60 protein-coding genes, 3 tRNA genes and 2 pseudogenes (1 of these 65 only partly in view) are annotated in these 57,162 nt (G+C 51.0%); 22 read left to right on the forward strand and 43 right to left on the reverse strand.

What is annotated here, in order from left to right:
• Positions 1–376: helix-turn-helix domain-containing protein (locus BUA24_RS13360; protein WP_143146412.1), on the reverse strand; the 376-nt coding region annotated here is incomplete at its 3' end.
• 120 nt (positions 377–496) lie between these two features.
• Positions 497–844: a transposase family protein gene (locus tag BUA24_RS13365; RefSeq protein WP_072789625.1), complete on the reverse strand. Its 348-nt coding sequence runs from the start codon at positions 842–844 to the stop codon at positions 497–499.
• A gap of 129 nt (positions 845–973) precedes the next feature.
• Here BUA24_RS13365 and BUA24_RS13370 point away from each other — a divergent pair.
• Positions 974–1,111, forward strand: a pseudogene (locus BUA24_RS13370) (helix-turn-helix domain-containing protein); the annotation flags it as partial.
• 110 nt (positions 1,112–1,221) lie between these two features.
• Here BUA24_RS13370 and BUA24_RS05310 read toward each other — a convergent pair.
• The 5 genes from BUA24_RS05310 to dnaG form a co-directional block, all read right to left on the reverse strand.
• Entirely contained in the window at positions 1,222–2,139 is a 918-nt protein-coding gene (locus BUA24_RS05310; RefSeq protein WP_072789630.1) for a tyrosine-type recombinase/integrase, read from the reverse strand.
• A gap of 384 nt (positions 2,140–2,523) precedes the next feature.
• Positions 2,524–2,599: transfer RNA gene (locus BUA24_RS05315), tRNA-Ile, on the reverse strand.
• A 4-nt stretch (positions 2,600–2,603) separates the two neighbouring features.
• Positions 2,604–2,676 (reverse strand) — tRNA-Asn (locus BUA24_RS05320).
• A 45-nt stretch (positions 2,677–2,721) separates the two neighbouring features.
• Positions 2,722–3,630, reverse strand: a complete 909-nt coding sequence (locus BUA24_RS05325; protein WP_072789633.1) for a sigma-70 family RNA polymerase sigma factor — start codon at positions 3,628–3,630, stop codon at positions 2,722–2,724.
• Positions 3,631–3,664: 34 nt separating this feature from the next.
• A complete protein-coding gene (gene dnaG, locus BUA24_RS05330) occupies positions 3,665–5,473 on the reverse strand; it encodes a DNA primase (protein ID WP_072789635.1) in 1,809 nt (602 codons plus the stop codon).
• Positions 5,474–5,801: 328 nt separating this feature from the next.
• Here dnaG and BUA24_RS05335 point away from each other — a divergent pair, with 328 nt between their 5' ends.
• Positions 5,802–6,653, forward strand: a complete 852-nt coding sequence (locus tag BUA24_RS05335) for a B12-binding domain-containing protein (RefSeq protein ID WP_072789638.1) — start codon at positions 5,802–5,804, stop codon at positions 6,651–6,653.
• Here the strand turns inward: BUA24_RS05335 and ppdK are convergent.
• The 10 genes from ppdK to BUA24_RS05385 form a co-directional block, all read right to left on the reverse strand.
• Complete coding sequence (gene ppdK, locus BUA24_RS05340) at positions 6,571–9,192, reverse strand: pyruvate, phosphate dikinase (protein ID WP_072789641.1); 2,622 nt, start codon at positions 9,190–9,192, stop codon at positions 6,571–6,573. The genes BUA24_RS05335 and ppdK overlap by 83 nt on opposite strands.
• Positions 9,193–9,303: 111 nt before the next feature.
• Positions 9,304–10,617: a glycine--tRNA ligase gene (locus BUA24_RS05345; RefSeq protein WP_178138715.1), complete on the reverse strand. Its 1,314-nt coding sequence runs from the start codon at positions 10,615–10,617 to the stop codon at positions 9,304–9,306.
• 119 nt (positions 10,618–10,736) lie between these two features.
• Entirely contained in the window at positions 10,737–11,462 is a 726-nt protein-coding gene (gene recO, locus BUA24_RS05350) for a DNA repair protein RecO (protein ID WP_072789643.1), read from the reverse strand.
• Entirely contained in the window at positions 11,455–11,634 is a 180-nt protein-coding gene (locus BUA24_RS05355) for a hypothetical protein (RefSeq protein WP_072789645.1), read from the reverse strand. The genes recO and BUA24_RS05355 overlap by 8 nt, the downstream gene beginning before the upstream one ends.
• 55 nt (positions 11,635–11,689) lie before the next feature.
• A complete protein-coding gene (uppS, locus tag BUA24_RS05360) occupies positions 11,690–12,409 on the reverse strand; it encodes a polyprenyl diphosphate synthase (protein ID WP_072789648.1) in 720 nt (239 codons plus the stop codon).
• Positions 12,410–12,448: 39 nt separating this feature from the next.
• A complete protein-coding gene (locus tag BUA24_RS05365; protein WP_178138716.1) occupies positions 12,449–12,913 on the reverse strand; it encodes a heme-binding beta-barrel domain-containing protein in 465 nt (154 codons plus the stop codon).
• 59 nt (positions 12,914–12,972) lie between these two features.
• Positions 12,973–13,815 carry a GTPase Era gene (gene era, locus BUA24_RS05370; RefSeq protein ID WP_072789653.1) on the reverse strand — a complete coding sequence of 281 codons (843 nt, stop codon included), beginning with the start codon at positions 13,813–13,815 and terminating at the stop codon, positions 12,973–12,975.
• On the reverse strand, positions 13,812–15,056 hold the full coding sequence (locus BUA24_RS05375; protein WP_072789656.1) for a hemolysin family protein: 1,245 nt from the start codon (positions 15,054–15,056) through the stop codon (positions 13,812–13,814). Before BUA24_RS05375 ends, era begins: the two co-directional genes overlap by 4 nt.
• A 112-nt stretch (positions 15,057–15,168) precedes the next feature.
• On the reverse strand, positions 15,169–15,711 hold the full coding sequence (gene ybeY / locus BUA24_RS05380; protein WP_072789658.1) for an rRNA maturation RNase YbeY: 543 nt from the start codon (positions 15,709–15,711) through the stop codon (positions 15,169–15,171).
• Positions 15,708–16,631 (reverse strand): PhoH family protein, encoded by a 924-nt coding sequence (locus tag BUA24_RS05385; RefSeq protein WP_072789661.1) that lies wholly within the window; start codon positions 16,629–16,631, stop codon positions 15,708–15,710. The genes ybeY and BUA24_RS05385 overlap by 4 nt, the downstream gene beginning before the upstream one ends.
• A 204-nt stretch (positions 16,632–16,835) precedes the next feature.
• On the opposite strand from BUA24_RS05385, the gene BUA24_RS05390 reads away from it, so the two are divergent.
• Positions 16,836–17,417: a hypothetical protein gene (locus tag BUA24_RS05390; protein WP_072789664.1), complete on the forward strand. Its 582-nt coding sequence runs from the start codon at positions 16,836–16,838 to the stop codon at positions 17,415–17,417.
• Position 17,418: 1 nt separating this feature from the next.
• On the opposite strand, the gene BUA24_RS05395 is transcribed toward BUA24_RS05390, so the two are convergent.
• Positions 17,419–17,640, reverse strand: coding sequence for a helix-turn-helix domain-containing protein (locus tag BUA24_RS05395; RefSeq protein WP_072789666.1), 222 nt, complete (start codon positions 17,638–17,640; stop codon positions 17,419–17,421).
• A gap of 240 nt (positions 17,641–17,880) precedes the next feature.
• Between BUA24_RS05395 and BUA24_RS05400 the strand changes: the two genes are divergently transcribed.
• Together BUA24_RS05400 and BUA24_RS05405 are read left to right on the forward strand one after the other, a co-directional pair.
• Positions 17,881–18,669 carry an SAF domain-containing protein gene (locus tag BUA24_RS05400; RefSeq protein ID WP_072789669.1) on the forward strand — a complete coding sequence of 263 codons (789 nt, stop codon included), beginning with the start codon at positions 17,881–17,883 and terminating at the stop codon, positions 18,667–18,669.
• Positions 18,670–18,733: 64 nt separating this feature from the next.
• On the forward strand, positions 18,734–19,990 hold the full coding sequence (locus tag BUA24_RS05405; protein ID WP_178138717.1) for a P-loop NTPase family protein: 1,257 nt from the start codon (positions 18,734–18,736) through the stop codon (positions 19,988–19,990).
• Between the two features lie 7 nt (positions 19,991–19,997).
• Here BUA24_RS05405 and BUA24_RS05410 read toward each other — a convergent pair whose 3' ends face one another.
• Positions 19,998–20,852, reverse strand: coding sequence for an MBL fold metallo-hydrolase (locus tag BUA24_RS05410; protein ID WP_084660226.1), 855 nt, complete (start codon positions 20,850–20,852; stop codon positions 19,998–20,000).
• A 165-nt stretch (positions 20,853–21,017) separates the two neighbouring features.
• Here BUA24_RS05410 and BUA24_RS05415 point away from each other — a divergent pair, with 165 nt between their 5' ends.
• The 10 genes from BUA24_RS05415 (at position 21,018) to BUA24_RS05465 (ending at position 29,778) form a co-directional block, all read left to right on the forward strand.
• The gene (locus BUA24_RS05415; RefSeq protein WP_072789674.1) at positions 21,018–22,319 is read left to right on the forward strand and encodes a TadA family conjugal transfer-associated ATPase; all 1,302 of its coding nucleotides are present in this window, start codon (positions 21,018–21,020) and stop codon (positions 22,317–22,319) included.
• Entirely contained in the window at positions 22,316–23,278 is a 963-nt protein-coding gene (locus BUA24_RS05420; RefSeq protein WP_072789677.1) for a type II secretion system F family protein, read from the forward strand. The genes BUA24_RS05415 and BUA24_RS05420 overlap by 4 nt, the downstream gene beginning before the upstream one ends.
• Positions 23,275–24,135, forward strand: coding sequence for a hypothetical protein (locus tag BUA24_RS05425; RefSeq protein ID WP_143146402.1), 861 nt, complete (start codon positions 23,275–23,277; stop codon positions 24,133–24,135). The genes BUA24_RS05420 and BUA24_RS05425 overlap by 4 nt, the downstream gene beginning before the upstream one ends.
• A 50-nt stretch (positions 24,136–24,185) precedes the next feature.
• Positions 24,186–24,419 (forward strand): hypothetical protein, encoded by a 234-nt coding sequence (locus BUA24_RS05430; RefSeq protein WP_072789683.1) that lies wholly within the window; start codon positions 24,186–24,188, stop codon positions 24,417–24,419.
• On the forward strand, positions 24,409–24,831 hold the full coding sequence (locus BUA24_RS05435) for a hypothetical protein (RefSeq protein WP_143146403.1): 423 nt from the start codon (positions 24,409–24,411) through the stop codon (positions 24,829–24,831). Before BUA24_RS05430 ends, BUA24_RS05435 begins: the two co-directional genes overlap by 11 nt.
• A 271-nt stretch (positions 24,832–25,102) precedes the next feature.
• Complete coding sequence (locus BUA24_RS05445) at positions 25,103–25,477, forward strand: hypothetical protein (RefSeq protein ID WP_143146404.1); 375 nt, start codon at positions 25,103–25,105, stop codon at positions 25,475–25,477.
• A 33-nt stretch (positions 25,478–25,510) separates the two neighbouring features.
• Positions 25,511–25,951, forward strand: coding sequence for a hypothetical protein (locus tag BUA24_RS05450; RefSeq protein ID WP_072789695.1), 441 nt, complete (start codon positions 25,511–25,513; stop codon positions 25,949–25,951).
• A 31-nt stretch (positions 25,952–25,982) separates the two neighbouring features.
• Positions 25,983–26,966, forward strand: coding sequence for a tyrosine-protein phosphatase (locus BUA24_RS05455; RefSeq protein WP_072789697.1), 984 nt, complete (start codon positions 25,983–25,985; stop codon positions 26,964–26,966).
• Between the two features lie 90 nt (positions 26,967–27,056).
• Positions 27,057–29,048, forward strand: coding sequence for an acetate--CoA ligase (acs, locus tag BUA24_RS05460; protein ID WP_072789699.1), 1,992 nt, complete (start codon positions 27,057–27,059; stop codon positions 29,046–29,048).
• Between the two features lie 157 nt (positions 29,049–29,205).
• Positions 29,206–29,778, forward strand: a complete 573-nt coding sequence (locus BUA24_RS05465; RefSeq protein WP_218587413.1) for an acetate uptake transporter — start codon at positions 29,206–29,208, stop codon at positions 29,776–29,778.
• A gap of 436 nt (positions 29,779–30,214) precedes the next feature.
• Here BUA24_RS05465 and BUA24_RS13155 read toward each other — a convergent pair whose 3' ends face one another.
• The 8 genes from BUA24_RS13155 to BUA24_RS05505 form a co-directional block, all read right to left on the reverse strand.
• Positions 30,215–30,346, reverse strand: coding sequence for a hypothetical protein (locus tag BUA24_RS13155; protein ID WP_272867288.1), 132 nt, complete (start codon positions 30,344–30,346; stop codon positions 30,215–30,217).
• A 109-nt stretch (positions 30,347–30,455) separates the two neighbouring features.
• On the reverse strand, positions 30,456–31,298 hold the full coding sequence (locus BUA24_RS05475) for a hypothetical protein (protein WP_072789704.1): 843 nt from the start codon (positions 31,296–31,298) through the stop codon (positions 30,456–30,458).
• Between the two features lie 104 nt (positions 31,299–31,402).
• Positions 31,403–32,533 carry a radical SAM family heme chaperone HemW gene (gene hemW / locus BUA24_RS05480; protein ID WP_072789705.1) on the reverse strand — a complete coding sequence of 377 codons (1,131 nt, stop codon included), beginning with the start codon at positions 32,531–32,533 and terminating at the stop codon, positions 31,403–31,405.
• 5 nt (positions 32,534–32,538) lie between these two features.
• Entirely contained in the window at positions 32,539–33,132 is a 594-nt protein-coding gene (locus BUA24_RS05485; protein WP_072789708.1) for a transcriptional regulator, read from the reverse strand.
• Positions 33,133–33,195: 63 nt separating this feature from the next.
• On the reverse strand, positions 33,196–33,933 hold the full coding sequence (locus BUA24_RS05490; protein WP_084660227.1) for an RsmE family RNA methyltransferase: 738 nt from the start codon (positions 33,931–33,933) through the stop codon (positions 33,196–33,198).
• Between the two features lie 21 nt (positions 33,934–33,954).
• Positions 33,955–35,070 (reverse strand): molecular chaperone DnaJ, encoded by a 1,116-nt coding sequence (gene dnaJ / locus BUA24_RS05495; protein WP_178138718.1) that lies wholly within the window; start codon positions 35,068–35,070, stop codon positions 33,955–33,957.
• A 3-nt stretch (positions 35,071–35,073) separates the two neighbouring features.
• Positions 35,074–36,087, reverse strand: a complete 1,014-nt coding sequence (hrcA, locus tag BUA24_RS05500) for a heat-inducible transcriptional repressor HrcA (RefSeq protein ID WP_072789716.1) — start codon at positions 36,085–36,087, stop codon at positions 35,074–35,076.
• 123 nt (positions 36,088–36,210) lie between these two features.
• Positions 36,211–36,975, reverse strand: coding sequence for a glycosyltransferase family 2 protein (locus BUA24_RS05505; protein ID WP_072789734.1), 765 nt, complete (start codon positions 36,973–36,975; stop codon positions 36,211–36,213).
• A gap of 220 nt (positions 36,976–37,195) precedes the next feature.
• On the opposite strand from BUA24_RS05505, the gene BUA24_RS05510 reads away from it, so the two are divergent.
• Positions 37,196–38,026 (forward strand): FTR1 family iron permease, encoded by an 831-nt coding sequence (locus BUA24_RS05510; protein WP_072789737.1) that lies wholly within the window; start codon positions 37,196–37,198, stop codon positions 38,024–38,026.
• Here BUA24_RS05510 and BUA24_RS05515 read toward each other — a convergent pair.
• Positions 38,004–39,350, reverse strand: a complete 1,347-nt coding sequence (locus BUA24_RS05515) for a cryptochrome/photolyase family protein (protein ID WP_072789740.1) — start codon at positions 39,348–39,350, stop codon at positions 38,004–38,006. The two genes, BUA24_RS05510 and BUA24_RS05515, sit on opposite strands and share 23 nt — an antisense overlap.
• Positions 39,350–41,140 (reverse strand): translation elongation factor 4, encoded by a 1,791-nt coding sequence (gene lepA, locus BUA24_RS05520; RefSeq protein ID WP_072789743.1) that lies wholly within the window; start codon positions 41,138–41,140, stop codon positions 39,350–39,352. The genes BUA24_RS05515 and lepA overlap by 1 nt, the downstream gene beginning before the upstream one ends.
• Positions 41,141–41,248: 108 nt before the next feature.
• Between lepA and rpsT the strand changes: the two genes are divergently transcribed.
• Positions 41,249–41,521 carry a 30S ribosomal protein S20 gene (rpsT, locus tag BUA24_RS05525; RefSeq protein ID WP_072789747.1) on the forward strand — a complete coding sequence of 91 codons (273 nt, stop codon included), beginning with the start codon at positions 41,249–41,251 and terminating at the stop codon, positions 41,519–41,521.
• Between the two features lie 46 nt (positions 41,522–41,567).
• On the opposite strand, the gene holA is transcribed toward rpsT, so the two are convergent.
• From holA to BUA24_RS12140, 4 genes are all read right to left on the reverse strand, one after another.
• Positions 41,568–42,578, reverse strand: coding sequence for a DNA polymerase III subunit delta (gene holA, locus BUA24_RS05530; RefSeq protein WP_072789750.1), 1,011 nt, complete (start codon positions 42,576–42,578; stop codon positions 41,568–41,570).
• Between the two features lie 90 nt (positions 42,579–42,668).
• Positions 42,669–43,538 (reverse strand): dihydropteroate synthase, encoded by an 870-nt coding sequence (gene folP / locus BUA24_RS05535; RefSeq protein WP_072789754.1) that lies wholly within the window; start codon positions 43,536–43,538, stop codon positions 42,669–42,671.
• Positions 43,539–43,546: 8 nt separating this feature from the next.
• Positions 43,547–44,260 (reverse strand): thioredoxin, encoded by a 714-nt coding sequence (gene trxA, locus BUA24_RS05540; RefSeq protein WP_072789793.1) that lies wholly within the window; start codon positions 44,258–44,260, stop codon positions 43,547–43,549.
• 45 nt (positions 44,261–44,305) lie between these two features.
• Complete coding sequence (locus BUA24_RS12140; RefSeq protein WP_143146406.1) at positions 44,306–44,530, reverse strand: hypothetical protein; 225 nt, start codon at positions 44,528–44,530, stop codon at positions 44,306–44,308.
• Between the two features lie 14 nt (positions 44,531–44,544).
• Between BUA24_RS12140 and BUA24_RS05545 the strand changes: the two genes are divergently transcribed.
• The gene (locus BUA24_RS05545) at positions 44,545–45,567 is read left to right on the forward strand and encodes a phosphotransferase family protein (protein WP_072789757.1); all 1,023 of its coding nucleotides are present in this window, start codon (positions 44,545–44,547) and stop codon (positions 45,565–45,567) included.
• A 19-nt stretch (positions 45,568–45,586) separates the two neighbouring features.
• On the opposite strand, the gene leuS is transcribed toward BUA24_RS05545, so the two are convergent.
• Entirely contained in the window at positions 45,587–48,058 is a 2,472-nt protein-coding gene (gene leuS / locus BUA24_RS05550) for a leucine--tRNA ligase (protein WP_072789759.1), read from the reverse strand.
• Between the two features lie 131 nt (positions 48,059–48,189).
• Here leuS and BUA24_RS05555 point away from each other — a divergent pair, with 131 nt between their 5' ends.
• Positions 48,190–49,092 carry a methyltransferase domain-containing protein gene (locus BUA24_RS05555; protein WP_072789761.1) on the forward strand — a complete coding sequence of 301 codons (903 nt, stop codon included), beginning with the start codon at positions 48,190–48,192 and terminating at the stop codon, positions 49,090–49,092.
• Here BUA24_RS05555 and BUA24_RS05560 read toward each other — a convergent pair.
• From BUA24_RS05560 to BUA24_RS05570, 3 genes are read right to left on the reverse strand one after another with little or no spacing between them, the layout of a single operon-like run.
• Positions 49,085–49,471, reverse strand: coding sequence for a MarR family winged helix-turn-helix transcriptional regulator (locus tag BUA24_RS05560; RefSeq protein ID WP_072789763.1), 387 nt, complete (start codon positions 49,469–49,471; stop codon positions 49,085–49,087). The genes BUA24_RS05555 and BUA24_RS05560 overlap by 8 nt on opposite strands.
• A gap of 55 nt (positions 49,472–49,526) precedes the next feature.
• Positions 49,527–49,919, reverse strand: a complete 393-nt coding sequence (locus tag BUA24_RS05565; protein ID WP_072789765.1) for a carboxymuconolactone decarboxylase family protein — start codon at positions 49,917–49,919, stop codon at positions 49,527–49,529.
• A 2-nt stretch (positions 49,920–49,921) separates the two neighbouring features.
• Complete coding sequence (locus BUA24_RS05570; protein WP_178138719.1) at positions 49,922–50,578, reverse strand: class II aldolase/adducin family protein; 657 nt, start codon at positions 50,576–50,578, stop codon at positions 49,922–49,924.
• A gap of 157 nt (positions 50,579–50,735) precedes the next feature.
• On the opposite strand from BUA24_RS05570, the gene BUA24_RS05575 reads away from it, so the two are divergent.
• A tRNA-Ala gene (locus BUA24_RS05575) sits at positions 50,736–50,813 on the forward strand.
• 812 nt (positions 50,814–51,625) lie between these two features.
• Here BUA24_RS05575 and BUA24_RS05580 read toward each other — a convergent pair.
• The 3 genes and pseudogenes from BUA24_RS05580 to BUA24_RS12940 all read right to left on the reverse strand — a co-directional run.
• Positions 51,626–52,021 carry an antibiotic biosynthesis monooxygenase family protein gene (locus tag BUA24_RS05580; protein ID WP_218587414.1) on the reverse strand — a complete coding sequence of 132 codons (396 nt, stop codon included), beginning with the start codon at positions 52,019–52,021 and terminating at the stop codon, positions 51,626–51,628.
• 4 nt (positions 52,022–52,025) lie between these two features.
• Entirely contained in the window at positions 52,026–52,337 is a 312-nt protein-coding gene (locus tag BUA24_RS05585) for a cupin domain-containing protein (RefSeq protein ID WP_072789768.1), read from the reverse strand.
• A 66-nt stretch (positions 52,338–52,403) separates the two neighbouring features.
• Positions 52,404–52,526: pseudogene (locus BUA24_RS12940) on the reverse strand (IS3 family transposase); the annotation flags it as partial.
• Positions 52,527–54,076: 1,550 nt separating this feature from the next.
• On the opposite strand from BUA24_RS12940, the gene BUA24_RS05590 reads away from it, so the two are divergent.
• Entirely contained in the window at positions 54,077–54,328 is a 252-nt protein-coding gene (locus BUA24_RS05590; RefSeq protein WP_143146407.1) for a hypothetical protein, read from the forward strand.
• Between the two features lie 276 nt (positions 54,329–54,604).
• Here BUA24_RS05590 and BUA24_RS12460 read toward each other — a convergent pair whose 3' ends face one another.
• The 3 genes from BUA24_RS12460 to BUA24_RS05600 all read right to left on the reverse strand — a co-directional run bounded on the left by BUA24_RS12460 (position 54,605) and on the right by BUA24_RS05600 (position 56,133).
• Positions 54,605–54,772 (reverse strand): hypothetical protein, encoded by a 168-nt coding sequence (locus BUA24_RS12460; protein WP_178138720.1) that lies wholly within the window; start codon positions 54,770–54,772, stop codon positions 54,605–54,607.
• A gap of 233 nt (positions 54,773–55,005) precedes the next feature.
• A complete protein-coding gene (locus tag BUA24_RS05595) occupies positions 55,006–55,335 on the reverse strand; it encodes a hypothetical protein (protein WP_072789773.1) in 330 nt (109 codons plus the stop codon).
• Positions 55,336–55,413: 78 nt separating this feature from the next.
• The gene (locus BUA24_RS05600) at positions 55,414–56,133 is read right to left on the reverse strand and encodes a hypothetical protein (protein ID WP_143146408.1); all 720 of its coding nucleotides are present in this window, start codon (positions 56,131–56,133) and stop codon (positions 55,414–55,416) included.
• A 903-nt stretch (positions 56,134–57,036) separates the two neighbouring features.
• Between BUA24_RS05600 and BUA24_RS12145 the strand changes: the two genes are divergently transcribed.
• A protein-coding gene (locus tag BUA24_RS12145; protein ID WP_143146409.1) for a hypothetical protein crosses the window boundary here: on the forward strand, positions 57,037–57,162 show its beginning. The gene runs 252 nt beyond the window's last position; 126 of the gene's 378 nt are visible here — the first part of the coding sequence; the start codon lies at positions 57,037–57,039; the stop codon falls past the right edge of the window.

The raw sequence follows: 57,162 nt of genomic DNA on the forward strand, positions 1-57,162 counted from the left end.
TGACCGTCGAGGGAGAGACACCAGTTGCTGCTGCCATGCTCGCCGTTGACCAATGGGTCGAGCCGTCCGGTGGGGCGGTTGTCGTCGTCAACTCGATGATCTTGGCGATCGTGTCATCCCCATAGATACGTGGCGCCCCAGATCGTGGCGCATCGGCAAGCGTTGCGACCCCGAACAGAGCGAGCCTTCTTCTCCACAGCGAGACCGTCTGTGCAAAGAGCGAGAGCCGTCGTGCAATCTCGACGGTCCCTACCCCCTCGTCTGTGTAGAGCGCGATCTTGGCGCGACGAACGTGTGCCTGTGGGGCCGTCGTCCGACGAACGAGTGCTTCGAGACGCGCCCGCTCCTCAAATGAGAGCTTGACGTGGTAGACAATGGACCGCCCGCCGACGCGCTTCTTCGGCTACTTGGTGTGCGCCTCGACGTGTCCCATCAGTGAACCCCTTGCAAGGGAGAGACCAGATAGTACCCTTGGAGAGAATGAAACACCATCCTCTCATTGTAGGGAAATTGTAGGGAACTTGTGGCACAGGGCACTGGTGTCCACATCACTCCATGACGGGGAAGAACAGTTCCCATCTCTACACTCCCACCTACGTTTGTGCCAGATGAGCCTGACGGGACGGCCAAAGCTTTGTAGGTCATAGAGCTCTACCAGGGAGGTGGTTCCCTTGGAGTAACTCATCCCATTACAGACTGGGCATTTTGGCCGTTCACCTCGACACTCGATATGGACTCGCAAGGGTGCCTTTGAGCCCTCATCAGCTGGATCCTCAACCCCAATCAAATTGACATCCTTTAACCCGAGCAAGATCTCTGCAATTCGGATAGGAGTTTGTTGCACAGGGGTCCTCCAGGTTTTGAGTTCTAGCTAACCCCATTCTGGCAGAACCCCTGTGCCTCTCTCAAGTTCACCCCTGGTGCGTGGCTACACCTGACTAAATTCCCCACTTAAATCCGAAGTCCCGATAAAGTGCTCCTCAGCGTCGATGAGGCGGCGATCCTGCTTGGGATCACTCGATCAACGGCCTATCGAGCGATCGCAACGGATACCTTCCCAGTTCCCATCATCAAAGTCGGCGGGCAGTGGCGTGTCTCGCGAGAGGCGCTTCGACGAATTCTGGATGGGGAGGCGCCAGGGGCTTACCAGCCGGCCTGCAAACAGAATTCACAGATTGCGCTTACCAGAGCCAAGAGCGATCTTCAGACACGAGAGCCAGCTCAGTCGGAATCTGTCGTCTGCCCGGCCTGTGGTTTTCCGAGATCCGCGTCCATGGGGGTTCCCTCTCCAAGCTGTCGACCCATATGTTCGGCTGCACGCCTATCTTCTTCGGGAACCGAGTCGGTGTAGTGGCGAGCCATAACCGAATTTGTCCACCCGAGTCGCGACTGCTTCTGCTTCTCTGAGATCACAGCATCGAGCGCAGTTGCTTGAAAGTGCCGCAGTGAATGTAGGTGGATATCTCTGGCGATCTGCGAACGCGCCCTTGCCTTCATAAAACCATGCGAGATCGAGTCGGGATGAGGCGGTGTCGAGCCACCTGGCGCAAAGGAAAAGGCGAAGGCGTTGGCATCGAGTGTCAAATCCGCATCCTGATCTAAGTTCCCTTGGATCTCGCGCAGTCTGAGAAGTTCATCCAGGGTTCGCTCATCGATTGCAACACTTCGTATGCTGGCCCTCGTCTTTGGCGACTTTACAGTTGCGCTCCCCTTATTCGATACAATCGACTCATCAATGCGAATGGTGCCGAGTGTGAGATCACAATCGTTCCAACGGATAGCACAGGCCTCGCCCCTACGCATGTCGGTGGCAGCGATGATGCGAAGAATACAACTGGTTCGTGGATCCAGGCTTTGGGCTGCAACAAGCAACCTCTGCACCTCATCAAGTGAAGGAGCCCTCACTGGCGTGTGAGACTCAATCGACCAACTAGGCATCTTGGTATTTGCAATTGGGTTGGGCAAAGCCCCACCGCTCCACTTTCGAGCCAGACGGCACGCTCTTCCAAGTACCGCTCTGACTCGGCGGACACTTGCCTCAGCGAGTCCTTCGTCCTTCAAGCTTCGAAGGTACTTCTCAACGTCATAGGATGACAACGAGGAGATGCGTCTTCGACCAATGGAGTCTCTGATCTTCACCTTCCATAGACTCTCGTATCTACGTGTCGTGGATGGAGAAAGATCTGCCCAGCCATTGTCGCGCCAGGCAATGATCGCGTCATTGATGGTGGTGGTCGAATTCTATTGTAATTCGGTCTCAACGATTGGTGCTGGCTTTGCCTCCTGCTCCGAGACCAGCCGGGCCAAGCTCTCGTTCGGCCTGGCGCTTCGTGCCGCGGAAGCGAACGTAGCGATGCTTGACCTTTCCCAGGCTGTCTCGACCCACGAACACACGCAGTTCCCAGGTGTCCGGTTAGGCCACGAGCCGCATGCTTCCTGCCATCGATTCCTCCAACTTCAAACCCCTTGTTGGGTTTTCTGATGGGTTCATCTTTTCACAAGTAAGGCCTATAGCCTCTGACCTGGTGGGCCCGGCAGGATTCGAACCTGCGACCAAGGGATTATGAGTCCCCTGCTCTAACCGCTGAGCTACGAGCCCCTAGCTCCGGGGGAGAGACTCGAACTCTCAACCTAACGGTTAACAGCCGCTTGCTCTGCCGATTGAGCTACCCCGGAATCTCAAACTACGCTAGCAGGTGTCGTGGTAAAATCATGCCAACTTTAGTCGCGAACTGCTGCTTTTAACTGCTCCACAACGTCAGAGCGTCTGAGCCTATTTATAGCTCGGGTCTCGATCTGTCTAACACGTTCGCGCGACACCGAGAACCGTTTGGAGGTCTCCTCCAGGTTATGAATCTTGGAGTCGTCAAGCCCAAATCGAAACCTTAGAATCTCCTGCTCGTGCGGGGTAAGCGCAGACATGCTCTTCTCGAGAGCCTCCCTTAGGTCTTGTCTTAAGATGGATTCATCAACAGGTTCGCTTTCTTCATCGCTATATACCTCTAGCAACGTAGCATCTCCCTCCTGCGATAGAGGGGACTCCAAGGAGACGACGTCAAGGAGGAGACGGCTGAGCTCCCCGAACTTCTCAACCGATACCCCCATAGCCTTTGCAACTTCCTCAACTGAAGGCTCTCGCCCAAGGCGTTGCTCAAGGTCTCTTCGCACCTTGTTTAATTCGACGAGTTGATCATGGACGTGAACTGGAACTCGAATACCTCTGCCTTGTCCTGTGATGGCGGCAGACATGGCTTGCTTTATCCAGTGCGTCGCATAGGTAGAGAAACGGAATCCCCTGTCAATATCAAACTTCTCCACCGCTCGCATAAGACCCAGATTTCCCTCTTGTATGAGATCGAGCATCGGGATACCTAGTCCCTGGTATCTCCTCGCAATAGACACCACTAGACGCAGGTTTGCTCTTGTGAACTCCTCTTTGGCTTCCTCAACCCTTTTGAACAAATCCTTTTCTTCGTCGGTGAAGCTCTTTTGGTCTCGACCAAGAAGATGCCAGCCACTTTTGATCGTTCGCGCTAATTCGATCTCGCGTTCAAGAGAGAGAAGGGGGGTCTGCCCTATCTCCTTTAGATAAGCTTTCAAGGAAGCGTCTTGGACTGAGTTTCCATTCATCTAATTCCCACCGTATAAGTGTCCTAGCTTCACTCTACTTGCTAGATCTGACCTCCAATAACCAAGAGATAAGCTCACCGGTGTGTGCAGGCACATCCACACCCGAACCAATAGCTTCAACCAGTCTCCTAGCCTGCGCAATCCGCGACGACAGCGTCAAAAGATCCCCCTCAACATCGCCTCTTTTTAGACGCTGGGTTATCGACTCAAGCTCGTAGAGAGCCTCCCTTGAAACGAATGTCGCCAAAACATCTAAGATCTCCGAGACCGGTGGATCGGCGATCAACCGATAAAAAAGGTCGGAGAGATCGCCACCTACGTCAGACAGTCTTGAAGCTGCTTCAGACACAGAGGAGCAGTTACCAACGATCGTTGCAAGCTCAGCAAACTCCGATACCCTAAACAACTGGGGCACGACGATCTCCGAAAGCTCCCCTGGATCATTTATAAGATGCCTTAGTGTCTCCAGGGCAGCTCTATCCCCCTCGGAAACGGCCCATCGCCCCTTTGTCTGCGCGTCTTCTGACGGGACTCCCCGCCTTGCAACTTTAGCCCGCCGCTCGACACGGCCTTTTAGCTCGGAAAAGCTAATCTTGGTCGCATCTGCGATCAGTCCAAGATACTCCGATCGTACAAGTGGAGATGGGTGTTCGATCAGCATGGAGATAGCTTCGTCTGCGACCTTCGCTCTTTGTTCAGAGGTGGTCATGTCAGCACCTTCAAACAACCTTGACAACCTAAACATAAGATAGGGAGACGCATCTTCTATCATCTTTGGAAGTAACTCTGGGTTGTCCTTGGCAACTTCAGCAGGATCCTTACCATATGGAACCTTTGCAACGTAGATCTGGATGTTAAAGTTCTTTTCAAACTTGTAAAACCGCTCCGCCGCATTTTGTCCAGCACTGTCTGCGTCGAATGATAGTACTATGCGTTTGGCAAAGTTCTTGAGTCGTTCAAAGTGCTCGTCAGAGAGAGCGGTCCCACAAGTAGCGACCGCGTTTTCTACACCGGCCTGCCAAAGTCCGACAACATCGGTATAGCCCTCGCAAACGACCACTTCGTTCCTAGCGACGATCGTGGAACGAGCTAGGTCTAAACCATAAAGTACGCGTCTCTTATGGTAAAGATAGGTCTCCGGTGAGTTTTTATACTTGGGGAGCGGGTAACTGCTCTTTTCTTGAATCTCCGGCAAGATCCTGCCTCCAAATGCTACGACACGTCCAGTGGCATCAGAGATAGGAAACATCACCCTGCCGCGAAAGTGATCTCGCACCAGCCCGCGGTCGTCTTTGTAGCCAAGGCCAACTTCTACAAAATCTTCGGCCGAGGCGCCTATGGCTCTTTGTAGTAGATCAGCCTCTTCTGGAGCAAATCCTATGCCAAAGCGATCTATCGCCTCTTGTGTGATACCCCTAGACCTAAGGTACTCCCGTGCCTCTCTTCCAACCGTGTTATCCGCAAGAGTTTTGGCAAACCATTGTTGCGCTCTAGAGAGCAAGGAGAGATGGCTCTCTCTCTTGCTCTTGGAGGCCTTTGAAGGTGAGGAAACCTCAATTAGCTGTATTCCAGATCTTCTAGCTAGATGCTCAAGAGCCTCTTGAAAATCGACTCTTAGGGTCTGCATTACAAATGAAATAGCGTCACCTGATGCCTGACAGCCGAAGCAGTAGTAGAGACCTTGTTCGGGATTCACAGAGAACGACGGTGTGCCTTCAGAGTGAAACGGACAAAGCCCCACAAACCTTCGACCCACTCTCTTTAGGGGTACCTGCTCACTCACTAACGCCACCATATCGGTAGCGGTTAAGACCCTCTCCTTGTCGTCGTCTGAATAGGCCATCGTGCCAAGTTATCTTAGTGCTGTTGCGGGCCACATCTGAGATCTCCTTGGCAGGACCCATCCAGCTCTAAAAAGTTACCTAACTCTGGCTCTCAACGAGACCCCCTATTACCTCCTTCACCTGCGATCAGATGAACGCTGCACCGCAGCACACAATAGATGCGAACTCCAAATCTGCAAGTGCGACGGCCAGTTTTGGGTGTTTTAAGGACCACCCAAAGAGCTATCGGAGTTCAAAACAATCAAAACTACTGGGACGATATAGGATGATTGAGACTGCTTATTTGTTATCTGTCTTCGGCAATACTCTAAATCAAAGGTACCACATATGGACTTGAAAGACGCGGCAAACCAGTTGGGAGTACACTACCAAACCGCCTATCAGTGGGTGAGGGAAGGAAAGTTGCGCGCGGAAAAAATCGGAGCATCTTACAACGTTGACGAGGAAGACCTTCGTCAACTCATCCAACAACGGTCCAAACCCGCACCACCGCCCCCAAAGGTCAAGGTCAGAGACTGGCACCAGCAGAAAGAGAAGCTACTTGGACACCTGCTAAGAGGCGAGGAACTCCAAGCGCGATCACAGGTGCAGCGCCTGGCCGATGGTAACGTCTCAGTAGTGGAGATCTGCGAGCAGCTACTGAGTCCTGCACTAGCGGAGATTGGAGAGAGATGGGCAGAAGGATCTCTCACGATAGCCGAGGAACATAGAGCATCCGCCATCGTTGAACGATCCCTTGCAAACCTCATGCTAAGCCCAGCTGGACGCCCTAAGGGGGTGGTCGTGGTAGCCACTCCACCAGGAGACGAACACTCTCTTCCAGCCACTATGGCCACAGCAGCTCTTCGCAACAACCGATGGATTACTCATCATCTAGGTACACAGGTCCCAGCAGATGACCTTGTCAAGATCTCAAAAGATACGGGGGCCGATCTAGTCGTACTAACCGTTACCAACCCCCAAGCCCTTCAAGCAGCCAAGTCCCTCGAAAAAAGACTCGAAGAAGAAGGGATCCCATATCTAACGGGAGGCATGGGATCCAGACTAGGAGATCTGCTCGCCGCTATCGAGGCAAAAAGCTGGACCAATAGCAGTTCTAACGCTTTGAGCGAAGAACCGCATGCGCAGCGGAGAGACGAGCGATCGGCACACGGTACGGAGAACAGCTTACGTAACTAACTCCAGCTTCATAGAACGTCTCTATCGAGGCTGGATCTCCACCGTGTTCACCACAGACACCTACCTTTAAGTCAGACTTGGCAGACCTACCTCGTTCGATGCCCATACGCACCAGTTCTCCCACGCCATCTGGGTCGACAACCTTGAACGGATTGTTATGCAGAAGTCCCTTTTCGAGGTATGAACTCATGAGACGGCCCTCTACGTCGTCTCTTGAAAATCCGAAAGTCATCTGTGTAAGGTCATTAGTGCCAAAGGAGAAAAACTCTGCGAAGGTAGCTATCTCTTGAGCTCTAATTGCTGCTCTAGGTGTCTCTATCATCGTACCGATGGTTATATCCAGATCCTTAGCCCCTAGCTCGTCAATCACATCTTGCGCCCAAGATCGAGCCAGCTTTAGCTCTTCGCTTCCAACAACCAAGGGAACCATGATCTCGACCTTTGGATCTCCACCTTCAGCTCGAAGCGTCTGCGCAGCCTGAACGAGCGCTCTCACCTGCATTGCATAGAGACCTGGCTTAATCACTCCAAGTCGGACCCCACGGGTACCTAGCATCGGGTTTACCTCATGCCAAGAGCGAGCTGCGCCTAGAAGTCGTTCTTCTTCCTCGCTTAGACCTTCCACTGCCTGCTTTACCATTAAGTGCTCGACATCGGGCAGGAACTCGTGCAAAGGTGGATCCAACAAACGAACCGTCACCGGCAGTCCACTCATCGCCCTAAGGATCTCGAGAAAGTCATCTCTTTGTGCAACCCGCAACTCTTCAAGTGCGGCCGCTTCTTCATCTTCGGTATCGGCCAGGATCATCCTCCTAACAATCGGCAATCGATCTTCACGTAAGAACATGTGCTCTGTTCTGCAGAGCCCTATTCCCTCGGCCCCAAAAAAAGCCGCCACCGTTGCGTCTTCTCCGTTATCTGCGTTGGCTCTAACTGCAAGTTTGGAACGTCTGATCTCATCCGCCCAACTCAGGATCGTGTTGAACTCCGAGGTCGGCTCGGCTGCACTTAGCCTCACGGCACCGAGCACCACCTCACCAGATGTTCCATCGATAGAGATGATATCGCCGTCGTGCACAGTGGTTTCGCCTACCTGGAAGAATCTTTCAGCCACTTTGATCGCTTCGGCTCCTACTACAGCCGGCTTCCCCCACCCTCTGGCCACCACAGCAGCGTGTGAGACGAGGCCCCCACGGGTCGTAAGGACGCCCTGAGCAGCCAGCATTCCTTGGACATCGTCGGGAGAGGTTTCTTTCCTAACCAGGATCACCTTCTCTCCATGTTGAACACGAAGAACGGCATCATATGAAGAAAAACACACTTTACCTACGGCCGCTCCGGGAGATGCTCCTAGACCCTTGGTTAGCACCTTATAGTTGTCGTCGGCAAACTGAGGGTGAAGGACTTGGTCTAGGTGGTCGCCGGTGATTCGAAGAACCGCCTCCGTCTTGTTGAGCTTGATCCATTCGTCCTGGGTCATCTCAACGGCCATCTTAAGCGCTGCAACCCCAGTGCGTTTACCCACGCGAGTCTGAAGCATCCAGAGTTTGCCTTGTTCTATGGTGAACTCAGTATCGCACATGTCTCGGTAGTGGCTCTCGAGTCTGTGAAATATGTCGACGAGCTGATCGAAAACCTCTGGGAAACGGTCTTTTAGAGCAACTAGGTGCTCTGTATTCCTTACTCCCGCAACGACGTCTTCACCTTGCGCGTTTACGAGAAAGTCACCGTAGATCCCTTTCTCCCCGGTAGCTGGATCACGTGTAAAGCCCACTCCGGTCCCAGAGTTGTTGTCACGATTGCCAAAGACCATCGCCTGCACATTTACTGCAGTGCCAAGATCATCGGAGATTCCCTCTCGTCTTCTATAGGCTTTCGCCCTTTCTCCGTTCCATGAACCAAACACGGCCGAAATGGCCCCTTTTAGTTGAGCAGTTGGATCGCTCGGAAACTCTTTCGAGGTCTCACGCTCGACAATCTCTTTGAACGAGACAATTAGTGACTTAAGTGCATCGACGGGAACATCGGCGTCGGTCTCTGCGCCCACTTTTTCCTTGGTCTCTTCAAAGAGTAGATCCATCTCTGAAGGATCCAGTCCCAGGACAATTCTTGAGTACATCTGGATAAATCTTCTATAGGAGTCGTAGGCAAATCGTTGGTCGTTCGTCGCCTCGGCCAGACCTTCGACGCTCTCGTCATTTAGACCAAGATTTAAGACAGTGTCCATCATCCCCGGCATCGAAAACTTCGCGCCAGAGCGAACCGAGACCAATAAGGGGTCATTTGGATCGCCGAGCCTACGACCCATCTTGAGCTCAAGTTCAGACAAGGCCTTCTCTAGTTCGTCATCCAGGCCTACGGGCCATCCCGTCTTCAAATACTCTCGACAGGCATCTGTCGATATGGTGAATCCATGAGGCACCGGTAGTTTGAGCACCGATGTCATCTCTGCAAGATTGGCACCCTTTCCCCCAAGGAGATCTTTCATCTCCATAGGTGCTCTTTCATGGTGAAAGTCAAAGGGATAGATATATCTCACTCAAGCTCCTAAAATCGCCGACAACCCATTTAGGGACGCCAGCCTAAAACGACGATGAACAGATCACTTAACAATATCAGAGAACTGCATAGAACGGCTATCTTGAACGTCTTAGTTGGGCCAGGTCCTTACTCTTAGTGAGATATGGTCGTAGAGTTCCGAAATAGGAATCCTAATCTGCTGCGTAGAGTCCCGGTCCCGAACCGTAACAGCACCATCGGTAAGGGTATCAAAATCAACAGTCACGCAAAACGGTGTCCCAATCTCGTCTTGTCGCCTATAGCGTTTCCCGATGGACTGTGTATCGTCGTAAGCAACGGAGAAAGACTCCGAGAGTTCGCCATAGATCCTCTCTGCAACCTCTTTCAGCTCGGGTTTTTTAGAAAGAGGAAGGACACAGACTGTATAGGGCGCAACTCGGGGATGAAGGCGTAAAAGAGTACGCTTTTCCCCTGCTACCTCGTCTTCACTGTAACCTGCGATCAAAAAAGCCATCATGGTGCGAGTTGCTCCAGCGGCAGGCTCAATTACATAGGGAAGATATCTCTCTCCGCTCGTCTGATCGAAGTAGGTCAAATCCTCGCCCGAGGCGTTCATATGGGCCCTTAGGTCGTAGTCCGTTCGGTTAGCGATACCTTCAAGTTCACCCCATCCCCAGGGAAACAGAAACTCAACATCGACGGTCCCAGCTGAGTAGTGAGAGAGTTCTTCCTTGTCGTGATGGCGTAGTCTTATCATCTCTTTGGGTATTCCAAGGCTAAGGTACCAGTTGTAGCGTTCGCCATACCAGTACTCGTGCCACTTCACCGCTTCACCGGGATGAACGAAGTACTCCATCTCCATCTGCTCGAACTCCCGTGTCCTAAAGACAAAGTTTCCCGGTGTTATCTCGTTTCTAAAGGACTTACCAACCTGTGCAATCCCAAATGGAGGTTTGAGGCTTAGGGATTGCTGAACCAACTTGAAGTTTACGAACATTCCCTGCGCTGTCTCTGGCCTTAGATACGCAACGGCGGCTGCGTCCTCCACGGGACCCACGAAGGTCTTAAACATCATATTGAAAGCACGCGCATCTGTGAGATCTGAAGAGCCACACTTGGGACACACACCATCGATATGGTCTGCACGCCATCGCTCCTTGCAGTTCCGGCAGTCAACTAACGGATCGGTAAAGTTGGCAAGATGTCCCGAGGCCTCCCAAATCTTAGGGGAAGACAGGATGGCTGCGTCGATCGGTACGACATCTCTCCTTTTTTGCACCATGTCCATCCACCAAGCTCCCTTTACCTTCTGGAGCATCAACGACCCCAGCGGACCGTAGTCGTAGGTAGATCGAAAACCACCGTAAATCTCGGCAGAGGGAAAGATAAAACCTCTTCGTTTACACAGACTTACTACCTTATCCATAAGATCAGAAACTGCCATAGGAGCTAACTATAAGCGCCGAGGTGCTAAGCAAGCGCAGTTGCACAGATATTTGTATCCCCTAGTCGGTCGAAAGAGCCTGGGGAATCCACGGCCCCCTAAAGCAGCCCACTACCGAGTTAGAAGATCTCGGATCCTCCCCGGTGGAGCGAGAGGGAGGCTAGTTTCATAGAAAGCGACTGTTCAAAGTACCGCATGACAACGGTCTCAAACTCCCGACTAAGTACCGTGTCTTTCATGGCCAATACCGCTCCAGTTCTACCGACAAGAACCGCCCTCATCATCTCGACAACCTCAGAGGGTATCGGCGCTGTCACATGCTTTCTGCAAAGTCCATAGCTATGGAGGTAGTCCAAGGCGACGACGTTCGGGCTTCCACAAAGGCCACACCCATCGAGCTGCGGAGCTAGTCCTTCGAGCGAGAGAACTCTAAGAGCAAATACAGACAGAAAGTTTGGACTATCTTGAACCGAGAGCGTCCTAAGAGCCCTTGTAGCCAGCTCGTAAAGGGCAGACAGATCTTGACCATCGAAGCTTACCTTATCTACTATCTCAACCACAGTCGAGGCTTTAATGAGTTTGTCAAGCTCCTCGTGGAGTTCTGCGTTTAAAGACACCACCTCTGCCTGTCGCAAGGTGTCAAGCTCGCCCCTTCCCTTCCAGATCGACGCAAAGACCTCGGTAAAAGGCTCTACTCTACCACCAAACTTGCTCTTTGACTTGCGTGCGCCCTTGGCTACAACTCTTACTTTTCCGTGTTGTTTCGATATGCATGAAAGAATTCGATCGGCTTCTCCAAGTTTGTAGGTTCTAAGAACCAAAAGTGAGTCTTTGTACTCACTCATCTTTCGGCTTGGAGCGGCTTCTCACCATCTTTCTACGGCCTCCCACAAATATCAAAAACGGAAGAACCACAATAAGCACCAGCGGAGCCACAAGTTGATGGACACCTAGTGCGACCATAACGATCATTACCACGACTAGTAGAAGCACTAGTAACATGTAAAGAGTCGTCATAGACGGTCCCTAGAGGTAATTTGATCTACATCCAAAAGTCATCCTCCCCAGATAACTAGACAGCACCGTATCGCCTGTCTCTTCTTTGATACTCAAGGACAGCTTCAAAGAGGTGTTCACGTCTAAAGTCAGGCCAGAGAACCTTCTGAAACACAAGTTCTGAATACGCCATCTGCCACAGAAGAAAGTTAGAGATTCGGTGTTCACCAGAGGTTCGAACTATTAGATCTGGGTCCGGCATGTCAGGAATGTACATTCGAGCCCTAATCGCCTTTTCATCTATCTTCTCAGGATCGATTCCGTCGCGCACGCACTCTCTGACCGCATCTACGATCTCGGCTCGTCCTCCATAGTTGAACGCCATCGTAAGGTTTAACTTGGAGTTGTGCTCCGTCATCTCGAGCGACTTGTCCATCTCCTTGATTACCGACCTAGGCACTCTCCAGTCACGTCGCCCCGCAAAGCGAATCCTTACGCCAAGATCGTTCAGTTCGTCTCTTCGTCGCCGTAGCAATCCTCGGTTAAAACCCATAAGAAACCTAACCTCATCCGGAGGTCGCTTCCAGTTCTCAGTCGAGAACGCATACATGGTCAGCCACTCTACACCAAGATCCAAGGCACCCAGCACTGTGTCAAAAAGAGCCTCCTCACCCGCCGCATGACCTTCAGTCCTAGGTAAGCCTCTGTTCTTTGCCCAACGCCCATTGCCATCCATCACGCAACCAATATGTTTTGGAATACGAGTGAAGTCGATCTTTGAAAGCGCATTTGGCAAATCCGTCACTCCTTTGACTTTAGTGCACGGCACACACTCTCACGCCTCAGCCTTTGTCAACTCCGACCTTAAGTGGAGCTGGCGGTCATGGCCCACTGCAGCCATATGAAACTCACAGACAAGTTCAAGGTCCCGTACCTTATAGGTTCGTAAAGTCTCAGATACAGACTTGGCAGTCGGAGTCGTCACGACCTTGTAAGACCTGAACTCCATTAGAGCCGTATCTTCTTCTTCGAAGTAGGCGCCCTCTGCTATCTCAGCGACACCAGTTGGCTGTATAAGCAATAGCTCAAGACGAGAGTCCCCAACTACCCTAATATATCCGACCTCCTGATGAAGTGGTGTTTGTCCATCGGTCTTCTTAGTCTTTTGTTCAAGCCTTATAAAAGGGCGCCCATCGGAGAAGAGGCTAAGGGTCTCTAGGTATTCAAAGGGCTCGATCGTCGGATAGACACCTTTCCCCCTACCTTGGAAAACCCCTTGGAGACGCTCAAATATCGACAAATCTTCCTCCTTTACCAAGAATCCACAGACAACAGCTTACAAACGAGCAAAACGGGTAGCTAAAGTCCCCGACCGTCCAAGAATGCACTATTTCTCTGCCAGTTTCTTTCGACCTTGACGAAGAGTTCGAGAAACAATCTTCCACCGAGTTCCTCCCGGGCTGCGATACCCACCTTCTTCAAAGTACCGCCACCTTTGCCTATAACTATGGGCTTTTGTGACTCTCGTTCTACGACGATCTCAACGCAAACATGTGGAGGATCGTACTCGGTAACCGTGCAATATATAGAGTGTGGTAGTTCATCTTTCAGCTCAACCAAAAGCTTCTCACGTACTATCTCCGATATCCGGAAAAGCTCGTCTTGATCCGACAGCATCTCGTCGGGGTAGTAGAGGTAAGGGTCTACGCATCTTCCCTTGAGTTCAGCCAACAGAGCGTCTACTCCATATCCAGTCTTGGAGGAGACAGGAAAGTAGCCCTCCTTATTGAACTCACCGAGACGCATAAGCTGTTTGGCGATCTGAGGCTTTGAAGCTATATCGCATTTGTTCAGTACGACAAGAGCATTACTGGGTGTAATCTCTAACACTCTAGTATCACCTGGACCCACATCCTTGGTTGCATCGATCACCACGAGATGTATGTCAACGCCCTCTGAGGCTTCTGTTGCAGCAAGGTTTAGCCGCCGCCCAAGTTCGGTCTTTGGTCTGTGGATACCTGGAGTATCTACGAAGATAAGCTGAGTCTCGGAGTCGGTCCTGATACCTCTTACCTGTCGTCTAGTTGTGTTGGCGGAAGACGCCACTATGGATACCTTATGGCCACAGAGGCGATTTACCAAGGAAGACTTTCCAACGTTGGGTCTACCCATTACTGCTATGAACGCAGATCGTTGCGTCATGACGACTCGACAGTTTCGTCAACCCTGGCTACGTGCACTTTCTCAACGCGACGGGAGGTGACCTGATCAGCCCTAAATAAAAATCCTGATGTCTCTACCTCTTCTCCGCCTACCGGCAGGTGTCCGAGCAGTCCAAGCAACATGCCACCAACGGTATCCCAGTCCCCTTCCGGCAGATCAACGTCTAGGAGTTCCGAGAGATCGTCAACGGACATCGACCCTGATACCTCCCACTCACCGGGAGCGATCTCAAGAACCTCCTGTACTTCGTTGTCGTACTCGTCGGTGATGTCGCCGACGAGTTCCTCCAAGAGATCCTCCAAAGTTACAAGCCCAACGGTTGAACCATACTCGTCTATTATTATCGCCATGTGAAACTTACCGTTTTGCATGTCCCTTAGCAGCTCAGCGACGGGTTTCGTCTCCGGAACAAAGTGAGCGGGCCTGATAAGCGGCTCTATCGTCATATCCCGTTCACCGTCTCGTTCAGCTCGAAGGAGGTCCTTGGCAAATACTATGCCCACGACATTGTCCAGGGATCCCGAGTAGACTGGAACCCTTGAGATACCTGCTTCTAAAATGAGGTCGACCACCTCTGACACGCTCTGCGAGATCGAGGCAGAGACGACGTCAGGCCTTGGGACCATGACCTCTCTTGCGACTGTGTCCCCAAAGTTAATGACCGAGTGGATCAGCTCCCGCTCCTCATCTTCGATGACCTCTCCCTCTAAAGCCGCATCCGCCATCGCTAGCAGCTCTTCCTCGCTAACGGTCCCATAGGGATCAAACTCTCCAGGTATCAAGAGTCTTGCAAGTCCAATTACCAGGGATGACACCAGCGCTACCGGTGGAAACTTGACTAAAAACTGAACTACCTTCGCGCTCCGAATAGCAGCTTTATCTGGTTTTCTGACCGAGATGTTCTTTGGTAGGGCTTCTCCGAGGATGAAAATTACCACCACCTCGAAGACCGTCCCAGCTAAAACCCCAAAACCACCAAAACGAGCCGCGGCTACGACCCCGACTAAAGTGGCAGCGACCAGCTGACAGATCAGCGTTAGCAACAGAATCGGATTTAAAAACTTCGGAGGATCCGCCATCAGGTCCAAGAGACGCTCCGAACCTGGAACTCCCTTTTCTTGCAGAGCCAGCGCCCTTATCTTTGACATACGCACCAAAGCCGTCTCGGCGTAGGCCAAGAACGCAGCGAATCCCACTAAGGCTATAGCAACGAGAATCATGATCGAATCCGAGAGAGACCAGCCTCCCCTGGGTTTTATAAGACTGAAGATAGGTGAAAAAAGTTGTAAATGAGGTTCCATAGTTAAACGTCACGAAGTAGCCACAGCGCTACTATCTCTGCAACTCTCCATCAAAATAGTACGCCTTCAGATAAACATCTTCCTTGGCCTCCATAACCTCAGCCTCGCCCTCTTCTTCGTGATCCATTCCCCGAAGGTGGAGTATTCCATGGACCAACAGCAGCGCAATCTCATCATCTAGGGTACCTCTGTGGAGTCGGTCTCCTTTATGCTCGAAGCAGTTTCTGCTGGCAACGGCTGGGCATATAACTACATCACCTAACAGGACCTTCGGCCGGTCAAACATGGGCGACGTGAACTCTGGACCACTTGATCCATTGTCGGGAACTCTGCCTGAGTCCGCCTCCTCAACTGCAATTGGAAATGACAAAACATCGGTTGGACCTTGCTTACCCATATAGCGTTCGTTCAACTCCGAAATCACAGACTCTTCTACGAACATCACCGCAAGTTCGGCGTTGGGTACAACCTTCTCAGCCTCAAGTACCGCAAGCGCCAACTCTTGCCATCTAAAGACGTCTATCTCGAACTGACCCTGCTCGTTTGAGACGAAGACCTCAGGGACGATATTCATAGATTCCTCTCTCTGCTTCTCTCATCGGCTGCACCATCGTAGGCTTTCACTATCGCAGAGACTATAGGATGTCTCACCACATCCCTCGAACCTAAGTGGACAAAGGCAAGGTCGTCTACGCCCGAGAGAGTCTCCTCCAAGCCAACCAAACCCGAACGACCGTTGGGCACGTCGATCTGCGTGGTATCACCGGTTACTACCACTTTGGAGCCAAATCCGATTCGTGTAAGGAACATCTTCATCTGTTCGGGGGTGGTGTTTTGTGCCTCGTCCAAAATGATGAAGCTAGAGTTCAAGGTACGTCCTCGCATAAATGCCAGCGGAGCTACCTCGATAGTTCCTCTTTCCAAAAGTCTCTGGGTTACCTCTGGCTCTAAGATATCATATAGAGCATCGTATAGTGGTCTTAGGTAGGGGTCTACCTTGGCCATTAGGTCACCTGGTAAAAAACCGAGCCTCTCGCCTGCCTCTACAGCGGGTCTGGTGAGGATGATGCGGCTCACGGATTTCTGCTGCAACGCCTGAACTGCTAGTGCTACTGCGAGGTACGACTTCCCCGTTCCAGCAGGACCGATTCCAAAGGTTATAACGTTATTAGCGATCGCCTCCACGTACCTCCTTTGGCCCAACGTCTTGGGTTTGACCGCCTTACCACGAGCAGAACGAAGTAGCTCCAAGTTGACGATATCAGAGGGCACCTCATTCGCCTTGATCATGTCTATCGTTCGTGCAAGGTTATACTTCTCTAGCAGTTCCCCGTTTTCAACCAGGACAATAAGCTCTTCAAAGAGTTTGGCGACCGACGGAGCTTCACTCCCAACTATCGCTATCTCATTGCCTCTAGCCGTAATAGCGACGTCAGGGAAGGCACTCTGCACCGCTCGGAGGTGCTCATCGTTCATTCCAAGGATCGCCAGCATGGTTTGATTCTTAGGCACAATCAAATTCACCCTATCGGTCAAGGGTCACCGTACATTTCTCCTCTACGAGGCTCTTCGTTTCAAACAACTGCGCTTAGCATCTCCCTTATAACTAACACGATACCGCAAATCTTCTCGAGATCTCTTAGTACAAACACTAGAGAGGCAATATAGTTCGCCGCTCCGATGCCGAATACTAAGGAGATGACAGAGAGACCCAAGGTCAATGATTCACCGATCGATCCTCATCTGCTTCGACTCAACACAGAGCTCGAAAGCTCTCAGAGGTATCAGGAACATGTACGACAAAGAAGAGAAAGGGCGGAACTGTACGACACGCTAGCCTTTGATCACGTTCTAGCTGATATGCGCCATAGGCGTCAACCGGTCAAGATCTTCGATCAGATGGGGCGTCCAACGATCGGCTTTGTCTTTAGTCTAGGAAAAGACTTCATAACACTTCTTACTGAGGGAGGCACGTACCGCCTTGTCACGAAGGAGTCGATCGCCTCGCTGTGCCTGTCTACCCACTTAGAAATACTATGGCCTAAAGGAAACGGTGCCCTAAGCTTTGAAAAATCACACCTATCAGCACTAGCTTACATTGACTCAACCGTTGCGCTCCATCAGAACATGCGAATAGAGTACCTACGTAACATCCAGGCGGTCACGGGAGCCTTCGAGGGATGCATCTCTGATGCGGTGATACTTTCTCGTGACTCTGAGACCTACCTATTTCCAATTAGACACATAGGCGCTGTGAGTTGGAGCTTTATTAATCCTTGAGTCACTCGTCCCTCGCTACATCGACTTGCTCGTAAAGATGACGTAGCTGACCTGGTGCTATACGAACGGACTCTAGGTAGCGTTGTACATCACTGCTTTTCACGCGTATAACCCGTCCTATCTGATACGCCTCGATACTGCCTTCGTCGATCAACCTATAAAGGGTCCTGACCGTAACACCTAACTCTTCAGCTGCTTCCTTCGTGCTCATCCACTCTGACATCTCTTTACCTCTAATAATACGATTCGCAAATAATACGATTCGCCCACGAAGCTCAACGCCACGCAAGTGATGACGAAGACGCACGAGCTAACAATTGATCACATTTCATTACATTTAGCCTACAGCTTCGGCGTCTTCAAACAGGTTTGCATAAGGTGCAAAATTACAGAGATCGATTGACAGAGACATCTCGGAGCTGTTAATATCTCACCTAGCAAGGATGCTACGGAGGATCATGGAATGATATCTAAGGAGCGGATTACTCCTCTTTTCGGGCGTGTCAAAGTCAAGGCCCGCCCAAGTAAAGCCCCAATTGAGCGATCACTAAGTGCTAAAGGGAAAGTTCCACGGTTAGTCAGAGACTTCCTGGCACCTACTCTTCTCATAACAGTAGGAGTTCTCATACTCATCGGTGAACATAGCGCAGCACCCCAACGGACGCAAGTAGTTGTTGTTGCACAGACACCGATCGAAAAGGGGGCGGTAATAACCGCTGGCGAAGTGAAACTTGAAAGTCTTGGGGTCTCTCAAGAGCTAACTAATACCTTTGCCGGCCTCAACGAGGTTTTAGGCCAGACCTCAAATACCAACATACCCAAAGACGGGATAGTCGGCTCTTCGATGATCAAGGGCAGCAACTCATCCCCCTCTGGATATCGGCTCGTGACTGTTTCAGTACCTCTAGATGTCGTACAGGCGGAGCAGATAGTTCCCGGGGATCGAGTCGACATTAGCGCCACATTCACAGCTTCGGCATCCCCGATGACAGAGTTGCTCGCGCCGAAGGTGCTGGTGAGAGAGGTTTATACTCCTCCGAGCACGTTGAGTGGCGTCTCCGTCTCCGACGTGGTGGTGGCTGTAAAAGATGAGGAAGAAGCGCTTGCCATACTCTACGGAGAGAGTGCCGGCAAGATAGCAGTAGTGGATTCAACCGAAGCAGATGCTGCGCAAGCCGGCTTATCATATCCCCCCTTACTTCCTTCGAACGCCACCAACCCAGCAACCCCAGGAACAAATGCCGCAGGATAGGCCCCTAGACCACAGGTCCCCTAAAGTGGAGTCTTATGCCTCGCAAAAGACCCTTATCGCCTGTGTGTCTGAAATCGAGTACGACTGGATAACTGAGGTGTTTCGATCGGTCATCCCCCTAGCCGCTCACGTCCAGGTGCTCTGGATAAGACACGAATCAGAGTTAGGAGACTTTCTCAGCTCAGGAGTTAGAACCTTCCTTGTCTTTGATGCAAATGAGTATCCCTCGATCGCAACCCACTCAAATACCGACAACTACGAACTAGAGATCCCAGATACTGTCCTTCAAGTGCTCGATAGGGTTCGAAACCTGGTCTTTGTAACCGAGCTTAGACAAGAAAGAGATCAAGGAGATGAAGTAGTTGAACTCAGGGTTCAAGAACCAAAGGTGGTATTTCACTCCTCATCAAAAAAGAACGCCTTAGGGCGGAAGAGTCCCTCGGCCAAAGACACAACTGCGCCTACCGCCCTAGAACACCCAGTTCAGGGGGGATTAGCAACTGTGGCAATCGTTATGGGTCCAAGGGGGTCGGGAATTAGCACGGTGTCTTCTGTTATCGCCACCGGTCTAGCGAAGGTTGGTCCTACTGCCCTGGTAGAGCTGACACTTGACTGCGACCTCGCTTACCTTCACGGAGTAGATCCACTAGCACCGACCCTTTCGGAGTATCTAGCCCAAAGCGGCAACGAAGAATCCACGAAGCCCCTCCTAATGATCGATGAGCTAACTAACGTCGCACCAGGATTTGACTACTGCCTTATCCCTGGAGTCTGGGATCCAAAACACATCACTTTGATGGAACAAAGGGGAATAATTGAGCTTATAAAGGCCTTGAGAGCACGCTTTTCATATCTGGTGTGCGAGGTGCATCCCTATTTAGCCAGACCCTATGACTACGAAGATCTAGGTAGCCCACTCATGGCTGATATCGCACTTTCTGTATCGAGTCACCTCACTTTAGTAACCCAACAAGACCCCAAGTGGATCTACGCCATATCAAAGATCCTTACGGACCTGGTAGAGAAGAAGGAGGCTCCGTCGTCGTGGTCGATCGTAATAAACCGGTTCAAGGATCAACGAGCTGAACGAACGAGGCTAAAGAGAGACATCTCTCAGATACTTTCACTAACTACACTCGGGTCACGTTACGAGGGCATAGACGCCCCCATCCACTTCGCCAAGGAAAGAAAGGGCGCTTTCCCGTCTTTGTTAGCGCAAGACGTGGCTGGGGTAGTTTCCACGATCACCGCACTCGCTCCGAAAGACCATACTGAATTGGACGACGGTCGTGAAAGCCTCACGCCTGTAACCCTGTTTTAACCTCGATTCAGCCGACAGCTGTGAACCAATCCCCTTTGCTCTCCACCTCTCCAGTTCTTATGAGATAGTCAAGAGCAGCCATCGTTGTGGCGGAAGCCGCCCACAAGATCGGATCTTTGAGATCTCCGTAGATTCCCTTTACGATCTCAGATAGGGTAACCGGCCGTTCCTTTAGTCTCATGACCTGTGCTATCTGCGCTAGCCTCTTACGTCGATGATCCAGGTAGTACTCGATGACCTCTTGACCTAAGCCTCTGCTCATAGATGGCCCGTGTCCAGGCTGGATAGTTGAGTAATCAATCTTCAAAACCTTCTCTAAAGACTCTAGGTACCTTGTCAGATCCCCATCGGGATGAGCAACTACGGTAGTACCTCGCCCCAAGATATGGTCTCCACTTAGCAGGTTTCCCTCTGGGTCCAAGAAACATAAGTGATCTTTACTGTGGCCAGGTGTATAGAGAACCTCAAGGCGAACTCCTCCTAGCAACCTATGCCCCTGCGTCAAGGGCTCATATCCCATATGAGCTAACTCGGGGTGCGCAAAGGCCGGCACCTCCCATCTCCTTACGAGAGATAGGACTGACTCTGCGTGGTCTATATGGGAGTGGGTAACGACTATCCCTCCTACCTTGGCCCCAACACTAGCTATCTCGCCTTCGAGTGCATCTAGGTGAGATGAGACGCTGGGACCTGGGTCCACAACCAGGACACGGTCTTTCGACTCTGAAAATATTAGATATGAGTTCGTACCGTCTAAGGTCATTGGAGAGGGGTTTGGAGCCAACACCCTTGTAATTGCTTCTGACGGGTGCTCTATCGGCTGCAGTTCGACTATCGAGAGACTCTGCCTAGGGTCTTCCACTTACTGACCTCCTGCAAGCTAGGCCACTACACATTCACAAACACCTTACCAACAGCGCTCCCTACGTGATCCAGGTCCCAGTTTTGCTTGACAGATCTCATCTTGATCTGAAATAATTGGATCAAAAGCATACGCCATGGACGGCTTCACATCGAAAGGATTCGAGTGCTTGATACAACTGTTCCCGCAGCTCTTGAACACATGCAAACCTCTAGGCCAAAGTCGGAAGAGGTTCTCGCTCTAGCACAACGTGTTGAAGAGCAAGTAATCTCTGAAATCGAAAAAGAAAACATCAATATAAAAAGTGCAGACGATGCCGATGCTCTGATATCTCTGATTCGTCGCACACTGCGCACCTACGAAGGAGGCAGCTCCTTTAGCTTGACACCTGAGCTTATAAGCCATCTCACTAGTTACATCTGGTCAAATCTCAAAGGTGCCGGACCACTTGAGCCGCTGCTTAGAGACGAAAACATCTGGGAGATTGAGATAGTAGCTCCAAACAGGGTATTTATCCGCAGATCCGACGGTAGAAGAGCTAGGGTCTACCTTAGTTTCTACGACGACAGCCATGTGCAACGAGTGGTCGCTCGTATGTTAGACCGTTCTCTTAGCACCAACAAGAAGCTCGATCCCGCCCTTGGTATACAAGATTCACAGCTTGAAGACGGATCACGCATACATATAGTACACCCCGAGCTCGCCGCAGAAGGGCACATGCTCATCAATATAAGAAAGTTTGCCACCACGGAGAAGATCACTCTTTTCGAGCTAGGCCGAGAGGGGTTTCTATCGCCCGAGAGCTGCGACTACCTCACAGAAGCAGCCCGTAGTGGAGCCTCTATAGTCATAAGCGGAGCACCGGGAAGCGGTAAGACCACCGTCTTGAAGGCGATTTTGAACTCTCTACCTTCGTCGTACCGTATCGTATCAGCCGAAGAGGTACTGGAACTTCGGTGCAAACTCCCAAACTTCGCTCAGATGCAGACACGGCCGAGGCGTCCTGAGAGGCCGGAGATCGAGTTGAGGACTCTCACAAACGCCTTTTTGCGTATGACTCCGGACGTTGTGGTCATTGGAGAGGTTCGGGACAGAGAGACTCTCCCTTTCCTAATGACGCTTTCCACTGGGGTTCAAGGTCTTACCTCTCTACATGCTCGCTCTGCGCGCCACGCACTTGAGCGGTTGAGACTGTTAGCGCAGCTCTCTGAGCGACCCATCACAGCATCAAGCGCAACTCAGTTGGTGGGAGACTGTCTCGATCTGGTTGTGCACTGTGCACGCCAAGGGGCAAAGGTAGGAGTCAAAGAGATAGTCTCCGTTGAAGATCCTCAGCTCGTGAGGGAGGAGTGGCTATTTTCAACCACAACGCTCTTTGAACGATCCAGCCTTTTCGAACCCCTAGAGGAGAATGGTCATGCAAAGTTAACCCTTGGTGCACGAACCCGGGATCATCAGCAACGATGACGACCCACCTGATAAATGCCGCAGCAACAATAATGGTCCTATCTGGGGCCCTAACGCTAGTAAAAGCTCCTAGTACCAAAGATCCTTCTACCCTCCCTAGCCTTGGGCCAGGCATCGGTGGGTTCACGAAAGGTACTTACTCCATGGCCCTTAGACGAAAGGCACGAGAGTCCCTTACCACTCTTAGACGCCCGAGATCACTGATCTTAATGACTGCTTCAGCACTCTCCTTTTTGGTCATGCCCATGTCAGTATCGTTTGCTATCACGATCTCTAGCCTTGCTGTATTCACCTCTTGGACAGATACTCAAAAAGAAGGTCTTTCTTCAAAACTCCAAGAGTTGTGGCCACAGCTACTTCATGAGATGTCTATACGGGTTGCAACCACGGGTAGCTCACTTGGCAGGTGTTTCTTCAACTCCCTTGGGTCTACGCCTTCAGAGTTTATTGACACCTTCAGACAGGCAGAGTCAATATGGCTGCTTACTGGGGATCTTGAGACCGCATTTAGACATCTTGAGAAAGAACTATCTGACCCCAACTCACAGAAGGTACTTAGAAGAATCCTCACCTACGATCGAAGCGGCACTCAACGGATTCATGAGCAGATCGAGTTGCTTCGACATGAACAACTACGACGTTTGTACGCGTCCAATGAGCTTAAGACCAAACTAGCGTCGATTGCAATCGCACGATACCTAATCGTTATCGTCCCAGTGGTGATGTTCGCTTTGGGTGTAGTTATGTCAGGCACCATGCCAAACCTAAGAACGGGTCTGTCACAGGTAGTCTTCTCGCTGTCGATTCTGACTCTGGGAGGATGCTGGTTTTGGACATCGAGGCTCTCACGTCTCCCCGAAGTAAAGCAACTTCAGCACACGACATTGACGGCATCTCAGAGAGTCGCAGTGGCTCTCGCACTACAGGTACATAAAAAGAAAAGGGAGAAAGAGGCTTGAACCAATTATCTCTAACCTTATTGGCGCTTAGTCAAATCACCTTAGCTGTAACCATCTTACGTAGCAGACACTTCGCAACGATGAGTCGCATATCACCAGCTGTCTTATCCATAATGGGACATCTCCACAAGAATAACAGGGCAACAACTCCCCGTGCAACAAAGAGGCGTTTGTGGTCTTTAGCTCGTGACAACACGTCACATACAAGGCACATACAACGAGAGATAAAACAAGGACTAACGGCCTTTGTAAGCCCAAAAACTACGCTTCAGCTTACCTTGACTCTCACGGCTCTAACCTACGTCCTAACATCGTCTACGGTCTATATGTTACTCACAGCAGTCCTAACACCAGCGATCCTTGTGATCGGGAGCGTCTGTCTTAGAGAACTGCATATCAAGGCTTTGTCCAGGCGTCTCAACCTACATCAACCGCTACTTTTTGAAAACCTCACACAGGTTTTAAGCGAAGGGAGGAGTTTCGATGTAGCACTAAAAGCGGCCACCGAAAACTCCGGTTCTGAGTTTTACCACATATTTGGTCGTGGTCTATCGGAGCCTGTTCCTTATGAGGATCAAAGAGAGTACCTGATCACAGCAGCCAACGTGTTTTCTCTTCCTAGACTGCGCCTTTTACTTGAGGTCACAAGGGATCGCCGGATCTCATCAGAGATTCCACAGATAGTCAACGCCGTCAGAGAGGCTGTGTCAGAAGATATTCATCGAGACACTTTAAAGTTAGTAGAACACCGCAGTCAACTGGTATGGATTCCGGTATCAATAGCAGTACTAATTCCAGGGACAATGCTTCTCCTAATCCCGCTATTTAACACCCTGAAAACGCTCGCTAATATCTAGACAAAAGATAAAAGATTTGATAGACTAAGTTATCCACGGATGGAGGTATTATGACGAAACGGACTTTGTCAAAACTTAGTAGACACCTCGACCACATCTTCGTTGTCTTGTCTTTGATACAGACGGGCAAATGGAATCGAGAAGAGGGTGAAGGTGTTATCTCGACGGCAATCGTCGTCCTTATTGTCGCATTTTTGGCCGTTGGTATGTGGATCGCATTCAAGGCCATTATGGGGCAGACAACCAATACGATATCGAGTCAGGTATCTCAGCTTGGACAGTAAAGTCCCGTTGCATCAAGGATCCCGAACCTCTAAGAGAGACTCTGACGAGGGAGACGGGATCCTTGCAACGGTCATCTCCCTTGCTGTCCTACTTATCTGCACCACGTTGACCTTGTCGTTCATAGACTACCTGTACACAGATCTGCAGCTGCAAGGCGTAGCGGATCAAGCAGTTCGGGCTGCGACTTTGTATCTTGGTCCTAGTGCAACCCTCACCGACAGAACTGAACTAGGTGCCTCGGTAATTTATGCAAAGGAACGTTCTCTTGCGACACCGAGCTGGTCTTACAGCGACGGAACCTTGACTCTGGTTCTACGCCTTTATCTCACTAACCCCACAGATGAGATACTTCGTAGAATTGGATTCACATACGTCACCGTTCATGCCTCTGCCGTCATGGAACCCTCCTAGGCAAATTGCTTTTACCGTCAAAGCAATCAAATGCGTCAATCATCAAGATAAAAAAGACACCCTTGACGGAAACGGCACAGAAACCCCAGTTAGATCTACCCAGAAAGCGTAGGACAAGATGCGATTTAGATCTTTCTCAAGCGACGAAAAGAAAATACTAACACCTCCATCTTCAATAGTTAGGGATTCGTGCTTTACCACAACGAGGACAATCCAAAACCTGGGGGTGTGCTGTCGCAGGCGCCTTAGCAACTCGAGCGGTCTAGCAGGCGTGGAGTCAGTATTTTTCATTACGGTGCTGGTTATATTCGCCACCTCTTTGGTGGTGTCACTTGCAAGATTGAGCTACGCAAAGGTCATCACCGACAATCTCGCCTACAACGCTGCACGCTTGGAGACTCTCGATAACTCCATCTACTTGCCCGGCTCTCTCACCGAAGTCTCTATATTTGGCGAGAGAGTCAAGCTAACTTCGCCTGCAGACATTCAGCCCTGTTCGTACATTACCGTGAAGGCCTCCGCCACCTTACCCATCCTTCCCGTTCCATATTTGCGACAGATAACCTACATCACCGTGGCATCGACCACCACGCTACCCACAGACGCATACAAGGTTGCACAAAGCCTAGGACTTAACTGCCAGTAACCACGAGAACAGGCTCTAGGAGACCCAAGAACATTGACCTATATAAGTCGAAGGACCCAAGATGGCTCAACACTTGTCATGCTACCAACGTTGTTGCTTATCTTTACTTTATTTATCGTGATCGCGCTCGACTTCTTATCCGCTGTTTTCGCTCAGAGAACCTTGGATTCCATTAGTACGAACTGCGCTCTAAAGGCAGCACAGGCACTAAGCCCGGCTGCATTTTATACAGGTGGCAGTCTTCAGATCTCTCAAACAGAGCTGCAAAGAGACGTCTCAAGCTGCATAACCCTGAGTGCTCAAGCAGAAAAGGTATCTATTAGCTCCTATCACGCCAGCTATAACGGCGATATTGTGACGGTGATGGTAAGTGAGTTAGTTCATCCTCCACTTTCTCTACATATGATCTCACAGCTCAGATATTTCTCGCTAACATCGTACGCAAGTGCGCAGGAGGTCTTATCCGATGGATAGGCACAACGCCGATCTCAAATAAGGTGTTGCCATGGACTCTTACCTTCCAGCTGAGGCATCCCAGCTCTCCCGACACTGCATCGCTATCGCACAACACCAAGTAGCAGTGGCAAGTGGACAGATGAAAACCGAACAACGCTTCCAGATAGCCTCGGTCACTTCCTTTGGAGTTGAACCTCTTGAGATGAAGTTTCAGTTCCAACAAGACAGAGACGTAATCTACTTTCTCACAGAGGACGAGTTGCCACCAAGACCGGCGATCCTTACCTTGATGGACGACACCCCAACCGTCGCAGTGCAGCGACACATCGAGCTTGAGGGGCTAACAAACCTGAGAGACTTTGGAGGCTACAGCGGTAGCGGGGGTACGGTTCCATGGGGAAGACTTTACCGCTCTGAAAATCTCTCCAAGTTGTCTGATCGACAATGGGAGCACTTAGACCGCCTAGGGATAACTCGAGTGATCGACCTCCGCAACGCTTCCGAAAAGGAACTGCAACCGACAACTCTGCCTCAGTCATCTAAGGTCGAGCTCCATGAGATAGAGGTCACGGGTCGAATAAAGGGGTACGACGATGCACTGTTGGCGATAGGCGATGGACATTTGACCGAGATCACTGAGAACGACATCTCAGATATGTATCTCGATATCCTAAACCGCCACATCGACGATCTAGCCTTAGCCGTAGCGCTGGCTGAAAACAACCAAGACGGAGCCACCTTGGTACACTGCACTGCAGGCAAAGACCGCACGGGTCTTGTCGCCGCTATCTTACAGTTACGAGCTGGGATCTCTCCTCTGCAGGTACAGCGTGACTACTTGCTCTCTAACCTCTATAGAACTCCAGATCGCCTGAGGCAGCTTGAGGGCTTCTTCGAGCATCACCGCATAGATCCATTATCGGTGCGACCCTTTCTGGCAGCACCGTGGCAAGCTATGAGTCGGGCACTAGAGGAACTAAGCACCAGGCATCCCGACCTTTTGAACTCAAAGGTTGATGCAGATAGCTTATAACATCGTAAGGAGCTAACTTGGCTGCAACCAGCCCTTCACAAGTGATAAGATACCGAGGATATAGGATATAACGCAGGTGGGGGTGTCCAGATGAGCAACAGCGAACAGAACTCTACGATCGAAGCCCTCTTTGTCGAGGAGCGTCGTTTCCCTCCTACGGAAGAGTTCAAAGCGCAGGCTAACGTCGCATCGGAGTCCATATATGCGGAGGGCAAAGACTTCGAGAACTTCTGGCGTGCACAAGCTAGCCGAATACAATGGCAAACCCCTTTCAAAGAGACGCTGGACTGGTCAGACGCACCGTTTGCGAAGTGGTTTGTCGGAGGAAGGCTAAATATAACCGAAAGCGCACTTGACGTACACGCAAAGTCAACCCCAGATAAGGTGGCATACTACTTTGAAGGCGAGAACGGCGACACCAGGGTAGTTACCTACAAAGATCTCTACCACGAAGTATGCAAGTTCGCCAACGCTCTTTCGGATCTGGGCATCTCAAAGGGTGACCGAGTAGCAATATATATGGGAATGGTGCCAGAGTTTCCCGTGGCCCTTCTTGCGTGCGCTAGGTTAGGAGCCCCCCACTCGGTGATCTTCGGAGGATTCTCTTCGGACTCACTAAAAGACCGTATAATAGACGCCTCTGCCAAGGCCCTTATAACTTGCGATGAGTCGTGGCGCAACGGCGGCCGGGTTCCCCTGAAAGAGACAGCCGACGTAGCGCTTTCTGAGACTCCCTCGGTCGAGCACGTAGTCGTCGTACAAAGAACGGGTGCCCAGGTTAAAATGGTTGAGGGACGTGACCACTACTACCACGAACTCATAAAGGACGCCGATGACGAGCGACCAGCCGAGTCGATGGACTCAGAGGATCCGCTATTCATACTCTACACCTCGGGAACCACTGCGAGGCCGAAGGGTATTGTGCATAGCACCGGAGGATATGCAGTTGGAGTAGCAACGACGCACTCGATGGTATTCGACATCAAAGAGGACGACATTTATTGGTGTACAGCGGACGTCGGCTGGGTTACAGGGCATAGCTACGTAGTGTACGGTCCCCTAATCAATGGTGTCTCAAGCGTCCTATTTGAAGGAGTTCCTCAATTTCCTGACAAGGACCGTTACTGGGATATCGTGGAGAAGTACAAGGTAACACAGCTCTACACCGCACCAACTTCTATTCGTACCTTTATGAAGTGGGGCACAGAGTACGTAACAAAACATGACCTCTCTTCCCTCAGAGTGATCGGAACAGTTGGAGAGCCGATCAACCCTGAAGCCTGGATGTGGTACCACGAATACGTCGGGAACAGTAGGTGCCCCATAGTCGACACGTGGTGGCAGACCGAGACAGGGCACATGATGATCGCTCCCCTTCCGGGGGTAACCACAACCAAGCCTGGATCAGCCACGATTCCTCTTCCAGGTATCAACGTCGAGGTGGTCGATCAAAATGGCAATCCGGTTCCAAAGGGGTCAGGGGGGTATCTCGTCATTACACAGCCATGGCCTGGGATGGCACGTACGATCTTCAACGACCCACAGCGGTTCAAAGACGTCTACTGGTCAAGGTTTTCAAAGCCAAGCGAGAACAAGTGGGTCTACTTTGCTGGTGATGGCGCCAAAAAGGACCTAGATGGATACATCTGGTTGCTCGGAAGGGTCGACGACGTCATGAACGTCTCAGGCCATCGAATCTCAACACTTGAGGTTGAGTCCGCTCTCGTCGACCACCCAGCCGTGGCCGAGGCGGCGGTTGTAGGAAGAGAAGATCCCACAACCGGACAGGCGATCGCCGCTTTCGTCACCCTAAAGGGCGCCAATCAAGGCAATGAGGAACTGATAGCAGAACTCAGAGAGCACGTTGCGCAAAAGATCGGAAAGATCGCAAGGCCAGCCTCCATCGTCTTTACCGACGAGCTCCCAAAGACCCGATCAGGGAAGATCATGAGAAGGCTCCTTAGAGACATATCTGAGAAGCGGCAGCTCGGTGATGTGACCACATTGGCCAACGCCGATGTCGTAAAAGAGATAGCTGAACAAGCCGCTAAGGCCGCCCAGAGTTCCAACTCGCAGGAGTAAGAAAAGAACTCATGCTTGGGGCAAAGTCCCGAGCAAGAGTCTGGAGACAACTAGCTTCACCAGAGAGAAATACAACATATACAAGTCCACAAAGATATAGGGGGATTTATCATACATAAGCACAAATCTTGAAGTCACAGAGGTGTCGGTCTCTTCTGTGGGCGCTACTGCAGATCCAACACCACTTGGACTTGCAGCTTTCGCCATGACAACCTTTGTTCTAAGCGTCTTCAACGCACAGCTTCTACCAGGTAAGCTTGTACTGGTTGTACTACCGCTCGCCCTGTTTTACGGGGGATTATCGCAGCTACTTGCTGGGATGTGGGAGTTCAAGAGAGCTAATACCTTTGGTGCCCTGGCATTTACCTCTTACGGGGCGTTTTGGATGGCCTTTGCCGCTTATGTCCACTTCATAGCGGGAGTACTTCCGCCTGCAATTGCTTATAAGGCCACGGGTATTTTCTTGCTCGCTTGGACCATCTTTACCTTCTACATGACAATCGCTTCGTTTGGCGTAAGTGGTATCGTAGCAGCGATCTTCGTAGCCCTTGCGCTGACCTTCTTGGTACTGACCATTGGTACATTTGGCAGTTCGATAGCGATCACCAAGATCGGCGGATACCTTGGGATACTGACCGCTATCTTGGCATGGTACGGATCCTTTGCTGGGGTTACTAACGCAACATTTGGAAAGACAATACTGCCAACATTTGCTTTTTCGAGATCGTAGGAGATACGCATTTACCTTTCCGATGTACCCTGGAGATATCGGGGTACATCGGAAACTACCAACAAAGCGAAACACCGTTCTCCCGATGCATCAAGGACAAGATAGTAAAGGAGACGAGAAGAGCAAAAAGGGCAATAAGGGTGGCCGCTCAAGGGAGTTTGATAATGAGTTCGACGGGCATACCTTATGGCTTGGAAAAAGTGAAAACCTTACAGCTACTCTCATTGCTAAACGGCCTTGGCATCTACGAGGTTATTTTGTCTTGCTGAGTAGAAAGGGCTCGCAAGGAACGGCGAGATGTGAGAGAAGATCCGTACCTTACTATAAAGATTCGCAGACCTCACCAACCCGTAATAAACATCTCGTGGGTGATGCTTAGGAAGATTATGAGACTATTCTCGGTCCATCATCTCTAGGCCAGAAAGACCAGCGAAAACTAACGTATCTGTTCATAGATGCCTGCAAGGCTCGAGTCTCTATGTATCTGCACTTTGCCAAATCTGTAACTTCTCATATGTTTCATTGCATCGACGGATCGCTGAAGGCCGCTTAGTCTATCAGAGTACATCTATGGTTCGTGATCACAAGATGACACAGCTATCTATCATTTCACGTCCAACGTTATCGTAGGGAACAGCTCGAGGAAAAGTTATCTAGGGTGCCACTTACCTCTATCATTAAGAGGTGTTTTGAGATCCAAGATCACCGGCCCGTATCATCTGAGCTGACTTTAGATGCTGCTCAAGACGTTTCTTTGCAAGAATCGATGCCCGAGATGGGTACTTGGCGATGGTCGACTTTGCAGTCGGTGTCGAGTAGTAGGTATCTACTCCAGCCAAGAACGCCTTCTCCCATGAGCGTACTTGAGATCTAAACTGCAGCGACAGTAATACCCCTAAAGAAACGGTAACCATCAAAACCGAGAGCCTCAGAGCAGCCCCTCGCCTAGCCTTGGATCTGCTCCGAAACCTTCCTATAATTGAGCTGATATCCTTTCTTGCCGAGTGGTAGGAGCGGAGATAGTACGCCAATGCATGGAGTCCGAGGAGAAAAAACCAGATCAGAGATAGCAATGTGTGGGCTGCGGCTAGGAAGGTATCTGAGAAGGATGTTGGACCGGCCACCACCATCTCGATACCGCTGCCAATTACTAAAACCGTAGTAGCCACCAACAGTGGAGCCAAGATTCGAAGTGGTAACCAAGGGGGGCCCGCTGCGACAAACTCTGTATCGCCCGCATAGAACTTGGTAAACCTATAGGCCGCAACTGCAATCTTAGCCAGTACCAGGGGTACAGCGATAAGTCCAATTACGATATGTATCCCAACGGCACCGGCGATAAAGGGAATAGTCAAGATCTCTGCGACAAAGACGACCAAAAGAGCCATACCAAAAAGAGCCGAAAACCTCGCACCGTTGGTTACTCGTCTACCCTGAAGCTCCAGCTCTTCAGTAAGTTCTTTTTGATGCGCGTGGGGCATGAACGCATCAAATAGTGAAGGGGCGCTTTCAATCTTCACCGGTAACTCACTCCATAACTCTAATAAAAAACAGGCTCTTTATAAGGCTACTTGACATTGGAGAATATGAGCCGAAAACCTTTACCTGGGAGTAAGGATCGTTGTCATTTGTTAGATATGAGCTTCAGCGCCACCATATCTGCAAGCATACGACCATCTCTAGTAAGCGTAAAAAAGCCGTCGGTCTCTTCCACGAGAGCTTCGAGAGATGATGGAATCTCACCCGCAATCGATCTCTCAACTCCGACGGAGCACCGAATGCCTAATAGGATCTTCTCGATTCGCTCCTGTTCTGAACTTAGATGTTCCATCGATGTTATCGCCGACCCCACGTTATAAATTGTCTCCACATACCTCTTCGGAGAGAACTCGTTGGCAGCACGTACTGAGCCGATGAAGCTGTGCGCTGAGGAACCAACTCCTAGGTACTCACCACGCAACCAGTAGTTCATATTGTGTCTGCACTCTTTGTCGGCCTTCGCCCAGTTAGAGATCTCGTAGTTATAGAACCCAAGCTCTAAAAGCTCCTCGTCCAGGCGATAGTACCGACTGGCCAGCACATCTTCGTCCTTTACAACCTGGTCTTTCACCAATGTATGTCTATATCGATGATGCAGCCTTGTTCGAGGTTCCAATGTGAGCGCGTAGCAGCTTACATGATCCAACCTATCTGCGACCTCCCTAAGTGCAGATACAGTCAGATCGAACGAACCCTCATCTTCAGCCCCTGACCCATAGATAATATCTAACGAGAGCTCTAGTCCGAACTCTGCTACCGCGTCTATCGCTTCTATTGCTTGTAAGACACTGTGACTTCGACCAAAGAATTTTAGAACCTTGTCGTCGAAGGACTGTACACCCAAAGAGATTCTGCTCACTCCCATCTCTTTGTACGACTTTAGTTTCGCCTTTGTGATGGACTCTGGGTTCGCCTCTAGAGTAAACTCGACTAGCTGGGTCCCATGTAGGACCTCTACTACTTTGTAGAGCTCCGACGGCTCCAAAATAGAAGGCGTGCCACCGCCAATGTAGAGGGATTTTACGTTGCTGTCGATCTCTGACAGACGCGACCTCAGCTCCTGTGTAAGTGCCTCAATGTAAGCACTAGAGGAACCGTTGCGAAAGACCTCTACGGAAAAGGCACAGTAGCTACAGACAGCCGCACAGAAGGGAATATGTACGTAAACCCCCGGAGAGTAAGCAAGCGGATCCTTGCGTAGATCGTCAAGGAGCACAGCGTCTACCCGACAAGACGCAGACCGAGCTCCTCCAGCCTTTCAGTCATCTCTCTGACGTTCATCTCAAGCAGCGCTCCAATGATACGAAGGTCATCGTAGCGAATCGTTATCATTCGACCGTTGAAGTCTTGACGCTGGACCTGAATCATATCCAGGTAACGTTTCAAAAGATCCCGCTCAGGCCCCCTTACCTGCTGCAACTTGGAGAGATCGATCGTAACCTTGACCTCAGGTTCCCAGCGAAACCTTCTTGGAGAACCCTCCCGTGACTCGTAGTCATCAATAGTGATTACGTGGTCGATAACCTTATCCGATATCCCTATTCCATTTAGAAACTCGGCCGAACCCCCATCAAATGCGCTGTCCTGTGGAAGAAGCTGATCCACTGGAACGCTGTAGAGCTGTGCAAGACGCTGAAGCCGAGGTACAGATATCGAGCGCTCTCCCCTCTCGTATGCGCCCAGTACAGATGCTTTAAACTCTTGACCAGAGGCCATCTCAACCGCCTGAAGTGAAAGTTTCTTCTGCTTCCTCACCGAGCGAAGTCTGCTTCCTACCTTGATAGCGTACTGATCCTCCACATTCGTCTCATCCATAGACGCCTATATTACACGCTAAGTGGTAACGTCGCAACTTTAAAGGCTATTTTGTAGTTGAATTCAGCCTTCTTTAATCAACTGCTCGCGAAATGCGACAAGAAGTGCTGCCGAAACCACCGAAGCCGTTTCTACTCTGAGCACCTGAGTTGTCAGCCTGATCTTCGGCAAAACGGAGAACTCCGAATCTACAACCCCTGACTCAGGACCCACAATCCACGTGCTATAGGCAAAGGAAGGCTTGGTCCCGTTGAAGTCACACAACGCTGCAGTGGGACCAAATACCTCAATACATCTCTGCGGATCTATCACACCGCCAAATCGCAACGGCCTGGCCCGCTTCGCCTGCATCGATGCCTGATGAGCTACTCTGTAAAGCCGAGAGATAGAAGAGGCCCCCAGTTCTTTGCCCGACCGTCGATCGAGAGAAGAGGAGATCAAATACAGCTGGTCTAGACCCGTCTCCGCCAACTTCTCTACCATGTAGCTAAGACGGTCACCCTTTGGAATGTAACTAGCGACAGTAGTAACTGGAGTTTTCTCTTCCTCGAAGTAGATAGGTCCATGGAGTGAGAGATCCACGTCTCCCTCTCCCCTCTTAGATGAGATACGAACAATCTTGGCAAGACGAAGGCTCCCCCTCCCATCACCGATAATGATCTCTTCTTCCGGCTTTGCTCTCCGGGCAGAGATCAAGTGGTGAGCGTCTTCGCCGGAAAGCTTTGGAGATAGAAGGTCACCTACGTAAAATACAGGACCGCCATTATAGAGCCGCGGATCATCGCAACAATGAGACAACAAAGCTCTCTTTGGTAGATCGGACTATCTAAAGGCCGACTTTATCTTCGAGAACAATCCATGTTCATGAGGTTCGGAGATCTTCTCACCGCGAATCTCCGCAAGACGCGTAAGCAGGTTTATCTCCTCCTCATTCAAGTCCTTTGGAGTCGTCACGATAAGCTCGACTAAGAGATCCCCGCGACCCCTACCGCCGAAGTTGGGGACGCCTTTGCCCTTGAAGCGCAGAATCTTCCCCGATTGGGTGCCGGGGCTCACGTTTATCTCGACCACGTCCTCTAGGGTCTCAAAAGGAAGCTTGGTACCGAGAGCTGCCTGAGATATAGATATATTGAACTGTGCGTATAGATCTTGACCCGAGCGCCTAAACACACTGTGTGGCTCGACATTGACATGAACGTAAAGGTTACCCGGATAACCTCCCCTCGGACCAGCAGGACCCTTGCCGGTAAGCCGTAGGGTCGCTCCATCTTCGATTCCGGGCTGTATCTCTATAAGATACGACCGCTCCTCCGTCTTTCGTCCTTCACCTCGACAGTCTGGGCACGGGGTGGTAATAATCTTGCCCTCTCCATAGCAGGTATCACAGGTGCTAGTGGTCATCATGCGCCCAAGAAGGGTCTGCGTTACCCTCCTTACCTGCCCAGATCCACCACAGCTTTTACAGACAGAAGGGGTCGTTCCTGGCTTTGACCCTGAACCCGCACACGTTCTACAGGTAACTGGAAGTCTGACGGTTATCTCTTTCTTTGTTCCAAAGATAGCCTCTTCAAAACGTAAAGAGACGGTGGTTTCAAAGTCCTCACCGTGCCTTATGGGTCTTTGTCCTTGGTCACCCAAGCCACCTCCAAAGGCTTGACCGAAGATGTCTTGGAAGATGTCACCAAAGTTTGGAGCAAAGAAATCACCGGCTCCCTGGCCTTTGGACCCACTGTCTCCAAAGAGGTCATACTGTCGGCGCTTCTCGGGGTCACGCAGTGTTTCATAGGCTATAGTCACCTCTTTAAAACGCTCGACCGCAACGGCGTCTCCCCCATTAGTATCGGGATGCAACTCTCGAGCAAGCTTTCTATAAGCCTTCTTTATCTCATCTTCGGATGCGCTCTTAGAGACGCCCAAAAGCTCGTAGTAGTCAGCCACCAATTACCCTTCAACTAGATGCCTACCGATACCCTTACTTACCTGTTCAACCGCTGCCAGAGCCAAGGGATAATTCATTCTAGTTGGACCGATAACCCCTATCGACCCAACCCTTCGTCCATCGATCTCATAAGGCGCTATCACTAAAGCGCACTCCGAGAGTGAAGGGACCCCTATCTCGTTGCCGATCGACACGCTTTGCCCTTTTATGAGCATCGACTTCATCAAGGATACCACAAGTATCTGCTGCTCTAGAGTCTCCAAGATCTTTTCCACCTTATCAGCGGCCAAGAAGGCAGAGGCGACCTTATGAGCATCGTTTACAAACAGCTCTTCGGTGGCGGAGTCACTTATCTTTCTAAGGGCGTCTTTGGTCAAAGACAAGACAGGCTCAAGGTTATGGTTTTCAAGCACACAGCTATCGATCTCACCGACTGTCTTGCCTCTCATCTCTGAGCTCAGATAGTTTGACAGCTCAACTAACCGAAGATCGAGATCGACCAGACCCTCAGGAACCTCAAAGACCTCCTTCTCTAAAGAACCGTCAGATCCCACGACGATTACCATCGCAAAGGTAGATGAGATGCTCACCACCTGAACGTGCTTTACAACTACGGTGTTCGGGGGCGGGGCAGTCACCACAGAGGTAAAGTTGGTAAGCGACGACAGTAACCTGGAGGTGTCTTGAAGGAGGTCTTCGAGTTCCCCCTTCACATGATCGAAAAAGCCCTGCAGTTGGGAGAACTGAGAAGATCCGAGTGGATTCGGCGAAGAGATGTTATCAACATAGTACCGATACCCTCGATCGGTGGGAACTCTACCAGCACTTACATGTGGTTGAGAAAGGTAGCCTTCTTGCTCTAAAGAAGCCATCTCGTGTCTTATGGTAGCGGTTGACGCCTGTACCTCTCCCGTTGCTGCTATCTGTGAAGAACCTATCGGTTCTGCCAGCTTCACGTACTCATCCACAACCGCCTTGAGTATCGCTGTCTTTCTTGCGTCTAGCCTTTCAGTCACCTGTAATCGCACCTCGCCGAAGCATACCTATGCTCCTAATCTCTTAGACACATTCTACCCACTAGATTGCCTACATCGCATTGGCAAAGACGATGCCAGAGGTCTCTTACACCGCCACCAGAGCTACCTGACTATATATCGACGTCTTCGATAGACGCGATAAGTGTCTTTTGCGATGCCTGCAACCGCCCGTAGATCAATCGTTGATGAAACCCTAGGCCTAATCCACACAGGCGCCTCGACGATCTTCACACCCTGATCTAACTGGTCCAAGGCGAGCAACAGCTCAAGGTCAAAGACGAACCCCGTTTCTTTCAAAGACGGAGCCACAGAGCTGTAAAGAGAACGTTTCACGAACTTTAGACCGACCTGGGTATCGGTGACGGAGATACCAAAGAGACCTCTCACAAGACGTTGATAGGCAAATGAGTATAGGCGTCGAAGCTTTGGGTATGATACCTTGGAGTCGGGGTGGTGCTTTGAGCCGATGAGTACATCACAGTCACGATCCACCAAAATATCTAAGTAGATCGGTAGTACCTTAGGGTCGATATCGCCGTCTGCATCCATAAACCCGACATAGTCTCCTTTTGCAAGAGCGAATCCATCCCTGATCGCTGATCCCTTACCCGAGTTGGAAGTTCTGCGAATCAACTTAAAGCGTTCATCTGTAATGGAGTCTAATTCTCTGTCGCTTCCATCTGTAGAACCGTCACACACCGCGATGATCTCAAAGGGCAAAGCGAGGTCGGATACGACCGAGATGGTCTCCTTGACCGTAGGAAGAAGACTTGGGCCCGGGTTGTAAAACGGCATTACCAAAGATACAACAGGAGTCTGTCTCTCTCTCTTGCCTCTTATCTCAGTCAACTTTGCCACCGACTCCATCTGCTCACTCCTTGAGTTACCGTCTTTAGTTACTAAGATCCCCACAAGAGTTATCGCACACACAACCTCAAAGTATTACACACGGTGTCGAATTTGCTTCAACGTTTCTGCTTAGCTACTCAGCTAGATCACATCATTTCGTCCCCGGCTCCCAGGACCGGCTGAAGGTTACAAAGCCACGTGCGGTAAAATAAAGAAATAAGGTGAGACGAGGGTGTAGATGTTAGCAACGTTCGCAATATTTCTCAGAGAGGGCATCGAGGCATCGATAATCGTCTCCGTTTTGATGGCATATCTTAAAAAGACCAACCAAAGCGACGGGGCAAGAGCTGTAAAGCTAGGGGTTGTAGCGGCTCTCGTAACTGCAGCTCTAGCCGGTACAGTTATCTACGAGACGGTGCACAGCTATGCCGGAACAAGGATGCAGACGGTTATCGAAACAGCGTCTTACGCCATCGCTGTGATCTTTCTCACATATATGACGTTTTGGATGACAAAGCACTCCAAAGACATTCCCAAGGCTCTGACCGCCAAGGTTGCAGAGGCTCAGAGCAAAGGCGGGGGTAACGTTGCGCTATTTATCGTGGCTTTTCAGGCGATAGCGAGGGAGTCCCTTGAGGCCATGGTCTTTACGCTAGCGATCGTACTAGCAAATGGTACCGGAGGTCCCGCTGTTGGAGCGGCTCTTGGGGTGATAGGAACGATCTTCTTCGCAGTGCTGGTCTATCGATTTGGTAAGAGGGTAAACCTAGCGGTCGCCTTTAGGGCACTTGGGGCTGCGCTTTTGGTGTTTTCCGCAGCTTTGATTGTAGATATGATAGAGAACCTGCAATCACTTGGATGGATAAAGGTCCTAAGCACTCCGCTATGGAACAGCTCTTCCTTGTTGAATGAGTCCTCGAACATCGGAGATATCGCTCACACCCTGTTGGGTTACGCAGCTCAGCCTACACCACTTGAGATCATCGCTTACGTTACCTACCTGGTTATAGGCGTATCCGTATTCAATCACCTAACCAAGGCAAAGTCTAGGAAGGTCGTCTCTTCGTAGCTTCGAACCTAAAGAGCGCCTCTGCTCTCTCTTTCTGATGATCCACCATTGGGTAAGGATACCCAAGAGTATCGAACCGGTCGTATAGCCAGGGTTCATGTATGTAACTATCGGGAACCTCTCTAAGCTCTAAGACGTATCGGCGAATGTAGTCCCCGTTGGGATCAAACTTCTTGCTCTGTGCAACTGGATTGAAGATCCGGTAGTACGGAGCAGCGTCTCGCCCTGTCCCAGCCACCCACTGCCATCCATGACTATTCGACGCCACGTCACCGTCTACTAGGGCTGAGAAGAAGTAGCGAGCTCCTGCCGTCCAGTGGATGTGTAGATCCTTCACCAAGAACGAAGCGGTGATCATGCGGACTCGATTGTGCATATAGCCCTCACTAGCTAGTTGACGCATTCCAGCATCGACGATCGGGAATCCAGTCTCACCTTTGACCCACCGCTCATATGCATCTGAGTCGGAACTTTCAGTCTCCATCGCATCAAAGGCTTTGTTCAGGTTCATCCAGGAGGATTGAGGGAACTGATTCAAAGTCTCGGCGTAGAAGTCTCGCCAGCAGATCTCAGATAGAAATCTTTCATGGCGAAAGGGATCTACGTGTGCAACGACCGTTCTAGGGTGCAAAACTCCAAAGTGCAACGCCGCCGACAGCCGAGAGGTACTGTCTTTTGCTGGAAGGTCTCGTTCGCTCTCGTATCGGTCGATCTTAGAGGTACAGAACTCCTCCAGCCGTCTATGTTCCTTAGTCTCCCCAGCAAGGGGGTCTGGAACTACCTCGGAGAGATATGTAGGATAGCCACCTTGATGACTAAGGTGTGACCACCTAAACTCCAACCTCTTCGCCACAGCAAGGTTAGGTAGCAGGTTTGACCAGGCTCTGTAGTAAGGCGTAAAGACCTGGTAGTAAGAGCCATCACCTTTTTTAATGGAACCCAAGGGAAAGGTCGTCGGGTAGTCGACCTCAATAAAAGCGATCGATCTACCTAACAGAGCTTCCCTAACTCTTTGGTCTCTCCACTTCGAATAATGTGACACATCTCCAGAGACGTAGACGGATTTAGCCTCGACGCTGTCGCAAAGATCTAAGAGCACCTTGGCGGGGTCACCATAAGCAACTATGAGACGGTCCTGCATCTGTTCTTTTAGGTCCGAGAGTGCACCTAGGAGATAACTCAGACGACGACTTCCTGCCCTACGAAGCACAACTGGGTCCATCACAAAGATGCCGTAGACGCTCTTGCACTCCGCAAAAGCCCTCTGGATGGTAAAGTTGTCTGCTAGACGTAGGTCTCTTCTAAACCAGACAACGCCTACCATCAGTCATCCAGTTTCAAAGCCGAGATAAAGGCTTCTTGGGGGATCTCGACTCGTCCAATAGACTTCATCTTCTTCTTGCCCTCTTTTTGCTTTTCGAGCAACTTCCTCTTTCTTGAGATGTCGCCACCGTAACACTTAGCTAGTACATCTTTCCTCCTGGCCTTGATGGTCTCTCTAGCTATCACCTTGCCACCGATCGAGGCCTGAATTGGGACGTCAAAGAGTTGTCTGGGTATCAGCTCGCGCAGTTTCTGTGCCATCTTCCTTCCGTGATCGTAAGCCTTGGAGCGGTGGATGATGCAAGAAAATGCATCGACCGGTACCCCATTTAGAAGAACATCTAACTTTACAAGCTCCGCTTCTTGGTATCCATCTGCCTCATAATCCAAGGAGGCATACCCTTTGGTCCTACTCTTTAGCTGGTCAAAGAAGTCCACTACCACCTCAGCTAGGGGAATACGGTAGACCATCTCAACCCGATCTGGGGAGATATACTCCATCTTTTGCATAATCCCGCGTCTTTGTTGACTTAACTCCATAAGGGTTCCCACGTACTCAGCGGGAGTAATGATGGAGATCTTTAGGTAGGGCTCTTCTATCTTGGCTATGTTGGAGACCGGCGGGAGCTCGGAGGGGTTGTCTACCTCCACGGTATCTGGCTTGCCATTTAGGTACACAAGATACTTTACTGAAGGCGCCGTAGCGATGAGATTGAGGTTGAACTCTCTCTCAAGCCGCTCCCGTACGATCTCCATATGCAGTAGACCTAAAAAGCCGCAACGAAAGCCAAAGCCCAGGGCCTGGGAGGTCTCTGGCTCGTAGGTAAAGCTTGCGTCGTTTAGCTTCAGCTTGGTAAGTGCATCTCTGAGGTCTGAGAACTCATCACCGTCCACCGGGTACAGTCCGCAAAACACCATGGGTTTGGGGTCCCTGTAACCGGCAAGGGGGGCCGGAGCCGGATCGTTGAAGTCTGTAACCGTCTCACCGCTTCGTGCCTCGCCTACATCTTTAATTCCTGCTATGAGGTAACCTACCTCACCTGGTCCCAGCTCAGAGACCGGTGTCGTAGCTGGAAGCCGAACACCGATCTCCTCCACCTCATGGACTGCTTGCGCCTGCATAAATTTGATCTTGGTACCGCTCCTCAGTACACCGTTTACCACACGGATCGAAGAGACCACTCCGCGATACTGGTCGTAGTAGGAGTCGAAGATCAGCGCCTGAGTCTTGGCATCGGTGCTACCGCTGGGGCTTGGAATACGCTCCACGATAGCGTCCAGAAGCTCGGGCACGCCCTCACCTGTCTTGGCTGAGATACGAAGAATCGAGTCCTTATCTATCCCTAAAATCTTGTCGATCTCCGCAGCATATCGATCTGGGTCTGCAGCTGGAAGATCGATCTTGTTGAGAGCAGCCACTATCTCCAAGTTGTGTTCGATGGCTAAGTAACAGTTAGCAAGCGTCTGCGCCTCTATTCCTTGAGAGGCGTCTACGACCAGTACCACCCCTTCGCAAGCGGCAAGAGACCTACTCACCTCATAGCCAAAGTCAACGTGTCCTGGGGTATCTATGAGGTGGATCACGTGGTCCTTCCACGAAACTCTGACGTTTTGAGCCTTTATGGTGATTCCACGCTCGCGTTCTATATCCATCGAGTCCAGATACTGCTCCCGCATCTCTCTTGGATCTACAGCCTTTGTTAGCTCCAAGATTCGATCCGAAAGAGTGGACTTCCCGTGATCGATGTGGGCGATTATTGATAGATTTCTTATCTGTTTTGGATCGATCATTTGCTCAAAAGCTTAGGCGGAGTAGCCCGTTACACAACTAAAAGCTTCTAGACTTGCTACGCTGTTACAAAGATTTTCATCGATGAAGAGATTTAGGTAAAGGTAGAGATGGCAAATATAAAGAGCCAAATAAAGCGCAACAAGCAGAACGAGGTAAGGCGCGAGAAGAACAAGGCCGTGCGCTCCGAACTAAAGACAAGGATCAAGAACGCAGTTACGGAAGCTGAGACCGATACATCATCCGACTCCGCCCTACGTCTGGCCCTCAAGCGTCTCGACAAAGCAGCCGCTAAGGGCGTAATTCACAAAAATCAGGCCGCTCGACGAAAGTCAAGGCTCCTAAAGCGTGTGGCCGCTCTAAAGGCGACCCCTAAAGCCTAGGTTACCTACACCGATAAGCTTTAGATCAAAAAGGAGAAGTGGGCAACTATCTCCTCCTAGATATTGCTCTCCTCTGTCTGCTAAGACATATGGCTGCAAGCCTAGCCACTGCTAACTCTAAAAGCACATAGGGCTCTAAAGAAGACCCACCTCTGATAGACCTCTCCGTCTCTCCCAGTATCGTGAAGATCTTTTGGAACGACTGAAGGTCAAGGTTCACTGCCTCCCTCCATATCCTCTCCAATACGAAGGGAGGTGCCTTTGGAGCTGAACCGGTTCCTCTTTGATATGCGCTTACCCTGTCTTGAGCGGACCTTAGACCTAAAGACGAAAGTGCCGCAAGCTCGACGAACCTTTTTTGTACCACCGTTAGGACTATAGGGAACGCTATCTGCGTCTTCTCCAACTTGCGGAGAAGCTCAATAGCCTCTTTAGTCTTCCCCGAGACGATGAGGTCGGGAAGTGCCCAAGGGGCTAGGTCTTCAATCTCATGCAAAAAGGGTTGTACATCGTCTCTAGATACCTCTGTCTCACCACTTATGGCAGACTCAAGAGTTAGAAGCAAGGAGGGAAGCATAGATAGATCCTCTCCCAGTGCCTCCAAGATCACCGTCTTTGCATCTTTACTGAACACGAGGGATGAGCGCGAAAAACAACTTTCAGCGTAGTCTGATCCCCTCTTTCCTATCTTGGAGACCTCGATCTGACCCTTGTCTTTGAGGTAGCCTTGAAGCGTCTTTGGCAGGGACTTAGAGCTCGAGATTAGCAGGTAGTTTGAGGTTAGACTATTCTCCATCGCTTCGATAAGAACCTTTGCTTCTGCATCTGAGACCTTAGCGAACCGCAGCACCACTAAGATACCATCTGCAAACATCGGTGTTTGAGCAAGTTGAGAGAGCGCAGGGACCAAGGTCTCTTCGTTCGCAACAACATCTACGGTCTCAAGGGCAGACACTTTGGACCTAAGTTTTTCCACAGTTTCATGGGTAAGGTCAAGAAGCTCCACTTCATCCTCTGATACAACTGCGATGAACCTCGCATCAAAACCGTCAGTCAAGTCCGCCTCCAAGACCAAAGTTATAGTCTCCTAAATCCAAGACATCTATATAGTCGTCGCCCTGATCTGTAAGAGGTGAAACAGTTAGAGTCAATCTAAAGACTTATGCTCTTTGAATCTTTGGCCCCACTCCTTTGGATCAAAGATCGCAGAGAGGGTATCTACTACTCTCCTCGTTCCCCTTACGTCGTGTACTCGAAAGATCCTAGCTCCTCGAATCATCGAGAGAGCAACCGCCGCTAAAGAAGCCTCTCTGCGAGAGTTTATGTCAAGACCCAAGGACTCACCGAGAAATCCTTTGTTCGACGCTGAGACCAGCAAAGCATAGCCAAGTCTGGCAAACTCTTCCGTCGCATCAAAAAGCGCTAGAGACTGTTCGGTCGTCTTTCCAAGATCGAACCCGACGTCTATCATCACTGACAGAGGGGGCAGTCCTGCCTCCTCCGCCATCTTGACACGAGCCATCAAGAAGTCCTTCACCTCCCCGATCAAGTCGCTATATATCGGGTTAGGATCCTTTACACGGGGCCTCAACCGAATGTGGGTAGCAACAACAGCACCCCTAGCCTTAGCAACAGCATCAAGGTACCCAGGATCGGCAAAGCCGGAGATGTCATTTCCAATTCGTGCACCAGCTGAAAGAGACTCTTCAATAACCCTAGCCCTCCAAGTGTCTACCGAGATGAGTACGTCGAAACGCTTCGAGAGCGCCTCTACCGCCGGCACGACCCGATCGAGCTCCTCTTCTTCGGTCACCTCGTCCCCCGGCCCAGCCTTTACGCCTCCGACGTCCAAGATATCCGCTCCCTCTAGCACAAGAGCTTCGGCCTTCTTGAGGAAGGCGTCGAATGCAAAGTAGCTTCCTTTGTCATAGAAGGAGTCTGGAGTGCGATTTAGAACGCCCATCACCAACGAGGTGTTCGTTAGATCTAAGGTGTCTTCTCCGACAACTAGCTGCAAGGGACCACCTAAAAGAGCCTCGAGGTAAGGAGTCTTCGGTAGCGCGCCACGGTCTCCTCGTCAAAGGGGTACGCATTCAATATGTCAACAAAGCGCTGCCTTGCTGCCTCATCTTTTTTTACCGACTCTAGTAGCTCGTTTAACTCGGCAATCACGTCAACTGCCGGCTTTGAAAGCTCGGGCAAACCTAGCCGAATCATCGACTTTACCCTCATGATCTCCTGTGTCTCTGGATACTTGGCTAGAAGTGCCTCTGCCTCTTCGTCACGTCCCGTGGTAAATAGAAACTCCCCTAGACGTGCGGCCACCTTATCGGAGTCAGGCTCCAGCTCATGAGCCTTGCGAAGAGACTCCTCGTCACCGTTGTCTAAGAGCTCTTCTGCCTCCGAGACAACTGGAGCTAGCTTGGAGACAAACTCTTTGACCTGATGTTCGGGCAAAGCACCGATAAAGGTATCTACTACCTGGCCATCTTTTACTGCGAAGACCGCTGGAATAGACTGAACTCGAAAGGCCTGGGAGATACCCGGATTCTCATCGACGTTTACCTTGCAGAGAGCGACCTTTCCTCTTGTGTCAGCAACGACTTTTTCTATAATGGGACCCAGCGTTCGACACGGTCCGCACCACGGAGCCCAAAGATCGATGACAACAGGAACTTCTTTGGATCTCTCTACTACCTCTTGTTGAAACGTGGCATCAGTAACATCAACAGCAACCATATATAAGAAAATAGCTATCACAACGAAAACATCCTGTCAGTAGTGTCATATCCGCTGCCCTCTCGACGTCGTATCTGACAAAAATAGAGATAGAGTAAGCCCATGCGATCGATAGATAAAGGCACAAATGGGCGCAATATTAGATGCTTTGCGACCCTTTACGTTGCAGATTCCGATCGAGAGACGGACAACACTGAAGTTCAGTCTTACCCTTACCCAACCGGCCCCAACGGGTACCTTTACCACAAAGCACGGAGATATCTCTACCATGGGAGCAGAATCTAGTGACCACCCTTGACTTTGACAGAGTCGCTATCTGGATCGAAAGAGTCCAGGACCTTTACCTACCTCCATACACCTTTGAACTAGTAGCCGGAGGAAGGTCGAATTTAACCTATGTTGTAACCGACAAAGATCAAAGACGATTCATCTTACGCCACCCTCCGCTTTCTCACGTTCTCCCCACTGCGCACGACATGGAGCGTGAGTACAAGATCATCTCCGCTCTCTACCATTCGAAAGTTCCGGTACCTAAGCCGATCTCACTATGCAAAGACACGAGCGTCACAGATAGACCCTTTTATATCATGGAGTTTGTCGAAGGCAGGATTTTGAGACAGCCCTCAGAGGCAGAGAACCTATCGGTGTCGATGAGAAGTCACATATCAGAGTCGCTCGTAAAGACACTGGTTGACCTGCACCTACTAGATGTCAAACAGGTTCACCTGCAAGATCTTGGCAAGACTGAAGGGTATCTGGAACGCCAACTAAGACGCTGGAGTCACCAGTTTAATAACTCCGCAGCTGAGGTAGGGTTGAACTACCCGATCATAGATATGGCACATAAGAGACTCGTCGCTTTGACTCCACCCCAGCGATACAGCGGGATAGTACATGGCGACTACAGGCTCGACAACACAGTAATTGGAGATGATGCGCAGGTAGCTGCAGTGCTGGACTGGGAGATATGCACACTAGGGGACACGTTGGCCGATCTAGGGATGCTCGTTGTCTACTGGAGCGAGGCTGAAGATGAGGTAACACTTCTAGCATCAACAACGTCTTTGCCGGGATTCTACAGCCGCTCCCAGGTCATCGATAGGTACGTGAACCTATCCGGTAGAGATCTAAGCGATCTCCCATACTACGTCTCATTCTCCTACTGGAAGCTTGCCTGCATCCTTGCCGGGGTGTACGCCCGCTACATGCAGGGCGCCCGAGCTGGAGACCCAAGCGACGTAACTCAATATAAAGCACAGATCTCTTATCTAGGAGAGATGTCGCTATCTCGTCTCGAGGATCTCTAGGACCTAGCCTCGATGAGCACTACACAACGATATTGAGAAGTCTTGGGAGCTTGGCTATAACCTTTGAAGGTGCTTTATCTCTAATCACAGCTCGCACCTTAGGAGACGCCAGCGCAAGTTCGAGAGCGTCCTCGTAGGAGATATCTGAAGGAACTGTAAGTTTATCTCTAAACTTTCCACCTACTTGGATGATGAGCGTGTCTTCAGAGGAGACCAAAAAGGCTGGATCGGCCTTAGGCCACCCAGTCTTGAAAACCGATCCACCATGTAGACGCTCCCAGACCTCAGACGTCATATGCGGAGCCATCGGAGCCAGCATTTTAATTAGTGAATCGACGGCCTCATCGAAGACCTCCTTTGAGACACCTTCAGCGCTTTTACGATATATTGTGTTGGTTAGCTCCATCAGGGCCGCCACAGCGGTGTTGTACGACCATCTTTCGTAGTCCGACGTCACCTTGTCGATCGTTTTGTTTACAATCGCCCGAACCTCAAGGTCCGAGTCTGTAGGCTTGCGATCCACAGTAGAGATCGTTACCCCAGGGAAGCTCTCGGCTTGACCAAGTGCTAGTCTCCACACACGCTGCAAGAAACGGTGACATCCTTCGATAATCGTATCGGTTTGGTCGGTCCAGTCAAAGCTATCCCCAGGGGGTCCGACAAAGAGGTGAAAAAGCCGCAAAGAATCGGCTCCAACGGTATCAAAGTACGAAAGCGGAGCAACAAGATTTCCCTTCGACTTTGACATCTTGCTTCCATTTAACCGCACCATGCCTTGCGTGAAGAGACGTTTGAAGGGTTCTCTAAGATCACTTGGCACAAGACCGATATCAGAGAGTGCCTTGGTGAAGAAACGGGCATAGAGAAGGTGCAAAATAGCGTGCTCAATGCCACCGATGTACTGATCTACGGGCATCCACTTTGCGATTACATCTTTGTCGAATGGTTTGTCTTCGGCGAATGGATCTGCAAAACGCAGATAGTACCAAGACGAGTCGACAAAGGTGTCCATGGTATCTGTCTCGCGCTCCGCTGGACCTCCGCACTTTGGACAGTTGGCCTTTTTGAACTCCGGATGTCTAGATAGGGGTGACTCGCCAGTAGGCAAAAACTCTACGTCATCTGGAGCGATGACTGGAAGTTCCTCAAACGGAACGGGGACGTATCCGCAGGTCTTACACTTCACGATCGGGATAGGGCATCCCCAGTACCTCTGTCGTGAGACGAGCCAATCCCTCAGGCGATAGTTAACCTTCGACTTACCGATTCCGTTCTCTTCAAGCCACCTTATCGCCCTGTCTTTAGCCTCCGATACTGAAAGACCATTCAGCCACTCGCTGTTGATCTTTTCACCTTCACCGGCATAAGCCTCTCCGTCAAAGTTCGTAGGAGGCAACACCGTACGTATAACAGGAAGATCATAAACTTTAGCGAAGTCGTAGTCTCTTTGATCCTCTCCAGGAACACCCATAACAGCGCCGGTTCCATAGTGAGCAAGTACGTAGTCTGCAACGAACAACGGCACCTCTTTGCCGTTGAAAGGATTCACCACGTAGCTACCAGTTCTAACTCCCCTCTTTGACTTCGTCATATCGACAGAGAGTCTCTCTATCTCAGAACGCGACCTGACCTCGTCTAAAAACTCTTCCACCTCAACTTTGCACTCTTTTTTCACCAACCGCCAAAGATCTGGATGCTCAGGAGAGATAACCGCATACGTAATTCCAAATCCGGTATCAGGACGGGTGGTAAAGACTCTAACCGCCAGGTCATCACTGCCTACAACCTGAAGATCCAACTCCACGCCAACAGACTTACCGATCCAGTTGCGCTGCATCGTCTTTACCTGTTCAGGCCAGTCAAGATCCTCGATACCTTCCAGCAGCTCATCTGCGTATTCGGTAATTCTAAAGAACCACTGCTCTAGGTCCTTCTTGATTACTAAGTCGCCAGATCTCTCACAGGTGCCATCTGAAAGCACTTGCTCGTTGGCTAAGACGGTCTTACATCCCGGACACCAGTTGACCGGCGCCATCGCCTTGTAAGCTAGCTTAGCCTCATAGAGCTTTATGAAGATGTACTGACTCCACTTCATGTAAGTGGGGTCGTGGCTCTTTAGCTCCCGCCTCCAGTCATAAACCGCTCCAAGACGTATCAATGAGTCTCGCAACTCCGAGATGCGTGCATCGGTAAAGGTCCGGGGATGGATGCCGGTCTTGATCGCTGCGTTCTCCGCTGGAAGCCCAAAGGAGTCGTAACCGAGAGCCGAAAGAACCGCTTCGCCATTCATCGCTCTATAGCGAACGTTTAGGTCACCAAAGGTGTAGTTACGTACGTGTCCCTGATGAGCTGACCCCGATGGGTAAGGGTACATACACAACACATAGGACTTCTTGCGAGGATCATCCGAAGATACGTCGTACTCTCCGCTCTCCATCCAAATTCTTTGCCACTTGGGCTCAATCTCTCGTGGGTCAAAGGCTTCAGCCATAAGAAAACACTAGCGTCTAGGTGCACCTATGCCATTCATAAACTTTTCTTTCAATAAAAGTTGACCGATCCCACTAAAGTCGGTCACCTCGCAGTCCGATTGTGACTTATTCACAACTGCGGGGAGAGACGGTGACACATACAATCATCGACAATCAGATATCGTCCTACATCTATAACTACCTTGAAAAGCTTACAGATCCCGACTCCAAACAACTCCTTCAGTACTCGATCAACCTTCACAGCGCCTGGACTTCGGTACTTGATAGGCTTGAGGTCAACGACGACGACTCGGTGTTGGACATAGGAACAGGACTCGGCCTTGTGCCGATCGACCTCGGCTCAAAGACTCTTGCCAAAGTCACGGGATGTGACATATCTCCTAAGTATGTATCTTTAGCGAAAGATCTGTTAGCACGAATCAGGGAGTCAGACATGATCTTGTCAAACGACTCAATCTCTTTTGATGTCGCTGACATAGAGTCTTTACCTTATGACTCCAACTCATTTTCGAAGGTGATAGTAAGGGAGGTATTTTCCTACCTTCAAAACCCAGCTAAGGCCGCTAACGAGATAGCGCGGGTGACAAAGCTCGGCGGAAAGATCATCGTCGAAGACATAGATGACTCTTTGTACATCACCTACCCGGAACCGTCACAGTCCTTCGAGCACCTGTTAGACATCGTTCGGAAGCTACAAAGTGACAAAGGAGGTGACCGGAAAGTCGGACGCAAACTCAGCAACTACCTCGTAGACGCTGGGCTAAGCGTAACCAAGATCGAAGTTCTCACCGACAGCACACACCTGAACTCCGAACAGATCTGGGTCGAGAAAGAGTTCATTGCTAGGCAGCTCATAGCTGTGAAACCCGATGCTGTTACACGAGGAATCACCACCATCGACCAGTTCGATCGAGCCTTTAACTCTTGGCTAACAGAAGAGATACGTCCGGGATTCCGTATGAACGCAAGAGTACTGGTTTGGGCCGAGAAGAAGATAGACGACTTCCAAAGAAAGGTCTTTTCAATCAGTTGACGCTGTGTTCTAAGTGATTTGAATTCTCTAGGAACTGATCGACAGCCAACAAGTTAGCCTTGAGTGACTCGACTCTGTCACGTCCAATCACAGACTCTATCTCGTTCCACACCTCGTGCGACATTGCGAATACTTTATCTGCGATCCTCTCCCCCTCCTCGGTCAAAGTAACGTCATAACGCCTGTTACTTGTCTCTCTCTTTTCGCAAAGACCCTTTTCCACTAAAGATTCAAGAGATCGATGAACTGCCATAGGGTCGGTCGCCAGATACCTGGCTCTCGCCCTGGCAGTCATCTTCGGCATCGAAGCAAGGTTGCGAATGAGCGCCGCCTCGACGGTGCTGAGGTTTAATTCAGCTACTTTTTGGGACCACTGCATCTTGAGCCTCCTAGTGACTTTGGAAAGCAAGAATCCAGCGTCATTAGTCAATTCGTTACTCGTCTGTCCTCCCACCTGTAGCCTCCTGAACGAAGATTGCGGCAACGATCTCCACGCCTTTGGAGAATCTAGGCATACCAGCAGTGATGAGCGTTGTCTCCAAAACCCCCATCATCTCCGCAGGTGTCGCTCCGGCCTTGACCGCTGCCTTCGCATGCATCTCAGCAGGTTCATAGGCCCCAAGTGCAAGCAACTGTCCGAAGTGAACCAGCTGTTGAATCTTTGTCGGCAGCGGATTCTCAGCTAGGAGTGTCTTGCGAAGACTCTCCACTTCAAATATGCTTTCTAACCTATCGGCTAGTTTTGCCAGTTCAAACCGCTTTTGCACAGATTCTGGGAACTTTCCGAAGGTCGACTCGTAACGTTGTTTGATATCTTCGATACCCATGTCTAGTGCCTCACCCTAGCCATAGACTCCCGTACCCTTTGTAGCGCACCTTCAGGAAAGTCAACGCCACCTCCAAGCGCTGCTGCTGCCAACTCAGCGGCTGCTGCCTCTTCTATTGCGAAGGCGATCGAAGCAGTTTCAGAGACGGAAGAACCGAACACCAACACTCCATGATTAGCCAACAGAACTCCTTTGATTGTATTGTCGGCTTTGATCGCATCGACGATACCCTCAATCGACTCTTTAGATCCACGAGGACCCCACTTTGCAACAGGAACAGGCGATGCCTGCCCGAACCTGAGTAGCGCCTCGTACCTCGAAGGTATCTCTTTGTGAGCCAAAGCAAACGCTGTAGCATGTGGAGAGTGCGTATGAAGCACGCAGTTAGCTGTCTCAAGATTGCTGTAAACCGCTGCATGCATGGTTAGGATCTCAGCGTTCGTTGGTTCGACGGAACCTTCCAAGACCTCTGCATCGAGATTCACCAACGCAAAAGAGTTCTCGTCTAAGTCCATAGCTCCTCCCTTAGTTCCAATAAGAAAGGTATCTAAAGACACTCTGGCGCTCAGATTGAGATGTTTTGACGGGGTAAGGATAGTTGAGTTTACAACTCGATCCCTAAGTCCTAGCAGTTCTCTTACAACTTCTTCGTTAGCCAACTGTACCACTCCTAATTTATAGACAAATCTACATTTCTAAGATGTGTCAACCGCAACTAAAACAAGATATTCCCATCTCATGAAAATCAAAGTTTCATACTCCGAGCCAAGCCGAATCAAGGTTCTAAACAACTATGATGAATTGGCACAAACGTTTGGGGGTGTAGCTCAGCTGGTAGAGCGCTTGACTGGCAGTCAAGAGGTTTCGTGGGTTCGAGTCCCATCACCTCCACCACAAACCTATAGCTCATAGCTGTCATCTGATGGCCGGGTGCTCCGCTTCTCTTTGCTCCGGTTGCCTGCGTGGTTGCATATAGATTTAGATCTCCGATTAACCTCATCGTGACATCTGATGTCATGGTCCCCAAAACAATCTTCGGCTAAGTTTTGCCGCTTCTAAACGGCCCAGCCATCCCTTTACCGCTCGTGTGTCTCGGATAGCGGCGGATGAACGTCCCCTGCACAACTACACCGCAACAGGCAAGATTCACCAGTCGAGCGGCCACCCCCTGTGATCGGGTGTCCAAGCAGCCAATCTGGGCTGGTGTCCGATAGTGATTGTGGAGATGAACAACCGTCAGAACTCAACCAAAGTCCCTCCTTTCCCCAGTCTTCTAGCCCATGCAGGTGAGCATTTCGCATGCCTACGGTAGGCATCTCTTTTTTTGACCCGTCCCTGTAAAAGACAGAACAAGATCCATCGAGGTACCTCAAGCTAAAGACGGTGACGAATGTCGTCCACTCTGGCGGAAGTGACGTCGATTATCTGTTCTAAAGTGTAATGCCTCCTACCAAGGGAAATAGGCACGACACGACCTAAGCATCCCACGATGCGAGGGTGATATCGGTCTCGTGGATCGTTGGGGCTAGGCGACCCTTTCTGCTACGTTGATCTCGAATCCAAGTGAAACTACTTCCAACGAACCACTTGGGAGACATCGAACGTTGGCATGGATCAAATACCCGTGCCTGCCGGTCAACGGTCCCCCTCAAATACAGTCACGGTCAATGTCGAGATGCACGACTGTTTGTGCGGTAATAGACCCGTTATTGGCAGCGGCCATCTCCGTCCGTGGCATTCCTGGGGATAGCAGTACCCTGTTGGGCCGGAAACAGCGACGAGTTCATGGAGTAGTCCCGGTCGACCGTGGCAATTCGCACACGGTAGTCCTGGTACCAGATTTCGCGCCCCTTCCGCTGGGCAAGGCAATGGGCAGCCACTTCTTTCCATGCTTGTGCAGCCGCTTGGTCCACCCAGTAGGAGACCGTGATCCCAATGTCATCGCGAGCGGATTCCACACCCAAGAAGCCCGGCTGCTTCGATGCCAACTCGTTCATCGACTCCGCCATGGCCACGTAGCCGTTATCCCCCTCGGTCCGTGTCGAAGTGAAGATGACCGCAACGTAAGGCGGCTCGGGAGTGTCTGCAAACGTCGTGGCCAAGGCGCTACACGCTACCCTTACGCTCCACGACCAGGATCCGGGCTGCCGGGACGGGATGGGCGACATGCTGGTCGCCTTCCTCTGCTACGCACACCCGGCCGGGGGTCAGCCGCTCGACCCGCTCCTTGCCCTCGTCGCGGTAGTGCATGTCGACCGCACCCTCGAGGAACACGAACACTTCGCTGCCGTCGTTGACGTGCCAGCGGTAGGGCTGATCGGTCCAATGCACCCGGACGGTCACACCATCAATTTCGGCCAGGTCCAGCGCACCCCAGGCCTGATCTGCAACGAAATCGGTGGTATCGACGAAACGCATGCGACCATCCTAGTCCGAAGCCCCCCGCCGGTCTCGATTTATGCCCAAATTGCGCCTTGAGTGACACTGAACGCCTCGATCGCTGTGATGAATGAGATCCTCGGTATCTGGCCTTTGGCTCATAGCCATTGCTAGCGCGTCGGTGGCTAGCCCACTCTTTGGGGAGTTGGCCACCTTCTGCCCGACGATATGGGTTTCACTCCGCCAAGGCTACCCTTGCATTAGTGAGCAAGCTTCTCGGACCGACTGACTTGAAGTTACCCCATGAAAGGGCGCGTTTATCCACATGAGTGTCAATAGAGACGTGTGTACTTGCGGATGTCGCAATGTCCAATGGGCGTGCTTTGAAAGGGAGCAGCAATGAGTACGTCTCTATGGTTGGTTGGTGCAATCTTGCCGCTTGGCCTTTTAGGAGCCTGCGGCAGCACTTCGAGTGTTAGTAGTGGTACCCCACAGCCAAGTCAAACGAGTACTTCAAACTAAAGTTCCCAATCGAATTCCAGCAGCACGAGCACTCCAGCAAAGTCCAACGCGCCTTATGCCTTGGGCACCACAGTAAAGGTACCGGAAACTTTTGACGGGGTTTCAAGCGTACAAGTTTCGGCTTGTTACCCCGGTGTAACTGACACGAGTAGCCTCGGTCTCACTCCTAGTTCTGGACACGTCTGGGATGCAATAGTTGCAACTGAGTGTGCTGGTACAGGAGGATCTTCCACCGGCCGGAACCCTACTGACTTTTCAGTCATTCTGTCCAACGATTCAACAGCGTCAGTGAGTTTTTCAGCAAGCTTGGCCCAGTTTGGTGGTCCATTAGCTCGGCGGGAGCTCGGCTGCGCTTGCGGCTGGCCAATGCAGTAAGGGCTGGGTTGTATTCTCGGTGCCCAACGGGACAACCCCACTCAAGGTTGAATTTAGCGGTACAAGTGCCAGCTCCAGTGCCTCTAATAGTGACGTCCGATGGGCAATCCCACAAGGTTGAAAATCACCTCTCTAACTTAATGCCTCTTGCTAGTTCTTTACTATTTTTCAACACAAACTCCTGTTGGGGGTCACGAGTCCAGGCGTATTCACGAATGTTGTGTACGAACCGACTTCAAAAACGTTATCGGAGCCAGTTTGGGTGGCGGTTGATAACCAGTTAACCATTCGGGTGTGATTCGTACTTAGATGTCAGTAATCAAGTTAGCTGGAGTTTTGCCAAGGTCGTCGGAGCACCAAGGATTGTGCCGGCACCCATTGCTTTGGGTGCCGGCATTAACTCAACTGATAGTCATGGCCTAGCTCTAGGCGGTGTAGGCGCATTGGCGTACCACGTCGGGAGTGGTGACCCCATATGATCCACCTCTAACGTGAGAGGATCGACCATAACAGAGACAGAAAGCGTTTTTTAGAGTGAAAACCGATCCGACTTCAGAAGCGACCAGCTATGGCAGACACTAGACGTATGCCGGGCCATCTTGACGCTGGAGACCAACAGGTGTTGTCCAGTCCCGATGTAGTCAGAGCCTTGCTGCGATCTCCTTGGCTACAAATTCGTGTCATAGAAAATGTCGCAGAATTCTAAGCAACCACGACTGTTCTCGACAACTGCTGAACACAATACCCACTCTGAACAGCGCTGATGCAAACTCATGATCTTTATTTAAGAGCCCAAGAGCCAAAGTTGGAGCAAGAGGCCAAAGAGACCCTAGTGGGCCTTGGCAAGCGACTGGCTGAGCTGGGTCGGAAGCTCAGTTCAGATGAGACGTCAAATCGCGTACTGCCAGGATGCAAACCGAAAAGGCTCCTGTGAGCACGAGCAGCTTGACTTCCTTGGGTACCGCTTCCGTCCTCGGCTAGCCAAGAATCGAAGGTGTCGGTTCTTCGTCGGTTTCGCACCGGCGATCAGCGACACCGCTGCCAAGGAGATACGTCACCAGATCAGACGATGGCGTCTTCATCTCCACAGCGACATAGAGCTTGTACAACTCGCAACGTTTGTCAAAATGTGATCGTGCGAGGATGGATCAACGATTACGGACGCTTCTATTCCGTCCCGGTTGGTCCGGTCCCTCCGATGAATCGACAGATATCTCATTCGTTGGGCCAAACGCTAGTACAAACGACCTCTTACCGGTCTTCGGCGGGCACTGAGGTGGTTGCGCAAGGTCAAACGACACTCACCAACCCTCTTTGCTCACTGGTCACAGGTGCACACGCCCTTGCCGGCTAGATGATAAGAGACTGTCACGTCCGGAATCTGTGAGAGCCAGGTGAGACTCCCCCGGTCACTCGGCATTACTAGTCCGAAGCTGTACCCAGTGTTCGGCGCCGAAGTCATAGAAGGCCAGGAGGGTATCGGTATCTAAGGTGCGCCAGTGAGCAGCCTTTGGGTACTTGGCCTCGCACTTGGTCTCAATCGTTGCGATAGCCCGCTTGGCATGATTTGGAAACACTTGACTTTGAGAAAAGAAACGACATTTGGTGTCAATGAGCCATCTTCATCTATCGTCATCCCACTGCAGGACCACACAAGCATAGATCCTAGAACAACGATGGTTCAAACAAGTTGAGCTCATGCCAGGTGTCCTCCAAGAAACGATAGGACATCGGGCCTCAGCGAATGTTCGCAATTAACACCACCGAACAAAGGTCATCATTCTGGCTCATCAGCAACTTCTGGTATATCCTAGAGGTCGGCCTTCTCTTCAGGAGTCAACGCGTCAATGGCGCGCCAGTATTCGATCTCTATTGCATCTAAATCATCTGTAGCCCTTCGCGCCGCCTTTAGCTCTTTCTTCGCTGACTTGACAAATACAAGACGCTCTTTCTCGCTTGCTTCAGCATGACGAGCAGCCGCATTGATCCTTGCGGCAAAATCGAAAGCAACCGGACCAGCGTTCTTGCCTGGAGGAAATACCGCCACACCATTTACCTCAGGTCCTTCAATGGAAACATAGGCATGTCCAGAGCGGATCTTCTTTGGAGCCGCCAGCGAGAAAGTCCCGAACGCAAGCATCCGTGTAACGGTAAGCCTCTGGCGTTCGAGAGTAGCGTCATCGGCCCTTGCGCTGACTCCAATGATCGAACCGCCACCCTACGGAGTTTGGATCCACCGCTCGTAGACAACGACTCCTCCACCAGAACAAATTCGTTTACCCTTTGGATCTGCGAAATACTTCAATGTCGCCTCAGCCGCATTTACTTCTGTGCCATACTCATCCCATGCAGCTGGATATCGCTGCTGAAGATCTCTTGCTTGGAGGTATTCAGGGCTTGGGTGGCGGCGCCGTCGAGCCAACCCAATCTGAGCTTTGGTAACCTTGGTCGCCTTGGATGTTAGCCTTCGCGCAAGGTACATCACCAGTTTGGCTAACAGGAAGACTATGAGAGCAAGCTCGAGGAACGAACCAACGCCGAAGACTGCCTTGGCAAGAGAAGAACGGCTCACCTGCGTGAGAGAATCAACGATGAACAGGGCAAGAATGGCCAAGAACGCGCTAGGTACTTGATGTTTGGCAATTGCCTTTCGAATATTTTTCAGGCCATGCTTGGTTGTCCCACCAACGCCTCCAAGACTCTCCAATGGATGTTCATGGCGATCGACACTCGAACCATCCGACCGACTTGACGAGTTGGCTGAAATTCCTCCCAAGGATTTGGACTCAGATTCCCGTTGCTCGTCAACGTGGTCCAACCCGGGCAGAACCTGCATCTCAGTTGATGACCCCAATCGTAAAGAGTCGTCCGAGGCGGCCGCGCTGTCTCCATGTGGAAACTCATGTACATTCTCGACACCTTCGTTAGCGTCCGTCATCATTCCCCCAACTCCGCCTCATCAGCCATATCATCTTACGTTAGGCCAGAATCAGCAGGTGGTTTCCAGTTTGCACCTACGAGATCATAGCGCCGCAAAAACACTAGATGTAGCCGCGACAGCAAAAACCCTACCAGCCCGGAGGCAATTTGGACTTGCTCAACCAAGGTGACAAACGCAGCTGGCAGACCATCAAGAAAGAGGTCGCTACTCACGTGAGGGACACCCTCATGCTCACCAACGACCAGGGGGTTTTCTTCTCCCTACTCGACTCCACCATGCTCGCGTGAGGCACACTCCGACGACCGACGTTGGTGGATCCTCGGAAATAGTTGATAATCCCAGTTACACTCGCCGACAGCTCATGCGAAAGGCAAGACCACGTCGGGCAGGTCCTCTACGAGGTCGCTCTCAGGCACAATCGAGAGAGTCAAAGCGGTCACCCCCACGAGCTGATCGAGAATACCTACACTGAGTCAGCTACTCCGTGGAATTGACCAACTTCACCCCAAGAAACGGTATGAGAACATGCACGAGCGGGCCAATGGCGATTGCGTATGTGAGCGTACCAAAGCCAACCCGTCCACTTAAACTGGTTAGGCTCAGCCCTCTGATCACGCACGAGCTCCCGCCGGTGCGTCTGCTTGTGTGCACCACAAGCGGGTGGAGTGGCTCATAGGCAAGCTCGGCATCTACGCCACCACCCCGAAGCGCTTCCGAGCGCACCACGAGGCGCGAGGACACTCTGCTTGTAGACCTTGTCGGCTGAGGACTTCTCCCCTGAAGAGCCGAACCGGCGCTATGTGAGTGACAGCACTGAGCAGAGCTTCCGCTCCCTCGCCACGATGGCCGATCTCGGCTCTCGCAGGGTCGTGGGCTCGTCTCTTGGGAGCAGGATGCCCGATGACCTCGTCGTCGAGTCGATCGAAACAGCCCTTCGCACCCGTGGCAGCCTGGCTGGTGCGATCGTTCGGGGAGCGACAGGGGCGGTCAGTACCTCTCCAAGAGGGTTCGCCAGCTCCTCGTAAC

Source organism: Ferrithrix thermotolerans DSM 19514 (assembly GCF_900128965.1).
Classification (GTDB): domain Bacteria; phylum Actinomycetota; class Acidimicrobiia; order Acidimicrobiales; family Acidimicrobiaceae; genus Ferrithrix; species Ferrithrix thermotolerans.

Excerpts from the sequence above, each read along its gene's own strand:
- BUA24_RS05325 (WP_072789633.1), bottom strand. The coding sequence starts at position 3,630 with ATGAATGGAAACTCAGTCCAAGACGCTTCCTTGAAAGCTTATCTAAAG.
- dnaG (WP_072789635.1), bottom strand. The coding sequence starts at position 5,473 with ATGGCCTATTCAGACGACGACAAGGAGAGGGTCTTAACCGCTACCGAT.
- BUA24_RS05335 (WP_072789638.1), top strand. The coding sequence starts at position 5,802 with ATGGACTTGAAAGACGCGGCAAACCAGTTGGGAGTACACTACCAAACC.
- BUA24_RS05345 (WP_178138715.1), bottom strand. The coding sequence starts at position 10,617 with ATGGCAGTTTCTGATCTTATGGATAAGGTAGTAAGTCTGTGTAAACGA.
- recO (WP_072789643.1), bottom strand. The coding sequence starts at position 11,462 with ATGAGTGAGTACAAAGACTCACTTTTGGTTCTTAGAACCTACAAACTT.
- BUA24_RS05355 (WP_072789645.1), bottom strand. The coding sequence starts at position 11,634 with ATGACGACTCTTTACATGTTACTAGTGCTTCTACTAGTCGTGGTAATG.
- era (WP_072789653.1), bottom strand. The coding sequence starts at position 13,815 with ATGACGCAACGATCTGCGTTCATAGCAGTAATGGGTAGACCCAACGTT.
- BUA24_RS05375 (WP_072789656.1), bottom strand. The coding sequence starts at position 15,056 with ATGATTCTCGTTGCTATAGCCTTAGTGGGATTCGCTGCGTTCTTGGCC.
- ybeY (WP_072789658.1), bottom strand. The coding sequence starts at position 15,711 with ATGAATATCGTCCCTGAGGTCTTCGTCTCAAACGAGCAGGGTCAGTTC.
- BUA24_RS05385 (WP_072789661.1), bottom strand. The coding sequence starts at position 16,631 with ATGCTGGCGATCCTTGGAATGAACGATGAGCACCTCCGAGCGGTGCAG.
- BUA24_RS05390 (WP_072789664.1), top strand. The coding sequence starts at position 16,836 with ATGACAGAGAGACCCAAGGTCAATGATTCACCGATCGATCCTCATCTG.
- BUA24_RS05395 (WP_072789666.1), bottom strand. The coding sequence starts at position 17,640 with ATGTCAGAGTGGATGAGCACGAAGGAAGCAGCTGAAGAGTTAGGTGTT.
- BUA24_RS05400 (WP_072789669.1), top strand. The coding sequence starts at position 17,881 with ATGATATCTAAGGAGCGGATTACTCCTCTTTTCGGGCGTGTCAAAGTC.
- BUA24_RS05420 (WP_072789677.1), top strand. The coding sequence starts at position 22,316 with ATGACGACCCACCTGATAAATGCCGCAGCAACAATAATGGTCCTATCT.
- BUA24_RS05430 (WP_072789683.1), top strand. The coding sequence starts at position 24,186 with ATGACGAAACGGACTTTGTCAAAACTTAGTAGACACCTCGACCACATC.
- BUA24_RS05455 (WP_072789697.1), top strand. The coding sequence starts at position 25,983 with ATGGACTCTTACCTTCCAGCTGAGGCATCCCAGCTCTCCCGACACTGC.
- acs (WP_072789699.1), top strand. The coding sequence starts at position 27,057 with ATGAGCAACAGCGAACAGAACTCTACGATCGAAGCCCTCTTTGTCGAG.
- BUA24_RS13155 (WP_272867288.1), bottom strand. The coding sequence starts at position 30,346 with ATGTACTCTGATAGACTAAGCGGCCTTCAGCGATCCGTCGATGCAATG.
- BUA24_RS05485 (WP_072789708.1), bottom strand. The coding sequence starts at position 33,132 with ATGGATGAGACGAATGTGGAGGATCAGTACGCTATCAAGGTAGGAAGC.
- BUA24_RS05505 (WP_072789734.1), bottom strand. The coding sequence starts at position 36,975 with ATGGAGTCGGTGGCAAAGTTGACTGAGATAAGAGGCAAGAGAGAGAGA.
- BUA24_RS05510 (WP_072789737.1), top strand. The coding sequence starts at position 37,196 with ATGTTAGCAACGTTCGCAATATTTCTCAGAGAGGGCATCGAGGCATCG.
- BUA24_RS05515 (WP_072789740.1), bottom strand. The coding sequence starts at position 39,350 with ATGGTAGGCGTTGTCTGGTTTAGAAGAGACCTACGTCTAGCAGACAAC.
- lepA (WP_072789743.1), bottom strand. The coding sequence starts at position 41,140 with ATGATCGATCCAAAACAGATAAGAAATCTATCAATAATCGCCCACATC.
- rpsT (WP_072789747.1), top strand. The coding sequence starts at position 41,249 with ATGGCAAATATAAAGAGCCAAATAAAGCGCAACAAGCAGAACGAGGTA.
- trxA (WP_072789793.1), bottom strand. The coding sequence starts at position 44,260 with ATGGTTGCTGTTGATGTTACTGATGCCACGTTTCAACAAGAGGTAGTA.
- BUA24_RS12140 (WP_143146406.1), bottom strand. The coding sequence starts at position 44,530 with ATGGTAGAGATATCTCCGTGCTTTGTGGTAAAGGTACCCGTTGGGGCC.
- leuS (WP_072789759.1), bottom strand. The coding sequence starts at position 48,058 with ATGGCTGAAGCCTTTGACCCACGAGAGATTGAGCCCAAGTGGCAAAGA.
- BUA24_RS05560 (WP_072789763.1), bottom strand. The coding sequence starts at position 49,471 with ATGCAGTGGTCCCAAAAAGTAGCTGAATTAAACCTCAGCACCGTCGAG.
- BUA24_RS05565 (WP_072789765.1), bottom strand. The coding sequence starts at position 49,919 with ATGGGTATCGAAGATATCAAACAACGTTACGAGTCGACCTTCGGAAAG.
- BUA24_RS05585 (WP_072789768.1), bottom strand. The coding sequence starts at position 52,337 with ATGCGTTTCGTCGATACCACCGATTTCGTTGCAGATCAGGCCTGGGGT.
- BUA24_RS05590 (WP_143146407.1), top strand. The coding sequence starts at position 54,077 with ATGAGACGTCAAATCGCGTACTGCCAGGATGCAAACCGAAAAGGCTCC.
- BUA24_RS05595 (WP_072789773.1), bottom strand. The coding sequence starts at position 55,335 with ATGCTTGCGTTCGGGACTTTCTCGCTGGCGGCTCCAAAGAAGATCCGC.
- BUA24_RS05600 (WP_143146408.1), bottom strand. The coding sequence starts at position 56,133 with ATGACGGACGCTAACGAAGGTGTCGAGAATGTACATGAGTTTCCACAT.